Raw genomic sequence first — 49702 nt, 5'->3', positions numbered from 1 at the left:
TTAGTTCTGTATTTTTTTGTTTTTATATCAAAAATATTTTGTTTATTAAAAATTAAAAAAAAATTATTTAATATCATTTTTTGTAGAACAATTATTTTTTAAGGAATATTCTTATATTCTCACTTTAATATTTAAAGAAATTAGGTTGAATTAATTCTATTCTTTGTAAAAGATGTTTACTTAGATGTTAAAAAGGCGCCTTGAGCCCTAAGACTTAGCTGTTTTTTTTGAAGTGTACTTAGTAAGTTTTGACGTGTTCTTGAGATATGGTTTTCAATAAGTGATATCGTTTTTTGTATTTTTCCCTTTTTTAAGGCAATCATTATTTGACGATGTTCATCCCATCCCGTGTGATCATATTTATTTTCAAGCCAGCGGGCTCGTCTTAATCTCATCATTGCATTTTCAGTGCCTTGAATAATAAATTCATTTTCTGACAGTTTTGCAATCCATATGTGAAAATCATGGCCAATTTGATCAAGCTGTTCATGAGTTGAGGTTGGTGAAATTGAATTCAGTAGATTTTCAACTTTTGAAATATTTTTATCTATAACTATTTGTGTTGTTTCTTGAATAGCGGCAACCTCAAGTATTTTACGATAAATGCACACTTGAGAAATTTCTTCTAGATTAATCGGGGATACAATCCAACCGGATTTTTTGTGAATAACCAGTCCCTCACTAGCAAGTTTAAATAATGCGGTTCGAATGGAGGTTCTAGAAATTCCAATGAATCCTACAATATCACGTTCTGTTATACGTTCACCCGGCGCTATTTCCATATTCAGAATAAGATTTCTTAATTTTATTTCAGCATGCTGAGCTTGAGTAAGGGTTTCGTTCATAAATTTGTTTCCTATTATTGATTATATGATAGGATCATTTTGGTATACCAAATTGGTATACCAATTAAAGGCAATTTTATGGTGGATTTATCATGTCCTCAACAATTGAAACAGATCAAGATGAGTCATATTGGGTTCGCAATCTTTTTGTTTGTTTATTTGGATCATTTACAACCTTTTTTGCAATGACATTAATGTTGCCTTTTTTACCGATCTATGTTCAGCAGTTGGGAGTCAAAGATCATGCAAGTATAGCTCAATGGTCAGGAATAGCCTATAGCGCAACATTTTTTATAGCAGGAATGATTGCGCCATTCTGGGGATATCTGGGGGATCGTTATGGTCGTAAACCAATGCTTCTTAGGGCGAGTCTAGGTATGGCCGTGACAATGGCATTGATGGGATGTGCGACAAATATTTGGCAATTGGTTGGATTACGATTGCTTGCTGGTTTTGCTGGCGGATATTCTTCAGGTGCAACAATCATGATTGCTGCCCAAACCCCCAAGGATCGTTCTGCTTGGGCACTTGGACTGCTTTCATCCGGTATCATGGCAGGAAATCTGATTGGCCCCCTGATTGGGGGGATATTGCCATCTTTAATAGGAATCCGTATTACGTTCATAGGGGCAGGATGTTTAATTTTCATTACGTTTCTTGTTACATTGGGTTTTATTCGAGAATCTTCAAGGTTGGTTATTCATGAAAAAAACGTTAAAGGAAATTGGTCCGATATTCCCAATAAAAGATTGATTTTCATAATGCTGGTTACGGGCATGTTACTAATGATTGCCAATATGTCTATCGAACCAATTATAACCTTATATGTTCATCAACTGGCTGTTGAGCAATCCAGAATAACTTTCTTTGCAGGTTTGATTATGTCGGCTGGTGCTTTTGGGAGTATCTTGTCTGCTTCATGGCTTGGTCATTTAGCGGATAAAATAGGTCATGCACGGATTATTATCTGGACCTTAATTATTGCCGGGATATTGCTTGTTCCTCAAGCCTATGTCACGTCAGTCTGGCAACTTATCATATTACGTTTTTTTATGGGATTGGCCCTTGGTGGTTTAATGCCCTGCATTATAACAATCATTCGACATCAAGTTCCAAATCATTTAGTGGGAACTGTATTGGGTTATACTATTTCCGTACAATATGTTGGTCAGGTTATCGGTCCATTGGCTGGCGGGTTTGTCAGTGGTTATATGGGTATGTATTTCGTATTTCTCGCAACAAGTGTTCTATTGCTGATTGGTGCCATAGGCAATTGGTTTGTGCTAAAAATATTGGATTATAAATATTAATATTATATTAAAAAGGCTAATTTAATGGTTTATTTAAAAATGAATAAAGAAAAACAGCTTTTCTATTTATGGATTTTCAAGATTTTATATTAAATAATTTTATATCTTTTTCAGTCGCTGGACAGATTACGGCACTGGATTATAAATTAACTGTTTTAAAAGCTGCTTGTGTCAATAGTGATTCTGCAAACACATAATTTTCTGACAGATAATTTTTTTTCAAAAATTTGGTTCTGTTATATATAATGATGAATTACTAAGTCAGCTTTCATAATACTACTGATACGTCTTCCCGATAAATTAAATTAAAACATTTTTCTTTCATGGGTCTAGATAGTAGGTTCTATTTTTATTCATAAAATCTTCTGTTACTTTTGATTCCTTTGCAAAAAACATTCTTATAAACGAAATTCAGGTTTTGATCCTATATCTGTTTTTTTTGCAAATAAAAGGTTGATTAATTCAAAAATATGTCTCATTAACAGTATCCTTTGCATAAGGCAAAGTAAATCTGTTGATAACAATGATATGTGATATTAATTTGTAAAAAATATTTTCTTAATAAAAAAAATATTTTCTTAATAAAAAAAATAGTTTCTTAATAAAAATGTTTTGTTACTATAAATTTTATAAATAATGTTCTCAAAATTGTTTGTAAAATTTATTTAGATAATAAAGGCAGGCATATGAATGAGTTAGCACCGCACCAAGCTCAGTTATCTCTTTGGCGAGTTATTATCATTGGGATAGCTTACATGACTCCCATGACTGTTTTTGACACATTTGGTATCGTATCAGGTGTAACGAATGGTCGTGTTCCTATGGCTTATTTATTGGCATTGGGTGCCATCATGTTGACTGCTTTTAGTTACAGTCGACTCGCTGTTATTTTTCCTAAATCAGGCTCTGCTTATAGTTATACCAATCAAGTTTGCGGTAAAATTAGTGGTTTTATTGTCGGGTGGGGAACCCTGCTTGATTATCTCTTATTGCCAATGATTAATAGTTTACTTTCAGGAATTTATCTCAAAGCTTTATTCCCTGATATTCCCGCGTGGATGTTAATCATTTTTTATACGGCATTAGTTACGTTTATTAATTGTCGAAATATTAAATTTCTTGCCAATCTTAATGCCTTGTTCGTTGGTATTCCTTTAATTTTGATGGTTTATTTCATCTATTTGGTTATTCATGCTTTGGTCTTTAAATATGATGTATCGCACGTAATGACGTTAAAACCTTTGATGAATGGGGACAATTCTTTTATTCCCTTGGTAAGTGGTGCTGCTATTTTATGTTTTTCTTTTTTGGGATTTGATGCTGTAACCACGCTTGCAAATGAAACTTTTGATGCCAGAAAAAATATACCGCGGGCGATTATTGCTACGGTTTTAACGGGTGGTATTATCTTTTTTGTATCGGCATGGTTTATCCAGCTTTACTATCCGAATAATAGCCCTTTCAAAGATCCTATTGAGGCAATGCCTGAAATTGTTTTGTACGTGGGGGGGAAATTGTTTCAATCGATCTTTTTATTAGCTATCTTGATTAATACTTTCGCTTCGGCTCTGGCATCGCATGCCAGTGCAGCACGCTTAATTTATATTATGGGGATTGATGGGGTTATTCCATGGAAAAAATTGCAATATATTCATCCTCACTATCGCTCTCCTATTGTTTGTGTGCTGTTGGTGGGAATTCTTTCTTTAAATGCTATTTTCTTTCGGTTAGATACAGCCGTCTCATTAATTAGTTTTGGTGCGATGGTAGCTTTTAGTGCGGTTAATATTTCTGTGTTTATATGGTTTGTATGTTATAAAAAAGAGTTTTCAACGCTTAAACAAATTTTAAAAAATATTATCTGTCCTTCTTTGGGAATGTTCTCCGTAATTGTGATGTGGACTAATTTAAAAGAAGACGCACTTTTATTGGGAGGCTTTTGGACCGCTTTAGGAATAACCTATATTTTATACTGTAAAGTTCGTAAACGGCCTTTATTTAAAAGGCATGATTTGTCTTTAACGTCTGGAGCAGATATTCATGTAGCTAAATCAACATTATAAGTGTGGTCGGATGAGAATGATGAATACAGAACAAAAACTTGAAAAACCTATTTTAACAGAAGATGTTACCTTTAGAAAAACGGATGAAGGTCCTAAACAGGAAGAATGGAACTGGGTTGATTCGCGACAAGTACAAGATGAGGATGTATTAGCTAGACCCGCCAATTATTATGAGGCGACTTTATCCCCATGGAAAACATTTCCAGCCTTAGAACATGATTGTGAATGTGATATGGTAGTGGTTGGTGGCGGATTGCTTGGGGCTTCTACGGCTTTACATTTGTCAGAATCTGGGGTTGAAACAATCCTTCTTGAAAAAAATAAGGTGGGGTCAGCTGCTTCGGGAAGAAATGGCGGACAATTGACGCCTGGATTGGCACGATGGGAAGCAGAATCTATTATTGAGAATTTCGATTATGACGAAGCTTGTCGTTTGTGGAAATTTACATCCATTGAATCGTTTGATCTTATTCAAGAAATAACAGAACATTATGCCTTGGATTTAGATATGCGTCGTGGGCATTTAACCGCGGCGATTCATCCTGGTCATATCAATGCTTTGACGGTTGGGGCAGATGCACGTCGATATTTAGGTGATGATAGTGTTCGCATTTTAGGGCCTTATGAAATTCGTGATCATATCAATTCAGAACTTTATTATGGTGGTGCTTTGGATAAGATTGGAGGGCAAATTCATTCTTTAGGTTTAACGCGTGGTTTGATTTATGGTTTTGTTAAAAATGGTGGGCATGTTTATGAAGATAGTGAAGTTCTAAAAATAGAAACTGTATCAGAAGGGGTATCTATTGAAACGGCACAGGGTAAAATTCTTGCTAAAAAAGGAGTGGTATTAGCCGTTCACCATACGACCTTTCAATTATTATCAGATGTTAATTCAACCATTCCTTTTTATACTTATGTTGGTGTTACTAATCCGATTGAGGGGGGGAGTAAAACATTACTTCCGACACAAATGGCTGTTTATGATACGCAGCTACAAATAGATTATTATCGCCCGGTCCGTAAAGAGCGTATCTTATTTGGAGGGCAAGGAACAGGAATGCGATGGAATTCTGAAAAAGTTATTGATTATTTAATGTTACGAATTAAGACTATTTTTCCTCAACGTGATGATATTCATTTAGAATTAGCGTGGAGTGGAACAACTGATTTAACCCTAAATGGGGCGGTAGATTGTCGTAAATTAGGAGAAAAAGCGCCTATTTATGCGGTTCATGGATGGAGTGGTCATGGGATTGCCCAAACGGTCCGTATAGGCAAAGCGATACGAGATGATTTCTTAAAATTAAATGATGATTTTGAAATGCTGGCCTCTATCGAGCACCGTTCAATTTTAATGGGGAGACAACTTGCACCTGTTGCAATTCCTTTAGCCAAGTCGCTGTTGGGACTTGGAAATAAAATTACACCCGGTAAAATGATTTCTTTCTGATAAAATTGCTCGTCATTATTATTTATTTATTGAATTTTGACGAGCTTTTTATAAAAGAAATAGAAATGTTATTTTTTAAAAATAGGTTTGAGTTTTACGATAAAATCCCAGCACATAATTAAAGCGCCTATAGAAAAGAAAATATCCCCGATTATACGTAACCATTGCCAAAATGTTTTGGTGTCATAAAAGCTTAAGCTTCTGGCGTAAGTTAATCCGTGTTCGTAAACAGCGTTGAGTTGGGGCCAGCCGATAGGGAAAAAGGTTAATGTAGTCCATAGGACAAGTGTGATATTATAGAGGAATAAGGCAATATATCCCCATTTTTCTATAAATGGATATTTGTCACTAGCAATATATCTTAAACAGAAATAAATCATTCCCAGTCCTAAAAGACCAAAGGCTCCAAAAAGAGAGGTGTGGGCATGATTCAAGGTTAAAAACGTCCCATGTTCATAATAATTAACAAGTGGTGCATTTAATACACCCCCACCAAAGACACCCGCACCAATAAAATTCCATACTGCAGCAGCAATAATATACATATATCCCAATTTATACTGGAAAGTCTGATGGGCTGTAATGATTTTATATTCGTCAATAGATTCGATAACCAATAGAATTAGGGGTAAAACCTCGATAAATGAGAACATGCTTCCCATGGGGATCCAAATGGATGGTTCACCGGCCCAATACATATGGTGACCTGTGCCAATGACCCCACCAATAAAGATTAGGATAAGTTCAAAATAAACTGTCCGCTCAGCAAAACAACGGGAAATCAATCCTATCCCCATCAAAAGATAGGCGGTAACACATGCCGTGAAGAATTCAAAGGATTCCTCAACCCAAAGATGAACGACCCACCATCTCCAGAAATCGTCCATGGTATAGGACTTGCCTATTTCAAACATGGGTATCATGCCAAATACGTATAAAACGGCAATATTTAGAGTCGATAACCAGAATAAATGTTCAAGACGTATATTTCCAATACGGAATGATTTAAAGGCTCTTTGCCAGTGACGTTTATCGGGCCAGAAGGAGCGGAATACTAAATAACTCCAAAACAAAAGAGCAGCAAAAAAAGCATATTGCCAACCTCTGCCTAATTCCAGATAGGAATTGCCCTGGTTGCCGAACCAAAACCATAAATGAGGTAGGTAACCCATGATGCCCAGATAGTTGCCAATGACAATACCCGCAATAACTATCACTGATGCATAAAATAAAAGATCAACAAGTATATTCTGATATTTTGCTTCTTTTCCACTGATAATTGGCCCTAAAAATAGAGCTGAACCAATCCAGGAAAATGCAATCCATACAATCGGGGTTTGCAAATGAATACTTCGTAGAAAATTAAAAGGTAAATATTTTCCTATTTCAAATCCGTAAAAACTTGTCCGTTCAGAATAATAATGGGCCATTAATCCACCCATTAGAAGCTGGACGAGGAAAATAGTGGCAACAAATAAAAAATATTTACCGATTTTTTTCTGGCTTGGGGTCAGATTCTTAAATCCGTCGATAACCTGGTCCATCGCCTCCCTATCTTCACCAGATAGCCAGATACGATTGATCATGATCACGGCACCAAAGCCTGCAAAGGCAAAACAGAACCCAGCCCATGTCCAGGTAAAGGTTTGGCTGGTAGGTTGGTTTCCTGCAATGGGTTCATAAGGCCAATTTTGTGTCCAGGATATGGTGCTGTTGGGGCGATGGCCTACGGATGTGAGGGCTGTATAGATAATAAATTCAGAAGTACTTTTGGCATCCGCCTGATTTAATGCATGAGCCCGCGAGTAACCGGCCTTGAAATTATCCTGTACTAATTCTTGAGATAAATTTTTTCTGACATCGACGATTGCCTGACTAAACGCAGTAGGAAAACGTAAAGATTTCTGTGTAAGATCAACGTTATGTAACATTATTTGCATTTTTCTTTGAATAAGGAATTGTTGATCTGAAGTTAATAAATGAAAAGACTGATGAAATTTTTCTTGGGCTAGATATTCTTGAATTGCTTTGGCAAGATCCACGAGAGTTTTGGCAGTATAATCGGGTCCAAACATGGATCCCATACCGTATAATCCACCGTAATCAATCAGATCGGCTTTTTGAAAACCCTGTTTTCCAAGAAAAACATCTTTGTCTGTGAATAAAACCTTATCTTGTGATGAAATGAATTGAACTGGAATAGGTGGGCTTTGCTGATAGGTGAATAATGTTGCCCATCCCATAAATAAAAAACATAGAAAGGCTGAAATTAAAAGTAGCCATTTCAATTTTCTGTTAACAGGGTTCCTGTTAAGCTTTGTAAGTATTTCTGATGTTAGAGTACTGATAACACCATCTTGATAATTACTTTTCATAGACTTATCGATTCAGTATTTTTAAATATATTTATTTGAAATAAAAGGATTCTTAATATTTAAGTAAAAGATTTATTTCAAATACATCTTATATAACGTTTAATATGAAAAGGCAATAAAGATGTATTTTAATTACATCTTTTTAATTTTTACGAATTAATAATAAAAATGACGAATAAGTTTGATTGTAATTGAAAAAATGTTAAAAGATATTAATTGATTAGTAATAATGTTAATATATATAGAAAATTGATTTTCAATTATAAAAAAGAATTTATAACGGACTTAAATTAATATTTTAATTGTTTTTTAATTATTTTATTCAAAAAAGATGCAAGATTTTTCTCTTTAAAAAGATATCCTGCAATATTTGCATTTTCTGCAGCCTGTAAATCAGTCGATTTATCACCAATCAAAAAAGAATGCTGACGATCAATGAATAAATCATGAATTGCATGTTCAATCATTCCTGGATGCGGTTTACGATCAGGATGATCCTGTCGATACTTTTTAATCTTGGCTTCTGGATGGTAGGGACAATAATAAAAGGCATCAATAGCGGTATTATATTTTTTTAGTTTTTCTTGAATATAGCGATGAAAGTTCTGGACATCCCGTTCTGTGAAAAAACCGCGTGCAACCCCGGATTGATTGGTTACTACGACGGTAAGGAAACCGAGTTTCTTGGCTTGACAAATAGCTTCTTCAACCCCTTCAACCAAAATTAAATCTTCCAGACGATAAGGATAATTCGTATCGATATTGATAACACCATCCCGGTCAAAAAAGATTGCAGGTTTTATAAATTTTGATAAAAAACGGGACATTCGAGAATATTTTCTATTTCATTGATGATTGTTAAATAAAATAATTAATTCGTTTTGACCGGTTATGAAACGGAAATCAATTTAAAAGTTTTCTTATCACGTTTAAAGATTTATGATGATTTCAAATAAAGAAAGCGGTTGATTGTAAGATATAATAATAATTTATTAAAAAAATCATGTATAAAATTGCTTTTACAGAATAGTGAACTAATTCAATAGGAATTAATTTTAATCATAATTTATTTTAATTTTTTCATGCAAGGGTTAACGGATGCCTCAATATCGTTCATACATTTCTACTCATGGTCGTAATATGGCTGGTGCACGTGCTTTATGGCGTGCAACTGGAATGAAAGATGATGATTTTCATAAACCAATTATTGCTGTGGTTAATTCTTTTACCCAATTTGTTCCTGGCCATGTTCATTTAAAGGATTTGGGCCAGATGGTTGCAAAAGAAATTGAAAATGCCGGTGGCGTGGCAAAGGAATTTAACACAATTGCGATTGATGACGGAATTGCGATGGGGCATGATGGAATGCTATATTCCTTACCAAGTCGAGAGATTATTGCTGATTCAGTCGAATATATGGTGAATGCGCATTGTGCAGATGCAATGGTTTGTATTTCGAATTGTGATAAGATAACTCCTGGGATGCTAATGGCTGCAATGCGTTTGAACATCCCTGCTGTTTTTGTGTCCGGTGGTCCAATGGAAGCGGGTAAAAGTCATCTGGCTAATCATAAACTGGATCTGATTGATGCGATGATTGCCGCCGGTGATGATAATGTTCAAGATAGTCAGGTAACGGAATATGAACGAAACGCCTGTCCAACCTGTGGTTCTTGTTCTGGTATGTTTACGGCCAATTCCATGAATTGTCTAACCGAAGTTTTGGGTTTTTCCTTTCCTGGTAATGGCACTTTGTTGGCTACGCATAAAGATCGCCAGTTTTTATTCAGAAGGGCGGGCAAAAGAATTGTTGAACTTTGTAATTCTTATTATAGGGATGGTAATGATAAAATATTGCCACGTTCCATTGCAACGAAAGAGGCCTTTGAAAATGCGATGGCCCTAGATATTGCTATGGGGGGGTCAACGAATACGATTTTACATCTTTTGGCCATAGCACAAGAAGGGGAAGTTCCTTTTACATTACAGGATATTGACCGTCTATCTCGTAAAATACCACAATTATGTAAAGTGGCCCCGAATACTCAGCTCTACCATATTGAGGATGTGCATCGGGCCGGAGGTGTTTACGGAATTCTGGGTGAACTGGCTAAAGCGAATTTATTGCATCTCAACACGATCACGGTCCATTCAGATAGTTTAAAGGATGCTATTCTTCATTGGGATATTATTTCAACACATGAAAAATCTGTTTTGGATTTTTTTAAAGCCGCTCCCGGTGGTATCCCTTCTCAACAGGCCTTCAGTCAAAATCAGCGTTGGAAAACGTTGGATCAGGATCGTGTTGGCGGCTGTATCCGTGATATTGAACATGCATATTCCAAAGATGGTGGACTGGCTGTTTTGTATGGTAATTTAGCCGAAGATGGGTGTGTTGTAAAAACAGCCGGTGTTGATCAATCAATTTTGGTATTTGAAGGCAAGGCACGTGTTTTTGAAAGCCAGGATAGTGCAGTTGAAAGCATTTTATCAGACCAAATAGAACCCGGGGATATTGTTGTTATTCGTTATGAAGGACCTAAGGGAGGTCCGGGAATGCAGGAAATGCTTTATCCAACCAGTTATTTGAAATCAAAAAATCTTGGGAAACTTTGTGCGTTATTGACAGATGGACGCTTTTCAGGTGGAACATCCGGTTTATCAATTGGGCATGTATCTCCAGAGGCTGCTGACAAAGGAACAATTGGCTTGGTTAAAGACGGGGATACAATTAAGATTGATATTCCTAATCGCTCCATTCATTTGCAGGTATCGGATGATATCCTGAAACAGCGCCGAAATGAGCAGGATCAAAAGGGCTGGAAACCTGTCAGGGCAAGAGCACGTAAAGTTAGTATGGCCTTGAAATCCTATGCGATGATGGCAACCAGTGCGGACAAGGGGGCTGTTAGAAATAGAAAATTATTTGATTAATTAAAACAACTACGCTTTTAGTGGGATAATTGTTTCATTATTTTATTGAAAGCGTATTATTTCGTAAAAAAATGTGTTTTGAAAATGCAATATAGAATTTTATTTAAAAAAGAATATTTTTAACTTTATAATTAAATCCATCTTTTATTCCATTAAATAAATATCTTAAGGATTGGACTCTATTTTTTTGAATCACGCATAAAAGGAAACATGTCATAATTCTGCATAAAGTTGAAGGCAAAGTAAAAAAAGGTTTGTTCCTGTAAATTTTATGGGTAATGATCAGGTTACGTACAAGATAATATAATTTCTTATTTGAAAAAATTTGGGAATGTAAAATAACATCATGTACAAAAATAAAATCTGGAACATACAGAATTTTATTATTTTTTTGTGACAAGTAATATGAAAAAGCCAAATCGTCAAAATAAATAAACAGATCATCTATTATTATATGGGCGTATTTTTTTAAAATGTTTTTATGAATAATGGTTCCTACAAACGAAAAGGTTTGTACCTCACAGATTGCATCAGACTGCGGTAAAAACTGTTTTGGGTTTATTTTATAATGTATTGTGGCCAGTAAAGTTGAAGGTATTTTTTTAAAGGGTATGTTCATGGAACATATTTTATAATCAGGGGTTAATACCCTGCAGCAAAAAATTTGATAATTGTCCTTTTTGAACTGGATAAAATTATCAAGCAAATTCTCAGCTGGATAGGCATCATCATCAAAGAAAAAAATCCAGTCTATGTCTAAAGACGCAATATATTGGGCACCGTACTTAAATCCACCCGCACCCCCAATATTATTTTTCATGCGCAAGATTTGTAGGCGGGATTCTTTTAGAGAGGATAGCCATTGTTCTGTACCATCTGTGGATGCATTGTCAATGACTATTATTGTATCAAATTTAAGGGCAAAAGTTGCGCGTAAACATAATTGTAATTTATTCAGCCGATTGTAAGTTACAATGAGAGCAGCACATTTCATTTATGGGAGAGCCATTTAAAAGAATACATATTTCTTTATATAGCATAAAACAATAGAATAAGTTAAAATAACAAATGGTTATTTAACTTCAGACTAGATATGAATAATATTCGATGCAAATAATTTATGCAATAAATTATTGGCGTCCCGTACGGGAGTCGAACCCGTGTTGCCGCCGTGAAAGGGCGATGTCCTAGGCCTCTAGACGAACGGGACAGAGGCAATGAAGGTTTTAATACATGGGTGTGATCTCTTGGTCAAGTAAAAAATATTAATTTTTTATAAAACTTGCATCTTTTATAAAAAAAGTTGTATTTTCCTTTCCATTCCATTGATTGTTACGTAACCATCCTGCCAAATGAACAGGTCGCCGGTTTTGAGAATCTTCTAAGAATACAGTTATCGGATTCTGATCTGCACGGAAGAGAAGGGCTTTTAAGGATTGTCTTTCTTCTCCCTGAATGATTAACCGTAAGGTATTCCCATCTTTGCCTATCCTGTCCGTACGGATAATGTGTACATAAGACAGGACAATGAGGGGTTCTTCATTTCCATTTCCAAAGGGAGCCAGATTTTCAATCTGTTTGGCCAGTTCAACGGAGGCTCCTGCTGGAGTGATGACGGTTTCAATTTCTAAATCTGCGACAGTCGGATAATGAGTGGCCTGGTTTAAATAATGATTAAGAAAATCGTGTAATTTCTGGCTTTTGTCTTTATGATAGCAATAACCGGCTGCCATTGTATGACCTCCTCCCTGGATCAATAAATCAGCCTGTTTTGCTGCGATAATAGCGGCTCCCAAATCTAGGCCAGGAACAGACCGGCCAGAGCCTTTGACGGTGCCATCCTGTAGTTCTGTCCCGATTAAAATTGGACGGTTGATTTGTTCCTTGATGCGGCCTGCAACAATGCCAACGATACCGGAATGCCATTTTGGATTGCTAAGCATAATGACGGCATTACCTTGTCTATATTGTTCCATTGCTTGTTCGGTGGCCTGATCCAATACATCTTTTTCAATATTCTGCCGTTGTTTATTGATGGTATCCAGACGCTCGGCAATCAGTCTTGCATCAAAGGGGTTAGAGTTCGTTAATAGCTGTAATCCAAGACTTGCTTCGGAAATACGTCCACCAGCATTAATTCTCGGACCTAATGCGAATCCGCAACTAAAGGCGTTGGGTACTTGCGTAATTCCAGCAACATCCAATAAGGCAGCCAACCCTATACGTTCACGTTTTGCTAGGATTTTCAAGCCTTGCGTGACAAAGGCTCTATTTAAGCCTGTCAAAGGCATAACGTCACAAATTGTCGATAAAGCGACGAGATCCATTAATTTAAAAAGATTAGGTTCAGGGTTGGTTTGAAAATAATTTTTTTCCCGCAGATTTCGGGTAATTGCAATGGATGCAATAAAGCTTACTCCACCGGCACAAAGATTGCCTAGTCTGGATGTGCAGTCTAAACGATTAGGATTGACGGTTGCATAAATATTGGGAACGATCTCTGATTTATGGTGGTCAAAAACGATAAGGTCTGTTTTTTCCTGATTAATCTGATCAAAAACGGAATGAGCTGCGGTTCCACAATCGACACAGATGATAAGGGTTGCCCCTTGTTGAATAAGCTGTTCCAGCGCTTGCACATTTGGACCATAACCTTCCTTGAAACGATCTGGAATGTATGAAATGGCTTGATTTCCCAGCATGGAAAAAAAATCGCTAAACAGGGCTGTGGCACAGCCACCATCTACATCATAATCGCCAAATATGGCAATTTTCTCATGGTTAATTATGGCATCGGCAATACGTGCTGCCGCTTTGTCCATATCTTTTAAACAAGAGGGATTGGGGAGTAATGCTTTAAGGGTTGGGGATAAAAAAAAAGGCAAATTTTCCGCGGAAACCCCTCTTAATGCCATCATGCGACCAACAACCTCGAAAAGGGAAGCTTTCTGAGCAATCGCTTGTGCCTGACGATCCAGAAAATGCTGATCCAGAGAAGAATGACGCCATACCCACTGGCGTCCTGAAAGACTTTGACTGACATTAAGGACTAGAGAAGAGGTTTCCGACATAGAGATTTGAGGAATTTAAATGGTTGTTTGAGGTTTGTTACGCGGGTCGTGGCAAGCGTTAATGAAACGGATGGTTTTTGATACTGATCTCGTAACTATTGAATTTGTCCATACATGATTTCCTTTCCAGCGCACACCTTTAAGGATATCACCATTTGTAACCCCTGTTGCCGAAAATAAGACATTTCCATTGGCCATGTCATGAAGGGAAAGTTTGCGTTGCGGATCAAGGGGATTCATCTTTCTGGCACGATCAATCTGCTCTTTATTTTCAAAAAGCAGTCTGCCCTGCATTTGCCCATCAAAACAACGTAATGCCGCAGCAGCAAGAACGCCTTCTGGGGCACCACCTGATCCTATGACAATATCAACATTACTTTTTGGGAGACAGGTTGAGATAATGCTGGCAACATCGCCATCAGAAACTAGTTTGACATGAGCGCCGGCTTCACGGGCTTTGGCAATAATTTCCTCATGACGCTCTCTTTCCAAAATGCTGAGAGTTAAATCAGAAACATCAACTTTTTTCGCTTTTGCAAGGTTCATTAAATTAGTTTTAACATTATTATCTATGTCAATGACACCTTCGGGGTAGCCCGGACCAATGGCAATTTTGTCCATGTAGATATCAGGGGCATGAAGAAAGTTCCCCTTTTCCGCCAATGCAACGACAGTGATCGCATTGGGCAGATTCTTGGCAACGAGATTTGTTCCTTCCAATGGATCGACAGCAATATCCATTTCGGGTCCGCCAGCCCCAACTTTTTCACCAATATAAAGCATGGGAGCCTCATCCATTTCACCTTCACCGATTACGACGGTGCCTGAAATGGCAACAGTATCAAAAGCTTGCCGCATGCCTTGAACGGCTGCTGCATCAGCTTCGTTTTTCTTGCCAAGTCCAATCCAGTGAAAGGACTTAAGTGCTGCAGCTTCCGTCACGCGTACGAGTTCAAGCGCCAAGTTCCGATCAGAGACGGTATAACCAGATTGAAAAGGAGGTTTATTCATGATTTAAAATTTCCTTGTATGTAATGATTATGGCTCTTCAATGCGGATCATGATGGGTTTTTCCAGAATTGCAGGAAGGTCATAAATTGCTTTTAATGACTTTAATAAAGAACTTTCCTTGTTTTTATGAGTCACAAGTACGATAGGAACCGTATTTTCAGAATCAGTAGTCATATGATTTTTATGTTGCAACAGGCTTCGTAGGGAAACATTGTTTTCTTTGAAAATGGTTGCAATATCAGCCACAACACCTGGTTTATCCTCAACAATAAGACGTATATAATAGGCTTTGTTAAAATCCGAGTTGGGGACAAGTGTTGCGGGACGGAGTTCATTCCAGTCCGTTCCCCACATGGGTATTGTATTGCCTCTGGCGATATCGATGATATCAGCGCAAACAGCCGTGGCGGTTGGGCCTTCGCCAGCTCCGGCACCTTCAAGCATCAGATAACCTGAAAATTCGCCTTTTGTTCTGATGGCATTAATTACGCCATTAACACGGGCCAAGGGAGAGGACTGAGGTAAAAGTGCGGGATGAACACGTAATTCCAGTTTGTTTTCTGAATGATATTGTGCCATACCCACCAATTTAATCGTGTAACCCAATTCTTGGGCATAATGGATATCATGTGGAGAGATGTTTCGAATTCCTTCAACAAAAATATCTTTGAAATTGAAAGTATACCCAAAACCAAGGCTTGCCAGAATGGCAAGTTTATGGGCGGCATCAAGTCCATCAATATCGGTGGATGGATCAGCTTCGGCATATCCAAGTTGCTGAGTTTCCTTTAGGATGTCTTCAAAACCTCGTCCAGTTCTTGTCATGGTGGTCAACATGTAGTTACAGGTTCCGTTTAAGATTCCGCCAATTTCAATCAGGCGATCTGCCGCCAAGGCTTCTTTGATGGTTTTAATAATTGGAATTCCACCTGCAACGGCAGCTTCAAAAAGTAATGGAACATTTTGACTGGCAGCCATTTTGGCAAGTTCGTTACCGTGCAGAGCAATCAGGGCCTTATTTGCTGTAACAACAGCTTTTTTATTTTTTATTGCTTCACAGACAAGTTCATAAGCCGCTCCATTTGCACCGCCGATCAATTCAACAACAACATCTATATCAGGATCAGTTGCAAGATCTAACGGATCTTCGTACCATTTAAAAGTTGTTAAATCAATATTTCGATTTTTATGGCGGTTTTTGGCATTCACGGCATGGATGCGGATCGGGCGTCCAGCACGGTTCGTTATAGTTTTTTGATTATTTTGCAATAATCGTAACACGCCAATTCCTACGGTTCCAAGACCAGCGATTCCAAGGTTTAAGGGTTTATTAACCGAAGGATTATCCATAAAATTTCTCCGAGCAAGATATATATTTTTTCTTAAATAAAGATAGTTGGGCTATTTAGAATAAGCCTGCATGAAATGTTTTATTGAACGGCAGGCTTGTCTCAATCTTTGGGTATTTTCCACCAGACCAATTCGAACATGATCGTCACCATATTCACCAAAACCAAGACCAGGGGCGACAGCAACCTGGGCTTCCTTGAGAAGAAGTTTGGAAAATTCAACACTTCCCATTGATTTAAACTGTTCAGGAATGGGGGCCCATGCAAACATGGAGGCTTCAGGGGAAGGAACATTCCATCCAGCTGAATGCAACCCTTTGATTATGGTATCCCTTCTTTCTTTATATAGGGTCCGAATTTTTTCTACATAATCCTGGGGATTGTTCAGGGCTGCTGTTGCGGCAACTTGAACTGGTGTGAAGGCCCCATAATCTAAATACGATTTGATTCGGGTTAGTGCAGCAATAAGTTTTCTGTTACCGGCGGCAAAACCGATACGCCAGCCAGCCATTGAGTAGGTTTTAGACATGGAAGTAAATTCGACAGCGATATCTTTTGCTCCTGGTATTTCCAAAATGGAGGGTGGAATTTTCTCACCAAAATAAATTTCAGCATAAGCCAAATCAGAGAGAATCCAGATTGATTCTTTTTTTGCAAACTGAACGAGCTCACGATAAAAATCCAGATCTGCCAAATAGGCGGTGGGATTTGAAGGAAAATTGACGATAAGGGCGGTGGGTTTCGGAATGGAATGTTTAACAGCACGATGCAGTGCCTCCAGCATATGTTCATCTGGTTTTGCAGGAATTGAGCGAATTGCAGCACCAGCGATAATAAATCCAAATTGATGAATGGGATAGGAAGGATTGGGAACAAGAATAGTATCGCCAGGACTGGTGATTGCAGAAGCCAGGTTTGCCAATCCTTCCTTTGATCCCAAAGTCACGATTGTTTCATGTTCAGGGTCAAGGGTGACATTAAAACGTCTTTGATAATAATTTGCAAGGGCTTTGCGTAGACCGGCAATTCCACGACTGACGGAATAACCGTGGACACGGGGAGCAGAGGTTGTTTCAATTAATTTTTGGATAACATGTTCAGGGGGACGGCTATCTGGATTTCCCATACCCAGATCTATAATATCTTCTCCACGTGCTCGTGCGGCCTTTTTAGCGGCATTTACTTCAGCAAATACATAAGGTGGCAGGCGACGAATACGATGGAATTCTTCTGTCATGACATAGGCTCGTTTGAATAGAATAAATTAAAATTAAAAAAGAAAATACTAATTGTCCATACGAATCCGAACACCGTGTCCAAATGCATAGGCCCGGATTACAATAGCGGATTCTGGTACATTATGGGCGATTAATAATTTTGCAACTGTTTTTGCACGTAGCAAGGCAAGTGAAACCGCCGCAGTTTGTGCATCGGGATCAAGAGAGGTTGTGTCACCATATCCGTGAACAAAAACGGTTCTGCCTTTTCTTTGCCAGGCAATATTATTTATTATATCTTCTTGTTTGGCATAAGGCGTGTCGGAATCAATCGGAAAACGTATAAGCGTTCCTGTTGGTTCCTTAAAGGATAAACCTGAAGGATGGGATGGAGGGGGAAGGTTGATGTCCGGTGGGACATCAAAATCAGGGAAGTGGGATGGAGGGGGAGGATTGACGGGAATAGAGGGAATTACAACATTTTGTTCATCAATTTTTGCCCTAAGTTCTGGCATAACCACGGGTTCGGTTTTATGGGATTCGACAGTCTCGACTGGTTTAACCGATTTTTCTTTTTGATTGATCGTGTTGTGAATATTCGAGTTCTGGTTTGGTTGAGGTGGCTCTCCTGCCGCATCAAAATTCGCAGAGGATGCGAGATTTTCCGCAGGTTGCATGTTGGTGTTCTGACCAGTTCGATTATTGACAGGTTTGGTTTGAACGGACGATTTTGCAGGTGGGTTATTCTGCTGTGCAGGTAATGGAGGAATATCAGGAATAATAATTGGGTTTTTTACATTTTGCCACTGTGTCTCATTTCTATCCTGTGAGAGAGAATCTGTGATTGCATTGCGTAAATCTTGGGAGGGCAGAGGAGGGGAGGCTGTTGGGGTCAACCCTACATAGGGATATTTCTGATCATTTCCCGGAACAGGCAGCCTGGGTTGAGATACAATGCCGCCTTCTATATCATGATATGCGTTTACGGGGGCTTTAATAAACACAGATTGGGAGCATCCCCCCAGACAGAAGAGATTAAAAAATAAGAAATATCGTAAAATTGGCTGCTGGATGGAAGACACTCTATCTATACCCTTCTATACCCTTAATTTATAAAATAAAAACATATTTGATGAATTTTATAGTGTTTATAGGTTTTTTCTTAATACGCTATTTTGTTTCCATAATATAGAGAAATAATCTTTTCCCCCTGATTTATAAGATAAATTGCAGATCATAATACGTTTTGTTGTGTAAAAATGATAATTTTACAGGCATATATAAAAAACTGATCAGTGAATAAAAAAAATTTTCATTTATCAATGTAGGGTGTATAAAAAATAGAGTAAATAAAATAAAAATTGTTTTTTTGAAAAGATAATTTGAAGGAAAATATTGGTGAAGCTTATGCAGCTTTCAGATGGTGGACAAAAACATTTCAGTGACAGTGATCCAGATGATGAAGAGAAAAAGGAGGATAAAAATTTTCCTGAGGCTGGTGCAAATAATGAATTGGAAAATAAACTTTTCAAAGAACGTACAATTCTAATTTTTGGTGAAGTGAATGACAAGCTTGCAAGGGAAATAAGCGGGCGTTTGTTGGCCCTGGCTTATGAGTCGTCTAAGCCGATCAATATTTATGTCAATTCGCCTGGCGGTCATGTGGAAAGTGGTGATACAATTCATGATATGATCCGTTTTGTGGACAGCCATGCACCGATTAACATGATTGGTACAGGATGGGTCGCATCGGCAGGGGCCCTGATTTATGCCGCAGGACGTAAAGAACGACGTTTCTGTTTAGCCAATACACGTTTCTTATTGCATCAGCCAATGGGTGGGGTCAGAGGACCGGCGACGGACATTGATATCGAGGCCAGGGAAATTATAAAAATGCGTGAACGTTTGAATGCAATTTTTGCAAAAGAGACTGGACATTCTTATGATAAAATTGCCAAAGATACCGATAGAAATTATTGGATGTCTGCCCAGGAAGCCATCAAATATGGGCTTGTTAACCGTATCATCCATAAATTATCAGAACTGAAATGATTTAAAAAATTAATGATTTTAAAAGTAAGGAGTCGATTTGGAAATGTCTGACTTGGAAGCAATTTATACGCAATTACCTGAAGATTTACATACCTTGCCTCAGCCAAAATCAGATAAAGAGCTCGAGGAGATGAATTATCGAGTGCGCCATTGGATGAGTAATATTCCAGGCTCGATTAAAATCGGTAGTAAAGAGCATAGGCAAATGGTATGTCAGATGTTCCGTGAGACTTTTAATCCTTACAGACCAACTTTTATGGACTGGCCAAAGCTTACCGATCAGGAAATTGATCGTTTAAAATCGTTGCCTATTTGGGATATCGCTGTGCAGACAGAGGGCAAGGCCCGTTTGAGGATGGCTGCCTATGTCAAAGAAATTGTGGATCCAGAATGGGCTGATGCCATTGCACGGAATGCGTGGGAGGAAAATCGTCATAAGGAAGTTCTTTCTGATTTGGTCAGGTTTTATGGTATCCCCCTTGCATCAGAGTCCCCTTATTCGGTCCCAAAAGATCCGGAATGGGCCTATTTGGTAACAGGATTTAGTGAATGTTGGGATAGTTTTTATGCCTTCGGTTTGTTTGCAATCGCAGAAAAGTCTGGATTTTTCACGAAAGAACTGATTGAAACCTTTGAGCCTGTTATGCAGGAAGAATGTCGCCATATCCTTCTATTTGCAAACTGGTTGGCTTGGCATCGTGCGAATTTGCCCTGGATAAAACGTATCTTGTTTGAACTAAAAGTTATCGCTGTTCATGCATTTTTGGTTTACGAACGGATCGGTTTGATTAAAACGATGGATGCAGAGGGAGAGGAGCATTTCCAAGATAATAATTTCACGATTAACGGAGTTGCTGAGCTGGGTAATGAAAAAACGACCCTTGCTGATTTTCTTCGTTTATGTCTTTCAGAAGATGATCGTCGTTTTTCTGGTTATGACCGTCGTTTATTACGTCCAGAAACAGCACCCTTTTTGACAAAAATGGCTCTTTGGCTTCTTCCTAAAAAGCTGCTTAATAAACAATTGGTTGGCTGAACGTTGGTCTGGGTTAATGCCTCATTATTTTAAGGAGGCATTAAAGTGTTATACAAAACTGCTTGGCGATACGACCCGATTTCAGGCTGTTGGGGACTTGACCCAAAAGTTTGAATTCATCGATATATTGGGCAACCTGCTCCCACAAGTTATCATTTATTATGGCCATATTTCTGTTTTCATTCAAAAACATTTTTAATATTTCTTCAGGCCTCATTTTCTGCCATTCATCAGTTAGGATTTGACTGGCTTCCTGAATATGCTGTGATTGCCATACGGAGGCATTTCGAATTGCTGTGGCAAGATATTTGAGTGCAAGTGGATTGGATTGTTGAAAATGATTTGAGATTCCCAAAACATAATTGATTCTTTGACTCCAGCTACCTGTCTGGCTCCCGGCAAGTTGGAACAATTTTTTATTGTTATGATGAAGAATTCGCCAGATAAAAGGGTCAGAGCCAATTAATGCCTGTATTTGACCTGATAAAAGAGCGGGAAGTAATTCATCTTTTTCCAGTTCAACCCATTTAACATTCAAATCCGGATTTATGCCTTTACGTCTTAGAAGAATAGAAAAGAATAGTTTTTCTTTTTCGGAATGAGGTTGAATTCCAATGGATAGATTTGCCAAATCCATCAATCTTTGGATTTTTTGTTTATGTGTAACCAATAACCGAAAATCCCCACCATTTAAACCAATCATTAATTTTCCACCTTCAGAGCGGGATTTAAGAAGTTGTGGCAGCCAGTCCAGAATGGATAAAATAGCCGCATCACACTGATTGGTCTTGAGTAGATCGAAAATCTGGGTTTTATTTTTAATATTGGCAATGGGATCAAGGCTTATTTTGTAATGTTTCAGAAAACCTTTTGTCTGGGCAATGGTGAGAAGCTGGTTTTCTTCATTCTTTAGGTATGCAATACGAATCATTTGTGGTGAGATATCCTGAGGCATTATCTCGGGATTATGTTTGTTGATGGAATGATATAATCCCATTCCTGTTAAAGAGCCTATTGCCCCTAGTCCAACCAGTAAATTACGGCGATTAAAAGATTTTTTTGTTTTATTTGAAAAAGGGGTCATAGAGCAAATTCTAGAAAATGAAAAAAATTGGATTTTATACAAAAAAACACTTTACCATTAATTTTAAATTAGGTATACAAAGTCTACCAAATGATCCCGAATAGCTCAGTTGGTAGAGCAAGCGACTGTTAATCGCTCGGTCGTAGGTTCGAGTCCTACTTCGGGAGCCATCTAATTTAAAAGATGTGCAAAAAACAAGTTGATAAATTATATCACCTAATAAATATCATTCCTGTAAAATTGGCTATTGTTCTTGATGTTGATAATTTGGAGTAGAGTCAATTGTCAAACCTGTTTAAAAGTTAGCCGATAATTAATAATGATATTATTATTAAATAGTATCATGGGTTTGGGTTATTGAATGCAGTGGGCATTAATTTGCATTTGATTCATTAGTGTTCCAACCTCAAGGCACATCACTTGATTCCATAATGATGCAGGAAATTGATCTAAGGTTTTGGCTTGTTCTTTCCAAGGTGTCCATAACACGGCAGAATGTGAGAAAGGAGCTCGGATGATAATGTTTCTTTTCCATATAGGATCAAAAATAGTTATTTCAGAGGGAACATCACTGTAAATTCGATCAACGGGACCAGTTAAATGGTGAAAGAATTTTTGTATGCCTGATTTCTGCTGACCCAATGCATTTTGTTCTGTATAGGTTAGATTTTCCAATCCATGAATATGGATATTACGGATATCACTGACATGGAAATAGTTATGTAAAGCCTGAGTTATGGCAATATCCTGGTTACTTTTGTTTTCAATATGAAGTTGTATGCTTAAAATCTCATTAAAACATATAATGAATTTCAATTCCGTTTCATGTGGCCATTCCGGGGTTAATGTTGGTGAGGTTTGTAGACTATTAATGATAATGATCCCTGATTTTGATGCATCAAGCTGATGATTTTTCCATTCAATGCAACGTGCAAAGCCATGCGATAATGCGGGATGAGTTAGGCTATGCATATTTTGGACTATTGAAGGATTGGCTTTAAGATGACCGAACCAGGGCCAGCATAACGGGATGCCACTTCTTATGGCTTTGCCATCCTGATAGGTAGCCTTTGAATTTCCCCATAAAATATCCGGCTTTTTAAGAGATCCATAACGTATGATCTGAGCTCTTTTAGGAATATAATCGAGAAATCTGTCTAAAAAATGTAAACGTAAGGCTTCATAGGGACCATATTGAATTTTTTCAATTTTCATTTTCTTCCATTGAAATAATATTGATGATTAAAATGACCTACTTGCTATAAAAAAACAAATAAGACAATTTAGGTTTATAGTCCTAATAAATCTATAAGCCAAAACATATAATGGTTGTTTTTTAATGATGCAGAATTTGGGTGGAATAAATGAACAAAAGAAGTGATTTGATTCCATGTTGTAAAAATCGTGTCGTTTCGTCCAGTTTTGATTATTCCTTGAATTTTGGAAAAATAGATTTTCGCAAACATCCTGAATATTATCGCATTGGCAAGGGAGAACAAGGAGTATTGCTGGTCGAGCCATACAAGTCAGAAATATTGCCTTATTGGCAATTTGCGACTGTTGAAAAGGCAAGGGAAAGCAGTGAAAGGATATATCAATTATTTTTGCAGTATTTGAAACAAGAAGATTTTGTTGGGGCTGATATGGCGCGTAAATTTCTGCAGATGGGTTATACGCGTGCCCGACGTTACGCTAATCATAAAGGTGGCAAAAAATATAATGGATTTGTTCCCAAAGATAAAAAGGGTTTGAGTGGATCTCATGGCCGTCAGGAGTTACCCAAAGGTTTTGAGGATCCGATTAAGGTAAAAGCGGCATCAGTTTTTAAACAGAAATGGAAACAGGCAAGAGAACATTCAAAATATAAAAGTTTGAAAGAGAATTTTGTAAAAAAAGTTTCAAAAACAGCGGTCAATAATTAAGGTATTATAAAAGTTTTTGCTCTTTTCCAAGAATATAACCATTTTGTTTTAAGTAGGTATGCCAATATTTTTCAATTTGGCATAATCATGGTAACTATTTGGTAAATTTTTTTACTGTGGTTAAATTCAGCTGCATGGCACAGCTCATGGAGGATAACATAATAAATGGCGGCGGGATTTGCCTTGATTAGATGTTGAGTTAAGGTAATGATCACATTATTTTTTTTGATTATAACTACCCCATTGATTTTTCAATTCGTAACAAAAGTGGTTTATTTTGCCAATCAATTCAACAAATTCTTGATTTTAAAAGAGAAAGACGTTCAGAAAAAAACCTTTAAAGCCTCAAATTTATACCAGTTTTGAAGCATGCTATAGATTCTTGACGGAAAATTCTCTCGAACTGTTATTGCAATATGATGATCAATTAACTGGATAGTTTGTGCCTGATTGGTTATTTTAAAAATTTTTAAAGGATAAAGGCGTCCTAAATAAAGATGTTTTTCATGATTGATATACTGGTAATGGGATTCTTGAAATATAGGATTGGTGTAAATCCAGTTCTTATGATAATCCAGAATTTCAAGAACACGCTGATGGGAAACAGATGGATGAGCCTTTATTTTGATAATTTTATCTGTAGTGATTTCAAGGGTAATTCTGTTCCTATTATGAGTTAAATGAAGCTGACAGTTAATTTTTGATTTTTATAAGAAAAATCAAAATGTTTGACAGGATAATCCAAAATAAAATAGATTTTGAAGGGGTCAATTATATCATAATACAAGATGGCTGGGGTGGGAGGATTCGAACCTCCGCATGGCGGAATCAAAATCCGCTGCCTTACCGCTTGGCTACACCCCAAGGTTTGTTAAAGCATCTTTTAAAGGAGTTATTAGGTTTCGTAAAGAGGAAAAATAAAAAAATTTTTAAAATTTATTGTTGGTTTCCATCTTTATCTGAATAATAGGAAGTATCCACTTGATTCTTCTTTTTTCCATTTTGATCTGTTACAGTTCTTTGAACACAATAACGAGCAAATTTTCCAGCTTTTTTAAAGCTTTTATCTAATGAAGCCATGGTTTGGGATAAATCTGAGCTTTCATCTTTTAACCAGATACGCATATTTAGCGCCCAAATGGCTGTCAGTCCCTTTATACAAGCAATTCCACGTAGGCCGCTTGTGTTGATTTCCGCTGCTTCAGCTAGCCATTTCATACTGTTTTGAATGGCTATCTGTAGAAGAAATGCTAATGGAGGGTTAAGGGGTAAGGAATGAATTGCAGAAATCAATCCTTGTCGATATTGTTGGAACGTATCAAACCGTTCCATAAAAAGATCGAATAAATATTCAGGAACGGGTTGATGCTGGTAGGATTGTTTCAATGCAGCCTGATCGGCGAGACGGTTCAGATAAAGTAAAAGGGAGGATTTGCAAGGGAATAATTTTCGTGCCATATCAAGCGAAACATTACAGCGTCGTGCCGCGTCACTTAATGACATGGCGTTCCATCCTTGTTCTGCCGCCAGATCCATGGAATTTTTTAAAATACGGTGGCGTATTTCTTCATCAGACATCATCAATCTCCTATATTGCTTTTGTTATTTTATGAAGATAAAGCCCTGGAACGATCTGCAGCTGCCTGCAGGGCCTTAGAAAGAATATGGGGCCATGCATCGGGTTGAATTAGAACATTAACAGCTTGTTCTGTTATCCCGTTAGGGGTCGCAACATTTTTTCTTAGTGTTTCCGCTTCTTCCTGGGAATGATTCAATAATGCGGCAGAGCCAATTACGGTTTGTCTGGCTAAAAGACGTGCTAGGTCTTCTGACAATCCTTTCTCTTGTCCTATCTTTTGCAACAATTCCGCTAATAGGAATATATAGGCGGGCCCACATCCAGCAATTGCTGTGGCGATGTCAATTTCCTGTTCTGTATCAAGCCATGCGGTTTTACCAATGGCATTAAACAATCGTTCTGCAATTTGTTTTTGATCCGATTGCGTTTGGGAGTTGGCAATCATGCTGGTCATACCTAATCCTAATTCCGAAGGGGTATTAGGCATAACTCTGATAATAGACTGATGATCTCCGAATTGTTGTTGTAACCAGGCAAGCGTTTTTCCGCCAAGAACGGAAATAACAGGTATATTTTTACACCATGGTTTTAAATGGGGGATAAGTTCGGCAGCTTGATCCGGTTTGACGGCAAGTACAACAGCTTCTGGTTGAAACGTTTTTGGAACATCCTGAATAGTATGTGCCAATTGATGTGGAGTAACTAGATCGAAATCATGTCGATTAACAATGAAAGAATGATTCAAGCCTTTTTTTATCCAGCCTTTTAACATGGCTTTTCCCATATGCCCACAGCCAATCATTAAAAGGGAGGGAAGTGATGACATAATGAATTCCTCGATCAATAGTGAATAAAATAGGATTGTTTTTTTGTATATGATTGTAAGAATTCTAACATAAAAATGTCCAAATAAAAATATTTGTACATTGTCAGAAAAACCATATGTATTTAACAAAAATTAGTATTAAATAATTAGTATAAATTTTAATATTTTATTTCATGAAAGAAAATTGTTCCATCATTTTTTTTAAGTTAAGTGCGTCCCAAGGCATGTGTTCTGCAAAAGTTATTCCGGCTATATCCGTTACGAGGGAAACATCCTGGATGATTTTGCTTAATTGGGGAATGGTCATTTCTCCTTTTACGTTATTAAAGGTTTGTGGTGAGATGGGATTATTTGAAAATTGCGAATAAAAAGATCGGGGATTAAGGACATCAACGTCCACATGTATTGCAAGATGCTCAAAATTGTTTTTTCTAATCCATGCCAAAATGGCTTGATTATCTAGGGTAAGATCAGGACTGGCAATGGTTTGCAATCCTAAATCATGTACAATTTTTTTTCATAGGCATTGTTATAATTATGAATGCCAATGATTAAAACCTGGTTGGCTTTAAAAGCTAATCTGACTTCATTTGCAAGATATGGATCACCTTTTCCCAATAAATTTCCCAAAATCATTGCATGTTCTCGATCAAAATGTTTGGGGGTGGAAATATCGGGATGGGAATCAATCCATAACAACCCTATTTTTCCGTTATAATGTTTATTGAGATAGGCAAAAGGCGCCTGGCTAACAATACAAGTACCGCCGAATGTAATAATCCGATCAGGTTCGTGTTCATCTATAATTTTTTGCGTTGCTTTTAATTGATGAATAATGACATCTTGCCAAACAACACCATTTTCCCTGGTTCTTTGTTGTTGATGATAAGGTTCAATGGGAACTTCAACAATCGGGGATGTATTATTTTGGGGAGCTAAGAAAGCTAACAGACGAGCTCCAGGGGGTAGATCTCGCCGGAGGGTTGACTGTCATAATCTCCACTTTGCCATTCTGGAATTAGAAGTCTTAGGGTTTTGCAACGGTCAGTTTTATAAATCATAATTATTTTTCTTGTCTGAAAATTCAATGGAATTAAATTATTGAGCAAAAAGGAATTATGGATCAACAAGATGAGGTAGAATTCAAGATATTTTTGTACCGTTAGGCACGGGGCGTTCCACGGTTGTAATAACGATTCCATCTTCTGTTTCAAAACCTGTTAGTAGGAATTGCGAACGAAAAGGACCAATTTGTTTTTCAGGAAAATTAATAATTCCTATAATTTGTTTATGAATCAAATCCTCGGGCTGGTAGAGTTTAACCAGTTGAGCGCTTGTTTTAAGCTTGCCATAGTGTCCAAAATCAACCCATATTTTATAGGCGGGTTTACGGGCTTCAGGAAATTTTTCTATTTTTATAATAGTTCCAGTTACCATTAAAATTTTTTCAAAATCTTTCCATTCTATTAAATCCATCAATAAAATTTCCCTGGATTGATCAATATAAAAGGGGTTTGAAATATCCCCCTGTTAAAATATTTACGATTAAATATTTGCTTTTTTTTCTAATTCTGCGATTTTTTCCTCAAGTTTTTTGACATGTTCTTCTAACTTTTCTTGAGCGGCACGGGTACGGCTGGCAATTTCTGTAACAATTTCAAATTCATCACGTCTGACCAGTTGAAGGGTTGACAAAACCTCATCAACCCGTCCCTTGACAATGGCAGCAATCTCTTCCTTAATACCACTGAAAACAGAAAATACACTGCCAGAAGCATGAGAGGCATCGTCAAATATTTTTTTTGGATTAGGCATGATTTTTCCTTATTATTATTTCAAAATTAGTAAATTAGTATAAGTTAATCTAATACGTTATCAAAGTTATAATATAGCATGTTTTTTTTAATTTATAATTTATGTGTATGAAAACAATATGATTATTATCACTGGTGCAACAGGGTTTATCGGTTCTTGTTTACAGGCCAGACTCTATGATTTGAAAGAGAAGACGGTTGTAATTGACTGGTTGGGGGATGAGGGAAAATGGCGCAATATTGCAAATCATGTGCCAACAGATTTAATTTTTCCTGAATATATTGATGATTTTCTGGTGCAGTATTGCAAAGTAATAAGGGCTGTCATTCATTTAGGTGCAATTAGTGAAACAACGGCCCGTGATGGGGATCTGGTTTGGAAAACCAATGTCAACTTGTCAAAAAAATTATGGCATTGGTGCGCTTTGAATCAGGTAAGATTTATTTATGCTTCATCTGCCGCAACCTATGGGGGAGCCAATCAGCTGGAGGAATTTACAGATGAACCCAACCATATTGCAGATTTAAAACCCTTGAATTTGTATGGGTGGTCCAAACAGGTTTTTGATCGATTTGTATTGGAACAGGTTAGGAATCATCAACCTGTCCCCCCGCAATGGGCCGGATTAAAATTTTTTAATGTATATGGACCAAATGAATATCACAAGGGCAAGATGATTTCAGTTGTAAAGGTCAAATTTGATGATATTCAGAAGGGAGGTGTTCCCCGTTTATTCAAGTCTGATCGCGATGGTTTGACAGACGGTGCCCAGGCCCGTGATTTTATCTGGGTTGGGGATGTTATTGAAATTATTTTATGGCTTTTAAACAATCCCGATGTAAATGGAATATATAATTGTGGTACCGGACAAGCTAGAACCTATCTTGATTTGGCATATGCCGTCTGTGATGCGGTTGGCTGTAAAAGAGAGGTTGAATTTATAGATATGCCCCAGAGTTTGCAGGGACAATATCAATATTTTACCCAAGCTGACATGACACGTTTGAAAGTTGCCGGATATCAACGGGCATTTACCTCATTGGAAGAAGGTATTTCAAAATATATTCAGGGTTATCTTTTACGGCCAGACCCTTATTTATAAGGTCATATTTTTTAATGAAAGACAGGTTTTATGTCATCTCCCTTGTATTATCCTAATTTTGATCCTGTTATGTTGCATATCGGCCCCTTATCGATACGTTGGTACGCTATGGCCTATATAGCAGCATTGCTTGCCGGTTGGTTTTTGGTAAGACGATTGGTTCAAAGGGAACCCGTGGTTGCAACTGTTACACAAGTTGATGATTTTTTAACTTGGGCGACGTTGGGCGTTATTTTTGGGGGACGTTTGGGATATGTTTGCTTTTATCAGCCAGCTTATTATTTAACGCATCCATTACAGATCATCCAGGTATGGCATGGAGGAATGTCCTTTCATGGTGGTGCTTTGGGGGTTATATTCGCCTTAATAATATTCACCCGTTATAACCGTTTAAGTTTTCTTGGTTTTTCTGATCGTGTCACAACCGTAGTGCCTATGGGACTAGGATTTGGAAGATTGGCAAATTTTATTAATGGGGAGCTAGTGGGTCGTGAAGCTCCGGACTGGCTACCCTGGCGTATGATTTATCCCGGTGTTGAAGGTGCAAGACATCCATCAGAATTATATGAATGTTTTTCAGAAGGTGTGTTGCTATTTTTTATCATGCTTTGCTTGATTCAATGTAAAGCCATTCGAGAGCGACCAGGATTTCTTTCCGGTGTGTTTCTTTTGGGGTATGCCATGGCACGAAGTGTTTGTGAGTTGTTTCGTGAGCCAGATGCTTTTTTGGGTTACTTTGCTTTTGGTTTGACGATGGGGCAAATTTTATGTATCCCAATGGCGATTGCCGGGATATATTTCATTTGGCAGTCTTATCAATTGCCGAAATTGCAAAATTTGACAGTTTCTGAAAAGTAAAGGCAGAAATGAAGAATTGTTCAGAAATGCGATTGGATCAATTTATGGAAAAGGCAAATGCCGCCTATTATGAAAAAAGGGATCCATTTTCTGATTTTATTACTGCACCTGAAATTTCACAGATTTTTGGTGAATTGATCGCGGTTTGGATCATTACGGTCATTCGGTCTATGCCCAAACCAGACAAATTGGCAATCGTGGAGGCCGGGCCGGGCCGGGGGACGCTCATGATGGATATTTTAAGAGTTTTATTCCGTTCGGCTCCTGATATCTGCCAATATTGTAAGGTTTTTCTGATTGAAACCTCGTCGCGTTTACGTCAAATTCAAGAAAATACATTGAAAAATTATGAAATTGAAATTCAATGGCTTGATTCTGTTTATGATATCCCGACTTTACCCCTGATTATGGTGGCGAATGAATTTCTTGACGCTTTACCTATTCGTCAGTTTATTTACAGGGGCGGAAAAAAATGGGATGAGAATTATGTTTCCCAAGGAAATATGTTTCATAAACCCATATCCCAATTGCCTTTTTCACCTGTATTCCAGCGTCCTATAAAGGTTGGTGACACTGTAGAGGTAAATGAAGCTGGACAGGATATTGTACAATATGTTTCAGCACATATCTGTCATTATGGGGGGGCGGCTTTATTTATTGATTATGGGTATTCTTCCCAGGTTTGGGGAGACAGTTTACAGGCAATTGCAAACCGAGAAAAAGTCTCTCCTTTTGTTCCGCCCGGAGAGGCTGATTTAACTGCTCATATAGATTTTCCTTCCTTGAAAGAAATTGCAGAAAAACAGAATGTGACTGTTTACGGGATACAAACACAAGGTGCTTTTTTAAAGCAGCTTGGCATACTGATACGGGAAAAAATCTTATTGGATCATGCACCGATAGAACAACGAAATGAAATTCGGTCTTCTGTACAACGTTTGATTGACCCTACAGAAATGGGTGATTTGTTTAAAGTTATGGCAATTTGTAACGCTGAGTTATGTGCTCCACCGGGTTTTTAGGAAAACAAACTATACTTCTTTATATTTCAAAAACAAGGCTAATTTAAAAGGGTTATAAATTTCATGAACTGTAAACCATTGGCCATTCAGCATTCCTTATTGTCGAATATTGTTCGGCATGGTTTTTTTACAAGAATAGGTGGGGTTTCTCAAGGAGAATATACTTCGTTAAATTGTGGTTTGAAATCAGGTGATAACCCTCATTTAATTATGGAGAACCGTAAAATTGTTGCTGAGTATATGAAGGTATCCCCGAATTATTTGTGGGGAGGGTTACAGATTCACAGCAATAAAGTTTTATGGATTACAAAATCGAATTGTATACCTGTTGAGGGGGATGGAGCCGTGACGACCGATCCTGATATTGCTATTAGTGTTGTTACAGCTGACTGTGCCCCTGTATTATTTAGTACAAAAACTGGTGATATTGTTGGGGCAGCCCATGCAGGCTGGCGGGGCGCAGCATGTGGAATTTTAGAAAATGTCGTGGATCAAATGGAGGCTTTGGGTGCGGATAGACAGGATATCATTGCTGTTGTAGGACCCTGTATTGCCGTGACACATTATGAAGTGCGGGAAGACATGCGTAATGAGGTTTTGAGACAGGATCCAGATGGAAGAGTTTTTTTTACCCCCGTTCGTGAAGGATATTATTTGTTTGATTTGGGTCGTTATTGTGTTGACCGGTTAAGACGTAAACATGTGGGTATTGCGGCTATAACAGGAAGGGATACATTTATGGATACCACTCATTTTTTTAGTAATCGTAGACGTGTCATGGAACGGAAAGCGGTGTTTGGACATCAAATTTCAACAATTGCCTGTCGTTAATATTCGTAAGGGAAATCATAAAGATGCAATTTAAAAGTTTAAAGTCTTTTAAGATTGGATTCAGTTTTTTAGGTGTTTTATCTTTAATAGGTTGCATCCAGGTTCCACATCCATTTGAAAAAAACAAAACCACATCATTGACGACACCTCCTCCGTCAAGGTTAATTGTTCCACCACCTTCTAATTCAATGTTAAATGATAAAAACGCCCAGGGATTTGCCGAGGAAATGGCAAAGGCAATGTTGGAACAGACGGTTCCCGCAGTTGCACGACCCGCTCAAAAGGGGGACTGGATTTTATTGACCAAGGTGAGATCAGAAGAAGATATGATTATTCCTTCTTTTACAATTATTGCCCCTAATGGAAAAGTCGAAGCGGTGAGAAAAGGAATGCCCGTTTCAAAAAAGGATTGGATAAGTGGACAGCGAAGCATTTTTCATGATGTTTCAGAACAATCTGCGCCAATAATCAATCAGGTATTAACAGGATTACAAGCTCGGCAGATGGCGGCTGATCCACATAGTTTAAAACATCGGGCAGCCAAAATTTATTTCAAGGGTGTTTTTGGGGCTCCTGGAGACGGAAATAAAATTATTGCTCAGCAATTTGCTATTTCGTTTGCAGACAAGGCAAATGCTATTCAATATAAACCTGACCAGGCAGATTATACTGTGGATTGTCATGTCAGTGTAACAGATGGTGCGCAGGGGACACGTGGTAATCCGGTACAACATGTTGAAATTATTTGGCGGGTGACCGATAATAAGGGAAAAGAGGCGGGTAAAGTTTCACAAATCAATGATGTTCCTGCGCATCGTCTTGATCACTATTGGGGTGATATTGGCTCTGCGGTTGGAGAAGAGGCTGCTGGTGGGGTTAAGCAGGTCATCACTAATTATTCTGGTCGTGATAATCAGCCTTTGCCTGCAAATAATGCAAAAGAGTCCGCTTCTTCTAATGCACCAGAATTGAAAAATATTCAGATGCAACATAAATAATATGTTTTTTATGGTATAGATCGTTTTAACTGGTTCTGTGTGTTGGAGTTCGTTGATGAAAATTATTGCAGGGAATAGTAACCGTCCATTGGCAGAGGCGATTGCGGCAGAGTTGAAAATGCCTTTATGTGATGCGTCCGTACAACGTTTTTCGGACAAGGAAGTTTTTGTGGAAATCTACGAAAATGTAAGGGGTGAAGATATCTTTGCTGTACAAAGCACGAGTTATCCAACTAATGATAATCTTATGGAATTATTGATTATGTTGGATGCCCTGCGTAGAGGGTCTGCACGACGAATTACAGCTGTTATGCCCTATTTTGGCTATGCCCGGCAAGATCGCAAATCGGGTCCAAGAACGCCCATAAGCGCGAAGCTTGTTGCCAATCTTTTGGTTGAAGCAGGAGCGAATCGTATTTTAACACTCGATTTGCATGCAGGACAGATTCAGGGTTTTTTTGATATTCCTGTAGATAATTTATATGCGGCACCTCTATTCACACGTGATATTAAACACAAACATGCTGGTAAATCGAATTTAATGGTTGTTTCTCCTGACGTTGGCGGAGTTGTAAGAGCGCGTCAATTGGCAAAAAGACTTGATGTTGATTTGGCAATTATTGATAAGAGACGTGAGCGTGCCGGTGTTTCCGAGGTTATGAATGTTATTGGTCGCGTTAAGGGACGTCACTGTCTATTGGTCGATGACATTATCGATAGTGGCGGTTCACTTTGTAATGCGGCACAAGCTTTGATGGATGCGGGGGCAACTGGAATTGACGCATATGTGACCCATGGGGTTTTATCCGGCAGTGCCGCACAACGTGTTGAAGATTCCGTTATTGGAGAGTTAGTCATCACCGACAGTATCAAAATGACAGATGCAGTGCGTTCCGTTCGTAAAATTCGTCAGATTAGTTTGAATAATTTGATTGGTCGGGCCATTCGTGCCGTAGCGGATGAAAGCTCCGTTTCTTCTTTATTTGATTAATTATTTGAAAGGTATATCATTATGTCTCCTTTACTGCATCGACCCTACTGGTATCTTCGTCATGGGCAAACAGATTGGAATGTATCAAATCTGTCTCAGGGTAGAACAGATATACCTTTGAATAATACCGGCATTAAACAGGCCATAACCGCAGGGAATGCGTTGGCTAGAAACTGGAACAATTTAGAGTTATCCATTACTCAGATTATAAGTTCACCTCTTGGAAGGGCAAGACGTACAGCAGATATTGTGAAATCAATCATTTATGACAAAGTTGGTGTCCAATTACCATTGGAATTGGATGATGGGCTCAAGGAGGTGTGTTTTGGTGAAGAGGAGCAAAAACCTATGGGACCATGGTATGACAAATGGATTTCAGGTGAATTTACGCCAAAAGGTGCCGAGCCTTTTCATGTTTTATGTAAAAGGATTAGCGACGCTGTAAACCGTTCTATACTGAAAGCTGGTGATGGTCATGTTTTGATTATTGCGCATGGAGGTGTTTTCCGTTCCTTGCGTTATATGATGGGATTAAAACCTAATGTAAGATTGGCCAATGCACAACCTTTATGTGCTTGTCCTCCCTTTCAGGGAGGTAAGTCCTGGTCTTTGGATCCTGTTTCTCTGGAAGCCTGATAGAGTTGGACTGGAAAGGGTGATACAATTTTTTCTTTCCTGGATAGGGTATTTATTGTGCAAATGATCGAAAGATGATTGCAACGGCTCGCCCGATTGACGCGGGAATTACACTTTGATGATCTTCATTTTCAAATTTTGTGCATGTTGTTGAAAGATCATCTATTTTTTTAAATGTTTCACAAGCTGCCAGAATACGAGAAACTTGCTGTTTTCTAAGAAGCTGTTGTTTTATTTTTGCGACTTGAGGAATTGATTGCCAATAATTAGGAAATTTCTGTTCATACTCTCCAACGGATAGGGATAGGGTTGGATGTAGTTTATGAACGTCAAGACTGGATTTAAAAGATTGGGTATGCTTGTCAATAATGCTTGGATCAAGCCATAAAGAAGGACTTGCGGCTATATAAATCTGATAGGAATCTGGATGATAGATAAGATTATATATTGTAAATAATCCACCAAAAGAGTGACCGAAGATGGCTTGTTTATGGTGATTAATTTTAAGATGTTTATCCAGTAGGGGTTTCAGATCATCTTGGATGAAATGATAAAAATAATCAGCCCCTCCAGTTTTGTATAAAATGGGGTTCAAGGTATTTTGCGGTGGTGTTAAATCATAAGTTCGCAATTTAAGAATATTTTGATCTGGAGGATAGCCAATTCCAACAAGAACAGCATGATTTTTATGGATGTTATCCGGACGCTTTTCATAGGATCTTATTGTTTCCCGAACCGTGTCAAAAATACTGTTGGCATCTGTGATATAAATGATTGGATAACCATCTTCTGGGGGTGGTTCTTTTGGAATAGAGGCAAAAATCTTATAAATTTGTGATGTCTTTTTATTTTGCAGGTTAAAAGTAATAGTATCGTTGATTGTTAAGGGTTCGGTGGAAAGGCCAGCAAGGGTAGAATTACTGTTAATTGCCTTTACCGGACTGAATAACAGGAAATTCAGACAGACTAGTGTCAGATAGAACCAGAGGCGTATCATAAGATTATATCCATTATATTATTTGATAATGAAAAGAGCATATTACCATTGTGCTCTTACCTGTCCCATTATAACGCGACGTGTTCCATAAAAACAGTTAACTTTTGATGCGCAAGCAACAACATATTTTTTATCAGCAATATTGGTTATATTCAGCTGTAATAAGGTGCTGTTAATTGTGGGAAAGCTGTTTTTAAGGTCATAATGTACCTGCATATCACCAATGACAAAGCTTGGGACCTTAAAACTGTTGGCATTATCCCCGAATGTATAACCATTGTAACGAATGCCACCGCCAATTCCAACACCCTTGAACATCCCCTGTTGCAGATCATATGTTATCCATCCAGAAACCAGATTGGCAGGAGCTCCCAAGGGGCGGTTACCGATATTGTTTTTATTTGTGTCAGCACGGATCTGGATATCATTGTAGGCATAGCTGGCGATAAGATTCAGTCCCGGCAATAATATTGCACGAGCTTCCAATTCAAAGCCGCGGGATCGTGTTCTGCCTGTCTGAATATTGTAGGTTGTATGTTCCGGATCGGTTGTGGTTACATTCTCTTGTGAAATGGTATAGGCAGAACCTGTCACCATGATATTGTTATTAGGCTGGTATTTGATCCCGACTTCATATTGATCTCCCTTAGTAGGTTTAAAAGCCTTACCTGCAAAGGTTGTCCCGGGTGTAGGCATGAAAGAGGTGGAATAGGAGAAATAGGGTGAAATTCCATTTTGAAAATTGTAAACGATACCGCCGCGATAGGTTACAGCTCGATCAAAATTAGAGGCTGATTTTCCGCCATATTTGAAATTGGTCGAGGTGCCGACCCAGTCATATCGCCCACCCATAATAAACGACCAGTTTTTGTAATTTGCTTGATCTTGAATGTAAACACCCAACTGGTTCTGGGATTGTGTTCCGTATGAAGTGATTAGGGGTGTAAAACGTGCGCCATAAACAGGATTGAACAAATCAAGGCTTGAAATGGCCGTATTGCCCAAGGCACGTTTGGAATCTGCAAGCAGATAATCAATTCCTGTAATCAGTATATGTTTTACATTCCCTGTATCAACATGAAACTGAAGGTTACTGTCGATATTATAACTGTTCAAATGTTCATTTGATATTGTCGCCATTCTTGATACAGTTGCCTGATCACTGGCAAGTCCCTTGATAGAAATGGATCGGAAATCTGAATCAAGATGCAGGTATCTGAATTTCTGATTGAATTGAATAAAATCCGTAAAATCATGGGTTAGATTGTATTCAAACATATATTGAGAACGATGATACTGATCAAAATCAGGTTCACTGGTGTTAAGATGTGTTGAAATCTTTCCATGTCGATTTGGCAGAACTGTACCTGACGCGGGAAGTGCGATACCATAAAGGCTATTTGGATCATACTGATATAAGAAACGCATGGATACAGAAGTATCATCAGTGGCTTGCCAACTGATCTGGGGCATAATGGCGATATGGCGTTCCTTGGCAAAATCAACCTGTGTATCTCCATACCGTCCCACAGCTGTTACCCTATAGGAAAGTGTCTTGTCTTTGTTTAAAGAACCGCCAGCATCACCCATAATGTCTCCATAATTAAAGGAGGCACCACTTGCCCTCATTTCATAAGAGTCTACGGGACGTGCTTGTTTCATGGTCATATTTACAAAACCGCCTGGGCTGGCCTGTCCATAAAGTACGGAGGCGGGTCCGCGCAGAACTTCAACGCTTTGCATTAAATATTCATCAAAGGAAGGAACGGCATATGACATGCCACGTAAAAGACGAAGACCATCAAGGAACTGGACATAATTGGCATTTCCCCCAAATCCTCCAAACCCTCTTAAATAGATACTATCAAACCGTCCGCCTGGCCGACTTCCTGCAGAAATACCCGCACTATATGCAAGTGCATCTGAAACGGTCCTGGCATTTTGGTCATCCATCTGTTTGCGGGTGATGACGGTAATGGATTGGGGAACTTTTCTTAATGGACTGTTTGTCTTGGTAGCAACATCAGAATTGGTTTCAACGAATGGATTGTAATTGCGTTTGCCAACGACGGTTATTTTTTCATTATCCTTGTTTTCTTGATCTTCCTTGGAATAGGCTATTGGGTCTGCAAAAATTGTTGTAGAAACGATTAATAAAGAGAATGTTACGGTAAAATGATTAAATCGCATAGATCAGATTTTCTTGCATAATTTGAGAATGATTGTAATTATTATTTTCAACAAGAAAGAAAATCAATTTGTATTTTACTTAAAATCTTCAATTAATTTAGAAAGATATTTGCACTTTTCAAGTTTATTAGGTAAAGAGGATAGTGCATCAACACCCCTGGAGGTTGATGTTTCAGTTTTGCCTTATTTACTAGGAGTTATAACGTGGCAAGAAATTTTGTTGAATTAAAAGTATCGATGCGTGCGAAGGCTGGTAAGGGGGCAGCGCGCGCAACCCGTCGTGAGGGACTGGTTCCTGCTGTTGTATATGGTGGCAAATCAGAACCAGCCATGATTGCCCTTGATCCGCGTCTTGTTATGCGTGAATTGGGAAAATCAGGATGGCGCTCTCAACTGTATCAATTGATGGTTGATGATAAGAGAACAGTTGCCTTGATGCGTGCCGTGCAATTACATCCCGTAACCGATCGACCATTACATGTGGATTTCCAACGTATGGTTGCTGGTCAGCATATTCGCGTTGAAATACCGGTCACTTTTGAAGGTGAAGAAATCGCCCCTGGTGTAAAACGTGGTGGTGTTGTAAATATCGTTCAACATTCTGTTGAAGTAAACTGTGACGTTGAACATATTCCAGAAGCCTTTATTGCTGATCTTTCCAAATTGGATATTCACGATAATATTCGTTGGTCTGATTTAAAAGGTGCGGATAAAGTTACGCATACAAATCAGCATGAAGAAGATTTTGTAATTGCAACTATTGCGCCGCCAACCGTTGCAGTTGAAACAAGTGAAGAAACTTCGGAAGAAACATCTGAAGAAAAAACGGCCGAAGTTTCTACTGAAGAATAATTTAATGAAAGAATAGATCATGTTACTGTGGGCTGGGCTTGGAAATCCCGAGCCTGGGATGCAGGCAAATCGTCATAATATCGGTTTTATGGCGATAGATCGAATTGCTGAACGTCATGGATTTTCTCCATGGCGTAAGCGGTTTAAGGGCGAAATTGCCGAAGGTGTTATAAAGGGTGAAAAAATCCTTTTACTAAAACCTATGACCTATATGAATCTTTCTGGTGAAAGTATTCAGCCTTGTATCGCTTTTTATAAAATTCCACTTGATAACCTTTTTGTATTTCATGATGAAATGGATTTGGTCCCTGCCAAGATACGGATTAAAAAAGGGGGAGGGGCGGCTGGTCATAATGGTTTGCGTTCTACGGATAAAATGCTTGGCAGTCAGGACTATTGGCGTGTGCGTTTGGGGATAGGGCATCCAGAAGACAGATCTCAAGTTGTACGTTATGTCTTGGGAGATTTTTCAAAACAGGATAGGGAATGGCTTGATCCATTTATTGATGCAGTTGCGGAAAAGGCATCATTGTTAACTGAACGAAAAATGGACGCTTATCTATCCAAAGTGGCTTTATTGTTAAAAGGATAAAAAAAGATATGGGGTTTAATTGCGGTATTGTTGGATTGCCTAATGTTGGAAAATCAACATTATTTAATGCGTTAACGGCAACGGTTGCCGCTCAATCGGCGAATTATCCATTTTGCACCATTGAACCTAATGTTGGACGGGTTGCTGTCCCCGACCCGCGTTTGACTATTTTATCAGAAATTACGCATTCTCAAAAAATTATTCCCACAAGCTTGGAATTTGTTGATATTGCAGGTCTGGTTAAGGGAGCTTCACGTGGAGAAGGGCTCGGAAACCAGTTTTTGGCGAATATCCGAGAGGTTGATGCAATTATCCATGTTCTGCGTTGTTTTGAAAACGATGATATCACGCATGTTGAAGGGTCTGTGAATCCTATTCGGGATGCTGAAATTATCGAGACAGAGTTGATGATTGCAGATTTGGAAAGTTTAGAAAAAAGAACGGTTGCTTTACAGAAAAAAGCCAGAGGAAATGATAAAGAGGCTCAGGCCACTCTTGAATTAATTGAACCTTTGATCAAGGCCCTGCAGGATGGTAAGCCGGTTAGGAATGTCATTCCTGTTGGCGAGGAGAAGGCCATTGCCCGATTACAGCTTCTAACGAGCAAACCTGTTTTATATGTGTGTAATGTTAACGAAGAAGCCGCCGCAACTGGAAACGGGTATTCTCGGCAGGTTATTGAAATGGCAAGAAAACAGGGGGCTGAAGTCGTTATTGTTTCTGCTGATATCGAGGCAGAGGTCAGTCAGTTGGGTAAAGAGGATCAGACAGAATTTTTATTGGGTCTGGGCTTGGAAAATAGTGGTCTCGATCGTGTTATTGCTGCAGGATACAGATTGTTAAATCTGATTACCTATTTTACATGTGGTCCAAAAGAAACCCGTGCTTGGACAATTTCAGAAGGAACCAAGGCCCCGCAAGCGGCGGCAGTTATTCACAATGACTTTGAACGGGGATTTATTGCCTGTGAAACGATCGCTTATGATGATTATGTTAAATATAAGGGGGAAGCTGGAGCAAAAGAGGCCGGTAAAGTTCGAATTGAAGGAAAAGACTATATCGTTCATGATGGAGATATTTTATTGTTCAGATTTAATGTATAATCTGCAATAATTTATTTGTTTAAAATTATTAAGGAGTAGGTGGAGTGAATCGTAATTCTACCTTATCTCAATCGAACTCGATCCAACAATTGGCTAGAAAGGTTAAAAAAGCTTCTTATTCATTGGCTCACAGCTCACTTCAACAGCGTAACAAAGCTTTGCTTTGTGCAGCAGAAGCGCTGCGTGCTTCAATGAATGCCATCCTGTCTGTTAATTCCGAGGAAGTGGAGAAAACAGAAGTTGGTGAAGCCTTTAAGGATCGTATGACATTGAATGAAAACCGGTTGGAGGCAATGGCGCATGGCTTGGAGGCGATTGCGATGTTACCTGATCCTTTAGGAAAAGAACAGGCTTGCTGGACAAGACCAAATGGACTGGAAATTAGACGAGTTACTGTCCCTCTGGGTGTTATTGGCATGATTTATGAAAGCCGTCCGAATGTTGGTGCTGATGCGGCAGGTATTTGTATCAAATCTGGTAATGGTGTTATATTACGAGGTGGTTCCGAATGCTATCAAACGGCAATTCTAATCCATCAGGCCATGCAAAAGGGTGTTCAGGAAGCCGGCCTTGATCCTGATATAATAGCCATGGCACCGGATAATAATCGTCAACATGTGAAAGACATGTTGCAGGCCGTTGGATTAATTGATGTTTTAATCCCTCGTGGGGGACGATCCCTTGTTGAATTCATTCAGAAAGAAGCCCGTATACCTGTTTTGGCTCATGCAGCTGGATTATGTCACACCTATATACATGGATTAGCGGATTTCGAGAAATCACGTGCTGTTTTAATAAATGCAAAAATGCGTCGAACAGGGATTTGTGGTGCCACTGAAACTTTATTGATTGATCAAGCGGTAGCCAGACAATATTTACCCAAATTAGCCGATGATTTAATTGAGTTGGGATGCCGTCTGGTCGGAGACACTATGGCAGTGAAAATTGATTCCCGTATCGGTGTGGCAAAGGAAAATGATTTTGCCACAGAATGGCTGGATTCGGTGTTATCAGTTAAGGTAGTTAAAAATATTTATCAGGCAATTCAGCATATATTAAAATATGGTAGTGGACATACCGAGGCTATTTTAACCGAGGATAAAGAGGTTGCCCGTTATTTTATGGATCATGTTGAGAGTGCTGTTGTTATGTGGAATGCCTCCACACAATTTTGTGATGGAGGTGAATTTGGGTTTGGAGCCGAAATTGGCATTGCTACAGGTCGTTTACATGCACGAGGACCTGTTGGAGTTGAACAATTAACAAGTTATCGTTATGACGTTATTGGAAATGGACAGGTGAGACCTGTATGATATCAATACCGACATGGGGTGATCAGAGAAATATAAAGGTTGGATTATTAGGCGGATCCTTTAATCCTGTTCATAGTGGTCATTTACAACTGGCTCGTCGGGCTTTTACCATTTTACAATTGGATCAGGTATGGTTGATGGTATCTCCGGGAAATCCTTTGAAAACCGGAAAAGAAATGGCTTCTTTTTCGGAACGTTTTCAAGGGGTACAAAAATGCGTTGATGGTCGGCATATCATTGCGACAGATATAGAAAGTCGGTTACATACACGGTATAGTTACGATACGTTGAAAAAATTATATCAGCGCTTCCCAAATTGTAAATTTGTTTGGCTGATGGGCGCTGATGGATTGTCACAAATGGCATTCTGGTCAAGATGGCAAAAGATTTTACGGCTCGTGCCTATAGCAATTTTTCCACGCCCTCCTTATATTTATAAGGCTTTAAACGGAAAGGCTGCACAATGGGCCCGTTCATATCGATTGTCCTCACAGAAAGCTTCGGTTTTGGCAAGTTATAAGCCGCCAGCTTGGGTATTTGTTCCATCTCCAGAAAACAAAATTTCAGCCACAGTTTTAAGGGCTCAAGGAAGATCAGGTTTATAACGGTTACATGTAAATATTAAACAATAGAAATAGGGTTATTAATGAATCAAAATAATTTATCGGAAACATTACAACAAAACAGACAACAACATGATATCAATGACAAAACGATTATAGATATTGAAAAATTGCAGAAATGCGTCAATTTGATTATTGAATCTTTGGAAGGAGATAAGGCGGAGAATATTGTTGTCATTGATTTGGTGGGAAAAGCTTCATTTGCAGATCGTATGGTTATTGCAACAGGTATGGTGGATCGCCAGATCATGGCAATGGCTGAACATCTTGACAAGATTTTGTATGAACAGGGAATCAGAAAGATCGCAATAGAAAAAAGCAGTGATTGGGTTTTATTAGATACAGGAGATATTATAGTTCATTTGTTTCGAGCAGAGGCAAGAGAATATTATAATATTGAACGTATTTGGGGGGTTGAAATTCCTAAATTTTCTGAACCTGATCAAGTCTAATTTTTCTATGTTTTCAATTATTGCCATTGGCAAAATGCGGGATAGGGCAGAACTGGATTTATTCAATCGTTATGCCAAACGTATTCGTCCCAGTTTGGATCTAATCGAAATTAATGAAAGCAAAGGTCAGCCTATTGAGACCAAGATAAAGGACGCTCAAAATCTTTTGAAGGCAGTTCCAGAAAAATCTTTGATCATTAGTTTGGATGAGGGTGGAAAAAGTTATAACAGTTTTGATTTTGCAATGCATATGCAAAAGTGTTTGGAATTATCTAAATCAATTTCATTTTTAATTGGCGGGGCAGAGGGATTGCACGCTTCTGCAATCAAGACCTCTCACTCTGTTATTTCCTTGGGAAAGTTAACCTGGCCTCATATGATCGCCAGAATCTTGTTAACTGAACAAATCTACAGGGCTCAAATGATCTTGTCGGGACACCCCTATCACCGACAGGGTCGTCCGTAGACTATTTTAAAGAGCGGTTAGGGGCGTCAGATCCAAAGAGATCACTGTCAGAAATGTTTGGCGCCAATGCAACTTCAGTTGTCGTTTTTGCTGTAGCGGCGTCAGCTGTCCACGTCCGTATATTTCCTTTTGTATTTTCACGAATAATAGGGTGGGTTGTTTCCTGAGTGGATGGATATATAAATCCATGAGTAGGATAGATACTTCCAAAGGCATTTTTATTGCCATTTAAAGCCACACGAACGGCTGACCAGTCATTGTTTGCGGATACGTCTATGACAGGTGTATTATGACTGATGCCTCTTTGCGCCCAATGAGATTGGTCGATTATGATTGTTCGCGAATCAACCACTTGTTTTACGACGGCAACATGTCCCAGGGGCATTCTTCTGGTTGGACGAAAACTCAAAACACTATTTGCTTCCGGAGTGTTTCCACGTTTATAGACGCCTTCCGCATTATTCCACCAGTCCCTTGCATTTCCCTTCAGCTGAATGTCAGAAGCGGACCGGGCAAAAGCGACACACTGGATGACATGACCATAAGATTTGTGTTTGAATTTATAGGTTCGGGTTCTGAAATGTGAATTTCTTGTATGATGAGTGGCAGAAACCTTGTGAACATTCGCTTTTTTATGGATTCTTTTATGTGTATGATGAACAGGGGAACGTGCCTCGACATTTGTTGACACAGTGTAAAAAGATACAAGGGAAAAAAGTAGAATTTTAATTCTTCTGGGAATAACTGGTTGAATCTTTTCCATTGGAATCCTGGTAGGTTAGGGCTTGGATTTTACGACGAACAAAATTTACTTATACTGATCTGTATATCAAGGGCAATATTAATTTGGGAGTTTTTTATTTTTTTAGAAAAATTTCTCCAAATGTGTTCTGTTATGGTGCAAAATAGCAACGATCGTATGGTTAAGGTTATTATTTGAATATTTATTTATATTTGTATAAAGAATGAATATTGTTGAAGTAACAAGCTATAAATATTGAGGGTGAACACGCTTTGTTTTTAGAAATGTCTAGTTTGAAAATAGAAATTATTCCGGTTACACCCATCTATCAAAATTGTACACTAGTTTGGAACAAGGATAATAATATTGGAGTTGCAATAGATCCGGGTGCATATGTTGATACGATTCTTTCTGCAATTCAAACCAATCATATAGATATACAGGCTATTTTGTTAACGCATGGTCATTTTGATCATGTTGGTGGGGCTATGTTGTTACAGGAAAAACTTGGGCAAATATATAATAGGGCGGTTCCTCTTCTTGGTCCATCAAAAGAGGATTTGTTCTTGTTAAGTAAAGTTGTTGAAAACTGTAACCATTTCGGTTTTCCCACTTCAGAGATTCGAGATGTTAAACCATCGCGTTTTTTAAAGGATAAAGAGCGTTTGACATTTGATGGAATAAATTTTGAAGTTATTCATATTCCTGGTCATACGCCAGGTCATATAGTTTATTTTGAACCCTCTGCACGTTTGTTAATTACCGGAGATACTCTTTTCAAGGGCACGATAGGACGTTCTGATTGGGAATATGGTAATGGAGCTCTGCTGATCAAAAGCATCAAAGAGCGTTTATTAACATTGGGAGATGATATTTACTTTATACCCGGGCATGGAATGGGTAGCACCATTGGTGTTGAAAAAAAGACTAATCCATTATTAACTTAAAAATTCAGGATGTCTAAAATGAAAAAAATTTTTTTCCGCTATAGTTCAGTATTAGTAGGAATTGTAGGATTATTTACAGGAATGAGCCGGGAGGTTGTTGCAGAAAATCCCGATCATGTAATAAATAAAGCGCAGGCTGAATTGGCAAAAGAACCTCTGACAATTTCCTCTAAAGATGGAAGAAAGCATAGTTTTATAATAGAAGTTGCGAAAACCCCTAAAGAGCAAGAGGTAGGGGAGATGTTTAGAACTTCAATTCCTGAAAATGGCGGAATGTTGTTTATGTGGCCAGCCCCGCAACGTAGCATGATGTGGATGAAAAATACACTTGTTTCCCTGGATATGGTTTTTATTGGTGCGGATCATCATATTCAAGCAATTGCTGAAAATACTGTGCCATATAGTTTGGCTCCTGTCAGTAGCCAGGGTCCGGTCATCGCCACCTTGGAGTTGAAAGGTGGGATAACAGAAAAATTGGGGATCAAGGTAGGGGATGTGGTTGATAGTGCAATTTTTGATAATTCCATATCAAATGAAAAAAAATCTGTACAAAATCAATAATAACAGTTTAGAAAATAAAAAAATCTGCTGGAAAAAAATACCAGCAGATTATAAAACAAATTATGTAAAACAAAATTTCAGACAAAAGCTACTTGGCGTGTAACTTGGATGAATAGGGTTTATGTGCCTCCAGGAACCATAGTTGTTGATCCATTGCACGGGACACCTCGGTAAACAAGTCAGAAGTATCCGCATCACCAGCCTCATCAGCTTCATCAATAGCTTTGCGAAGGGCATTGGCATAGATTGCAAATCGTTCAGAAAGTGCGGTCAGATGGTCATCGACACTGATGATATCTGTTGGATATTCAGCAATGCTTGAATTCTTGGCGATTTCCTGAGTTGTTCCCAAGGCTGTTCCACCGATGGCGGCAATTCTTTCAGCCATTTTATCATTCAGCTCGTTTTGTTCATTGCGGAAATCATCCATCATTTTGTGAACACCTATAAAATTGTGCCCTTTCATATTCCAGTGGGCCTGTTTGGTAATAAGCGCGATATCAAGACCATCCGCAAGACGGGCATTTAATAGTTGGATAACAACGGTTTTAGTATTGGAATGCAAATTATTACGAGTAGGATGTAGCGGGTATTTTGTTTTGGTCATTAGACTATCTCCTAAAATAATTATTTGTAAGAATTATAAAATATTTTAAGTAATGATACAATAATAGTTTATTTTTAATTATGAGTTATCGATTATATTTAATAATTAATTAATATTTATTTATGGTAAAGTTAAGTGTTTAGAAAATAATTAAGCAGGGCTTCAGACTTGAAGATCTGGGAAAATTCTGATTATAATCCGTTTTTTATAATTTTAAGTGACAAGAGCTCAAAAGTGATTTTTTTGATTACGGGTGCGGCAGGATTTATCGGTTTTCATATTTCAAAAAAATTGTTAGAACGTGGTGAAACGGTTATTGGTTTGGATAATCTTAATGATTACTATTCCATCGGTTTAAAAAATGCTCGATGTGACAGATTAAAAGAATATAAAAATTTTATTTTCCATCAAGTTGATATTTCTGATCAAGAGGCGATAACCTCATTATTCGACAAATATAGAGATATTAATTATATAGTTCATTTAGCTGCACAAGCGGGGGTAAGATATTCCCTGAAAAATCCTTTTGCCTATATCCAGACCAATGTTACAGGACAGTTGGTTATATTAGAGGAAGCACGTAGATTGGAAAAACTGGAGCGCATTTTTTACGCTTCATCTTCTTCCGTCTATGGGTTGAATAAAAAGATTCCTTTCAGTGAAAAAGATCGCGTCGATAAACCGGGTTCGGTTTACGCGGCTTCCAAAAGGTCTGCCGAATTATTGTCCTATAGTTACAGCCATGTTTATGGCCTGAAACAAACGGGATTACGGTTTTTTACAGTATATGGTCCATGGGGTAGACCTGATATGGCATACTATATATTTGCAAGGGCAATTGAACATCAACAGCCAATCACATTATATACAGGGGATAATCTTTCACGTGATTTTACCTATATTGATGATGTAGTGGGTGCATTAACAAGTTTATTTGATTGTTCCACCCTGGAGGATTATGACGTATATAATATCGGGAATAATTGTCAGGAACGGGTTGAAAAACTTATTGTATATTTGGAAAATTATCTCGGTAAGAAAGCATTGATCAATTATGTAACTCGTCCTAATACGGATATTGAGGCGACACTTTCAGATATTAGCAAAATCAAACAAAAAACGGGCTGGTTACCCAAAACAAACCTAAAAAACGGTGTCGAATATTTTGTCAGATGGTTCAAGGAGTGTATTTAATATCGATTAAGATTTGGACTGATTACTGTCCAAATCTTAAACTCTAAATAAATCAGGCTATATGTAATTGTTGTTGATACTCTGATTTTTCATTAATATAATAATCATGGGATAGTACTTGGATTATCAATATGCCGGGTTTGTCAGCTTTGCCATTGTCAATATTTATTACAGCATTACCATTAGTCCAGCGAGCATTGGCATTTTCCCGTGTATGCCAGCCATCCAAGGTATGAGAGGAGAGGTGCTCTGTTAGGGAGAATGCTTGGTTTTTACGCAAAAGCGTCACATTTCCAATTAAAACACCGAGTATGCGACGGTCATCAATGTAGGGACCGATAACTCGGTTTGGGCAGCTCGCACGAGAAACTAAACGTACATATACGGTGTCTGGTGGAATCTTAAAAGCAACATATCCTTCTTTTTGATATAGTTTGGTCAAAGTTATTCCAGTATTGGTTACCAGGCGCAATGCACTGTCATTGGTGATGCTTTTTTCAGGCAGTTCAATTTTATAACCTAAATCTTTAGCCCTATCCATTAAGTGACTGAAAATAGGCTCAACCAATTCTTTTGTTGTTCCCAAGGGAGCTGCTGAATCAATATTCCAGCTTTTTCCCCGATTGATAATGCTGACCACTTTTTGGTCGTGATTGAATACGGAGCGATGTCCTGTATCCAGATAGCTTTCAGTCAGAGCGCCATCAGCTTTGATGATTGCGTGTTCTTCAGTTTCAATGTGATAATAGGTATATTCTTTAATGGAATGATCATAAAAGATGGTGGATCCATTAACCAGCATGCGAACCGGAATGAAATGATTCCTAAAGAACATGCAATGTTCGGCTGTAATCAACATATCCTTAAAAGGAACACCATCAGCGATTGCATTTTTGATAATACGTACAGGATATCCGGCATTCTCGTCATTAAGGGTTGTTTTGACTTTGATTGTACGATGACCTACCCAAATAACAGGAGACGGTTTTTCTTTACCGTCAAGATAGGTGATTATCTGGTCCCCCTCTTTAATATGTTCAACGGCTATTAAACCCTTGGGGCTGGCTATCATCGTGCCTTCCAGGAAACAAGGATCGGAATTGTCCTGGTTGTTGATTATACCACCGTTTACCAATACCTGGTATGTTCCGGCATTCTTGTCAACACCAACATAAGATCCATCAAAAACACCCCCTTGTGTTAAATCGACAACTCGGTTCTGACCGTTCGAATCTGATGCGCAAAAAGGAGCGGTGGCAGATTGATAGAAAAAATCATGCTTAGTAACAGAGCCTTTTGCGCCATTGTAATTTATGGAATAAAAGGTGTTATTTTCTGTTACTGCGCCAACGTGATTATTAATGGTGCTGTTTGATAATATGGAATCCTTAAGAGTCCCATAATTATTAATAGTGGAATCAGCTGATCTTGTATTTATTGTTACCCTGAGATGTTCAACAACAGCTCCTTTATTGATGGTCAAGGAATTAATGTCCACAAGATTGATAGGGCCTTCAACGATAATTTTCGTGATATTATTTGTATAAACTGTTCTACCAGTTTCCGGATCTAGGCTTGCAACCCAGTCTCCACCGATAAAAACAGGATTTTCATTCGATCTTACCAATGTTTGGTTTATATTATTTATATAATTATTTTTTACATCTATGTTACCAAATTCTGTACCGCCATTTAATGTGAAATTACCAACTGTTGGTTCACCTTTGATAATAGGATTTATTATTTTGGCATTATTCAGTAAATTGAAGCCACTGACAATGCCATTGTCAGGTGTAAAATGATAGGCGCCATTAGCAGAGATAAGATGTGAATCATAAATCTGCCCGTTATTATATCCACCAAAAGTATCATTTTTTGAAATGCCTTGGATACCCTTGCATATGTCTGCCATATTTATTGATGTATACGTGTTGTTTTGAGATAAACCACCATCTTCAATATTTAACCAGGCGTTATAAACATTTGAATTTTGAAGTATTCCACCATTTTGAATGTCAACGGTTGGCCATTGTCCATCACTGGTAATTACTATCAAATCAGTGGCAACCGCACCATTCTCTACAATTAATTTACCTCCAGATATATTGATGGGTCCTTCATAAATACCATCAGGTGCGCCAAAACAAGTATCAGCACCGGTGACTTTGTACATTGTTTTGCCGGTTGCCTGGTCATAATAAGCATGAATTGTCGCATTGACGAAGGTGGTATTCTGGTTATGAATGGTTACCATTCTACGAGTAATATGATAATTTCTATCTTGTATAATTTCTTCCTCTATTTTTGAGGATTTATTATTGTCTGCCATTATATATTAATTCTTTCTAAAATGTTTCGAAACAATTTCCGCAATATCGTTGCATTTATTTAATATTTATAATTCTTTATAAGTAATATTTACGTATTTATAACATTTTGTAAACAGAATAATAATTATTAAAGGCATATATATTTAAAAAAACATGGTTACTTTATAAAAGGCTTGGCATTTATTTGATTCTGTAAGTGTAGTTTCTTATAACATTATGAATATTAATAAAATTTTTAAAAAAATAATTTAACAAAATTAAAAATGATGGAATCGGAGATTTGGATATATTGGGCTGGGTTATGGTTATTTAAGGTGTAAGGTCTTGATAACCTATTATTTTTGTTATTGGCG

General features: G+C 38.1%; 46 protein-coding genes, 3 tRNA genes and 1 pseudogene. 25 read left to right on the top strand and 25 right to left on the bottom strand.

The window, feature by feature from the left end; all coding sequences use genetic code 11:
• Positions 1-176: 176 nt before the first annotated feature.
• Positions 177-845 carry a GntR family transcriptional regulator gene (locus tag H3T44_RS08610; RefSeq protein ID WP_198196886.1) on the bottom strand — a complete coding sequence of 223 codons (669 nt, stop codon included), beginning with the start codon at positions 843-845 and terminating at the stop codon, positions 177-179.
• A 92-nt stretch (positions 846-937) separates the two neighbouring features.
• Here H3T44_RS08610 and H3T44_RS08605 point away from each other — a divergent pair, with 92 nt between their 5' ends.
• From H3T44_RS08605 to H3T44_RS08595, 3 genes are all read left to right on the top strand, one after another.
• Positions 938-2155 carry an MFS transporter gene (locus H3T44_RS08605; protein WP_198196887.1) on the top strand — a complete coding sequence of 406 codons (1218 nt, stop codon included), beginning with the start codon at positions 938-940 and terminating at the stop codon, positions 2153-2155.
• Between the two features lie 686 nt (positions 2156-2841).
• Positions 2842-4218 (top strand): APC family permease, encoded by a 1377-nt coding sequence (locus H3T44_RS08600; RefSeq protein WP_122122916.1) that lies wholly within the window; start codon positions 2842-2844, stop codon positions 4216-4218.
• A 16-nt stretch (positions 4219-4234) separates the two neighbouring features.
• Positions 4235-5671: an FAD-binding oxidoreductase gene (locus tag H3T44_RS08595; RefSeq protein ID WP_232347580.1), complete on the top strand. Its 1437-nt coding sequence runs from the start codon at positions 4235-4237 to the stop codon at positions 5669-5671.
• Positions 5672-5739: 68 nt separating this feature from the next.
• Here H3T44_RS08595 and H3T44_RS08590 read toward each other — a convergent pair whose 3' ends face one another.
• Together H3T44_RS08590 and H3T44_RS08585 are read right to left on the bottom strand one after the other, a co-directional pair.
• On the bottom strand, positions 5740-8046 hold the full coding sequence (locus tag H3T44_RS08590; RefSeq protein WP_232347581.1) for a nitric-oxide reductase large subunit: 2307 nt from the start codon (positions 8044-8046) through the stop codon (positions 5740-5742).
• A 290-nt stretch (positions 8047-8336) separates the two neighbouring features.
• On the bottom strand, positions 8337-8873 hold the full coding sequence (locus H3T44_RS08585; protein WP_198185532.1) for a D-glycero-beta-D-manno-heptose 1,7-bisphosphate 7-phosphatase: 537 nt from the start codon (positions 8871-8873) through the stop codon (positions 8337-8339).
• Between the two features lie 271 nt (positions 8874-9144).
• Here H3T44_RS08585 and ilvD point away from each other — a divergent pair, with 271 nt between their 5' ends.
• Entirely contained in the window at positions 9145-10980 is a 1836-nt protein-coding gene (gene ilvD / locus H3T44_RS08580; RefSeq protein WP_110439549.1) for a dihydroxy-acid dehydratase, read from the top strand.
• A 103-nt stretch (positions 10981-11083) separates the two neighbouring features.
• Here ilvD and H3T44_RS08575 read toward each other — a convergent pair whose 3' ends face one another.
• The 7 genes from H3T44_RS08575 to H3T44_RS08545 all read right to left on the bottom strand — a co-directional run bounded on the left by H3T44_RS08575 (position 11084) and on the right by H3T44_RS08545 (position 18710).
• Positions 11084-11974: a glycosyltransferase gene (locus tag H3T44_RS08575; protein ID WP_110439550.1), complete on the bottom strand. Its 891-nt coding sequence runs from the start codon at positions 11972-11974 to the stop codon at positions 11084-11086.
• Positions 11975-12114: 140 nt separating this feature from the next.
• Positions 12115-12190: transfer RNA gene (locus H3T44_RS08570), tRNA-Glu, on the bottom strand.
• A gap of 55 nt (positions 12191-12245) precedes the next feature.
• Positions 12246-14051 (bottom strand): single-stranded-DNA-specific exonuclease RecJ, encoded by a 1806-nt coding sequence (gene recJ / locus H3T44_RS08565; RefSeq protein ID WP_110439551.1) that lies wholly within the window; start codon positions 14049-14051, stop codon positions 12246-12248.
• Between the two features lie 15 nt (positions 14052-14066).
• Positions 14067-15062 carry a class II fructose-bisphosphatase gene (glpX, locus tag H3T44_RS08560; protein WP_198196888.1) on the bottom strand — a complete coding sequence of 332 codons (996 nt, stop codon included), beginning with the start codon at positions 15060-15062 and terminating at the stop codon, positions 14067-14069.
• A 27-nt stretch (positions 15063-15089) separates the two neighbouring features.
• The gene (locus H3T44_RS08555; RefSeq protein ID WP_198196889.1) at positions 15090-16412 is read right to left on the bottom strand and encodes a homoserine dehydrogenase; all 1323 of its coding nucleotides are present in this window, start codon (positions 16410-16412) and stop codon (positions 15090-15092) included.
• Between the two features lie 51 nt (positions 16413-16463).
• The gene (locus H3T44_RS08550) at positions 16464-17648 is read right to left on the bottom strand and encodes an LL-diaminopimelate aminotransferase (protein WP_155566280.1); all 1185 of its coding nucleotides are present in this window, start codon (positions 17646-17648) and stop codon (positions 16464-16466) included.
• Between the two features lie 48 nt (positions 17649-17696).
• A complete protein-coding gene (locus H3T44_RS08545; protein WP_198196890.1) occupies positions 17697-18710 on the bottom strand; it encodes a hypothetical protein in 1014 nt (337 codons plus the stop codon).
• A 325-nt stretch (positions 18711-19035) separates the two neighbouring features.
• Between H3T44_RS08545 and H3T44_RS08540 the strand changes: the two genes are divergently transcribed.
• Positions 19036-19680 (top strand): ATP-dependent Clp protease proteolytic subunit, encoded by a 645-nt coding sequence (locus tag H3T44_RS08540; protein ID WP_110439590.1) that lies wholly within the window; start codon positions 19036-19038, stop codon positions 19678-19680.
• Positions 19681-19723: 43 nt separating this feature from the next.
• Positions 19724-20716, top strand: coding sequence for a ferritin-like domain-containing protein (locus H3T44_RS08535; RefSeq protein WP_110439556.1), 993 nt, complete (start codon positions 19724-19726; stop codon positions 20714-20716).
• 40 nt (positions 20717-20756) lie between these two features.
• Here the strand turns inward: H3T44_RS08535 and H3T44_RS08530 are convergent, their stop codons facing one another.
• On the bottom strand, positions 20757-21800 hold the full coding sequence (locus H3T44_RS08530) for an ABC transporter substrate-binding protein (protein ID WP_198196891.1): 1044 nt from the start codon (positions 21798-21800) through the stop codon (positions 20757-20759).
• Between the two features lie 94 nt (positions 21801-21894).
• Between H3T44_RS08530 and H3T44_RS08525 the strand changes: the two genes are divergently transcribed.
• Positions 21895-21970, top strand: a tRNA-Asn gene (locus H3T44_RS08525).
• Between the two features lie 184 nt (positions 21971-22154).
• Here H3T44_RS08525 and H3T44_RS08520 read toward each other — a convergent pair.
• Entirely contained in the window at positions 22155-23015 is an 861-nt protein-coding gene (locus H3T44_RS08520; RefSeq protein WP_198196892.1) for a D-hexose-6-phosphate mutarotase, read from the bottom strand.
• Positions 23016-23164: 149 nt separating this feature from the next.
• On the opposite strand from H3T44_RS08520, the gene H3T44_RS08515 reads away from it, so the two are divergent.
• The gene (locus tag H3T44_RS08515) at positions 23165-23722 is read left to right on the top strand and encodes a DUF4385 domain-containing protein (RefSeq protein WP_198196893.1); all 558 of its coding nucleotides are present in this window, start codon (positions 23165-23167) and stop codon (positions 23720-23722) included.
• Between the two features lie 71 nt (positions 23723-23793).
• On the opposite strand, the pseudogene H3T44_RS09225 reads toward H3T44_RS08515, so the two are convergent.
• The 8 genes and pseudogenes from H3T44_RS09225 to H3T44_RS08470 form a co-directional block, all read right to left on the bottom strand.
• A pseudogene (locus tag H3T44_RS09225) lies at positions 23794-24381 on the bottom strand (YgjP-like metallopeptidase domain-containing protein).
• A 130-nt stretch (positions 24382-24511) separates the two neighbouring features.
• Positions 24512-24586 (bottom strand) — tRNA-Gln (locus H3T44_RS08500).
• Between the two features lie 72 nt (positions 24587-24658).
• Positions 24659-25303, bottom strand: coding sequence for a TetR/AcrR family transcriptional regulator (locus H3T44_RS08495; RefSeq protein WP_155567611.1), 645 nt, complete (start codon positions 25301-25303; stop codon positions 24659-24661).
• A 26-nt stretch (positions 25304-25329) separates the two neighbouring features.
• Entirely contained in the window at positions 25330-26127 is a 798-nt protein-coding gene (gene proC, locus H3T44_RS08490) for a pyrroline-5-carboxylate reductase (protein WP_155579989.1), read from the bottom strand.
• Positions 26128-26293: 166 nt separating this feature from the next.
• Positions 26294-26620 carry a hypothetical protein gene (locus H3T44_RS08485; protein ID WP_198196895.1) on the bottom strand — a complete coding sequence of 109 codons (327 nt, stop codon included), beginning with the start codon at positions 26618-26620 and terminating at the stop codon, positions 26294-26296.
• 2 nt (positions 26621-26622) lie between these two features.
• Positions 26623-26961 carry an arginase family protein gene (locus H3T44_RS08480; RefSeq protein WP_370552746.1) on the bottom strand — a complete coding sequence of 113 codons (339 nt, stop codon included), beginning with the start codon at positions 26959-26961 and terminating at the stop codon, positions 26623-26625.
• Positions 26962-27270: 309 nt separating this feature from the next.
• A complete protein-coding gene (locus tag H3T44_RS08475; protein WP_155568801.1) occupies positions 27271-27603 on the bottom strand; it encodes a tRNA-binding protein in 333 nt (110 codons plus the stop codon).
• A gap of 69 nt (positions 27604-27672) precedes the next feature.
• A complete protein-coding gene (locus H3T44_RS08470) occupies positions 27673-27942 on the bottom strand; it encodes an accessory factor UbiK family protein (RefSeq protein WP_122122936.1) in 270 nt (89 codons plus the stop codon).
• 118 nt (positions 27943-28060) lie between these two features.
• Between H3T44_RS08470 and rfaD the strand changes: the two genes are divergently transcribed.
• From rfaD to H3T44_RS08435, 7 genes are all read left to right on the top strand, one after another.
• The gene (gene rfaD, locus H3T44_RS08465; RefSeq protein ID WP_198196896.1) at positions 28061-29044 is read left to right on the top strand and encodes an ADP-glyceromanno-heptose 6-epimerase; all 984 of its coding nucleotides are present in this window, start codon (positions 28061-28063) and stop codon (positions 29042-29044) included.
• Positions 29045-29074: 30 nt separating this feature from the next.
• On the top strand, positions 29075-29902 hold the full coding sequence (gene lgt, locus H3T44_RS08460; protein WP_198196897.1) for a prolipoprotein diacylglyceryl transferase: 828 nt from the start codon (positions 29075-29077) through the stop codon (positions 29900-29902).
• Between the two features lie 8 nt (positions 29903-29910).
• The gene (locus tag H3T44_RS08455; protein WP_198196898.1) at positions 29911-30924 is read left to right on the top strand and encodes a class I SAM-dependent methyltransferase; all 1014 of its coding nucleotides are present in this window, start codon (positions 29911-29913) and stop codon (positions 30922-30924) included.
• 63 nt (positions 30925-30987) lie between these two features.
• Positions 30988-31755 carry a peptidoglycan editing factor PgeF gene (gene pgeF / locus H3T44_RS08450; RefSeq protein WP_198196899.1) on the top strand — a complete coding sequence of 256 codons (768 nt, stop codon included), beginning with the start codon at positions 30988-30990 and terminating at the stop codon, positions 31753-31755.
• A gap of 23 nt (positions 31756-31778) precedes the next feature.
• Positions 31779-32753, top strand: coding sequence for a hypothetical protein (locus H3T44_RS08445; protein WP_198196900.1), 975 nt, complete (start codon positions 31779-31781; stop codon positions 32751-32753).
• Between the two features lie 55 nt (positions 32754-32808).
• Entirely contained in the window at positions 32809-33744 is a 936-nt protein-coding gene (locus tag H3T44_RS08440; RefSeq protein ID WP_110439573.1) for a ribose-phosphate pyrophosphokinase, read from the top strand.
• Between the two features lie 21 nt (positions 33745-33765).
• Positions 33766-34380, top strand: coding sequence for a histidine phosphatase family protein (locus tag H3T44_RS08435; protein WP_198196901.1), 615 nt, complete (start codon positions 33766-33768; stop codon positions 34378-34380).
• Positions 34381-34432: 52 nt separating this feature from the next.
• Here H3T44_RS08435 and H3T44_RS08430 read toward each other — a convergent pair whose 3' ends face one another.
• Positions 34433-35377, bottom strand: a complete 945-nt coding sequence (locus H3T44_RS08430) for an alpha/beta hydrolase (protein ID WP_198196902.1) — start codon at positions 35375-35377, stop codon at positions 34433-34435.
• A 42-nt stretch (positions 35378-35419) separates the two neighbouring features.
• A complete protein-coding gene (locus tag H3T44_RS08425) occupies positions 35420-37567 on the bottom strand; it encodes a TonB-dependent siderophore receptor (protein WP_198196903.1) in 2148 nt (715 codons plus the stop codon).
• 204 nt (positions 37568-37771) lie between these two features.
• Here H3T44_RS08425 and H3T44_RS08420 point away from each other — a divergent pair, with 204 nt between their 5' ends.
• From H3T44_RS08420 to H3T44_RS08390, 7 genes are read left to right on the top strand one after another with little or no spacing between them, the layout of a single operon-like run.
• Entirely contained in the window at positions 37772-38419 is a 648-nt protein-coding gene (locus H3T44_RS08420; RefSeq protein ID WP_255412384.1) for a 50S ribosomal protein L25/general stress protein Ctc, read from the top strand.
• Between the two features lie 19 nt (positions 38420-38438).
• The gene (gene pth, locus H3T44_RS08415; protein ID WP_110439578.1) at positions 38439-39011 is read left to right on the top strand and encodes an aminoacyl-tRNA hydrolase; all 573 of its coding nucleotides are present in this window, start codon (positions 38439-38441) and stop codon (positions 39009-39011) included.
• Positions 39012-39019: 8 nt separating this feature from the next.
• Complete coding sequence (ychF, locus tag H3T44_RS08410; RefSeq protein ID WP_198196904.1) at positions 39020-40114, top strand: redox-regulated ATPase YchF; 1095 nt, start codon at positions 39020-39022, stop codon at positions 40112-40114.
• 44 nt (positions 40115-40158) lie between these two features.
• Positions 40159-41427, top strand: coding sequence for a glutamate-5-semialdehyde dehydrogenase (locus tag H3T44_RS08405; protein ID WP_198196905.1), 1269 nt, complete (start codon positions 40159-40161; stop codon positions 41425-41427).
• Positions 41424-42032, top strand: a complete 609-nt coding sequence (locus H3T44_RS08400; protein ID WP_155567624.1) for a nicotinate-nucleotide adenylyltransferase — start codon at positions 41424-41426, stop codon at positions 42030-42032. The genes H3T44_RS08405 and H3T44_RS08400 overlap by 4 nt, the downstream gene beginning before the upstream one ends.
• Before the next feature lie 41 nt (positions 42033-42073).
• The gene (gene rsfS, locus H3T44_RS08395; protein WP_198196906.1) at positions 42074-42502 is read left to right on the top strand and encodes a ribosome silencing factor; all 429 of its coding nucleotides are present in this window, start codon (positions 42074-42076) and stop codon (positions 42500-42502) included.
• A 7-nt stretch (positions 42503-42509) separates the two neighbouring features.
• Positions 42510-42968 carry a 23S rRNA (pseudouridine(1915)-N(3))-methyltransferase RlmH gene (locus H3T44_RS08390; protein ID WP_198185571.1) on the top strand — a complete coding sequence of 153 codons (459 nt, stop codon included), beginning with the start codon at positions 42510-42512 and terminating at the stop codon, positions 42966-42968.
• 1 nt (position 42969) lies between these two features.
• Here H3T44_RS08390 and H3T44_RS08385 read toward each other — a convergent pair whose 3' ends face one another.
• The gene (locus H3T44_RS08385; RefSeq protein ID WP_155564927.1) at positions 42970-43731 is read right to left on the bottom strand and encodes a CHAP domain-containing protein; all 762 of its coding nucleotides are present in this window, start codon (positions 43729-43731) and stop codon (positions 42970-42972) included.
• A gap of 263 nt (positions 43732-43994) precedes the next feature.
• On the opposite strand from H3T44_RS08385, the gene H3T44_RS08380 reads away from it, so the two are divergent.
• Both H3T44_RS08380 and H3T44_RS08375 read left to right on the top strand, forming a co-directional pair.
• Positions 43995-44657, top strand: a complete 663-nt coding sequence (locus H3T44_RS08380) for an MBL fold metallo-hydrolase (protein WP_155564928.1) — start codon at positions 43995-43997, stop codon at positions 44655-44657.
• An 81-nt stretch (positions 44658-44738) separates the two neighbouring features.
• Positions 44739-45218, top strand: a complete 480-nt coding sequence (locus H3T44_RS08375; RefSeq protein WP_155571598.1) for a DUF192 domain-containing protein — start codon at positions 44739-44741, stop codon at positions 45216-45218.
• A gap of 88 nt (positions 45219-45306) precedes the next feature.
• Here H3T44_RS08375 and dps read toward each other — a convergent pair whose 3' ends face one another.
• A complete protein-coding gene (dps, locus tag H3T44_RS08370) occupies positions 45307-45825 on the bottom strand; it encodes a DNA starvation/stationary phase protection protein Dps (protein ID WP_198196908.1) in 519 nt (172 codons plus the stop codon).
• 234 nt (positions 45826-46059) lie between these two features.
• Here dps and H3T44_RS08365 point away from each other — a divergent pair, with 234 nt between their 5' ends.
• Positions 46060-47019, top strand: coding sequence for an SDR family NAD(P)-dependent oxidoreductase (locus H3T44_RS08365; RefSeq protein ID WP_198196909.1), 960 nt, complete (start codon positions 46060-46062; stop codon positions 47017-47019).
• 52 nt (positions 47020-47071) lie between these two features.
• On the opposite strand, the gene H3T44_RS08360 is transcribed toward H3T44_RS08365, so the two are convergent.
• Entirely contained in the window at positions 47072-49348 is a 2277-nt protein-coding gene (locus H3T44_RS08360) for a Hint domain-containing protein (protein WP_198196910.1), read from the bottom strand.
• Positions 49349-49702: the final 354 nt, after the last annotated feature.

It is taken from the genome of Commensalibacter sp. M0355 (assembly GCF_016101365.1).
Taxonomy (GTDB): domain Bacteria; phylum Pseudomonadota; class Alphaproteobacteria; order Acetobacterales; family Acetobacteraceae; genus Commensalibacter; species Commensalibacter melissae.
The sequence above is the reverse complement of the archived record's forward strand: the minus strand, read 5'-3'. Positions and strand labels throughout refer to the sequence as shown.

What these genes read in the sequence shown, in the direction of transcription:
- rsfS (WP_198196906.1), top strand. Translation starts at nt 42,074, where the DNA reads ATGAATCAAAATAATTTATCGGAAACATTACAACAAAACAGACAACAA.
- H3T44_RS08360 (WP_198196910.1), bottom strand. Translation starts at nt 49,348, where the DNA reads ATGGCAGACAATAATAAATCCTCAAAAATAGAGGAAGAAATTATACAA.
- H3T44_RS08610 (WP_198196886.1), bottom strand. Translation starts at nt 845, where the DNA reads ATGAACGAAACCCTTACTCAAGCTCAGCATGCTGAAATAAAATTAAGA.
- H3T44_RS08530 (WP_198196891.1), bottom strand. Translation starts at nt 21,800, where the DNA reads ATGACCCCTTTTTCAAATAAAACAAAAAAATCTTTTAATCGCCGTAAT.
- pth (WP_110439578.1), top strand. Translation starts at nt 38,439, where the DNA reads ATGTTACTGTGGGCTGGGCTTGGAAATCCCGAGCCTGGGATGCAGGCA.
- H3T44_RS08445 (WP_198196900.1), top strand. Translation starts at nt 31,779, where the DNA reads ATGCAATTTAAAAGTTTAAAGTCTTTTAAGATTGGATTCAGTTTTTTA.
- rfaD (WP_198196896.1), top strand. Translation starts at nt 28,061, where the DNA reads ATGATTATTATCACTGGTGCAACAGGGTTTATCGGTTCTTGTTTACAG.
- H3T44_RS08440 (WP_110439573.1), top strand. Translation starts at nt 32,809, where the DNA reads ATGAAAATTATTGCAGGGAATAGTAACCGTCCATTGGCAGAGGCGATT.
- H3T44_RS08380 (WP_155564928.1), top strand. Translation starts at nt 43,995, where the DNA reads ATGTCTAGTTTGAAAATAGAAATTATTCCGGTTACACCCATCTATCAA.
- dps (WP_198196908.1), bottom strand. Translation starts at nt 45,825, where the DNA reads ATGACCAAAACAAAATACCCGCTACATCCTACTCGTAATAATTTGCAT.
- H3T44_RS08550 (WP_155566280.1), bottom strand. Translation starts at nt 17,648, where the DNA reads ATGACAGAAGAATTCCATCGTATTCGTCGCCTGCCACCTTATGTATTT.
- H3T44_RS08390 (WP_198185571.1), top strand. Translation starts at nt 42,510, where the DNA reads ATGTTTTCAATTATTGCCATTGGCAAAATGCGGGATAGGGCAGAACTG.
- H3T44_RS08575 (WP_110439550.1), bottom strand. Translation starts at nt 11,974, where the DNA reads ATGAAATGTGCTGCTCTCATTGTAACTTACAATCGGCTGAATAAATTA.
- H3T44_RS08520 (WP_198196892.1), bottom strand. Translation starts at nt 23,015, where the DNA reads ATGAAAATTGAAAAAATTCAATATGGTCCCTATGAAGCCTTACGTTTA.
- H3T44_RS08515 (WP_198196893.1), top strand. Translation starts at nt 23,165, where the DNA reads ATGAACAAAAGAAGTGATTTGATTCCATGTTGTAAAAATCGTGTCGTT.
- H3T44_RS08425 (WP_198196903.1), bottom strand. Translation starts at nt 37,567, where the DNA reads ATGCGATTTAATCATTTTACCGTAACATTCTCTTTATTAATCGTTTCT.
- lgt (WP_198196897.1), top strand. Translation starts at nt 29,075, where the DNA reads ATGTCATCTCCCTTGTATTATCCTAATTTTGATCCTGTTATGTTGCAT.
- H3T44_RS08400 (WP_155567624.1), top strand. Translation starts at nt 41,424, where the DNA reads ATGATATCAATACCGACATGGGGTGATCAGAGAAATATAAAGGTTGGA.
- H3T44_RS08455 (WP_198196898.1), top strand. Translation starts at nt 29,911, where the DNA reads ATGAAGAATTGTTCAGAAATGCGATTGGATCAATTTATGGAAAAGGCA.
- H3T44_RS08540 (WP_110439590.1), top strand. Translation starts at nt 19,036, where the DNA reads ATGCAGCTTTCAGATGGTGGACAAAAACATTTCAGTGACAGTGATCCA.
- H3T44_RS08375 (WP_155571598.1), top strand. Translation starts at nt 44,739, where the DNA reads ATGAGCCGGGAGGTTGTTGCAGAAAATCCCGATCATGTAATAAATAAA.
- ilvD (WP_110439549.1), top strand. Translation starts at nt 9,145, where the DNA reads ATGCCTCAATATCGTTCATACATTTCTACTCATGGTCGTAATATGGCT.
- H3T44_RS08495 (WP_155567611.1), bottom strand. Translation starts at nt 25,303, where the DNA reads ATGATGTCTGATGAAGAAATACGCCACCGTATTTTAAAAAATTCCATG.
- H3T44_RS08430 (WP_198196902.1), bottom strand. Translation starts at nt 35,377, where the DNA reads ATGATACGCCTCTGGTTCTATCTGACACTAGTCTGTCTGAATTTCCTG.
- ychF (WP_198196904.1), top strand. Translation starts at nt 39,020, where the DNA reads ATGGGGTTTAATTGCGGTATTGTTGGATTGCCTAATGTTGGAAAATCA.
- H3T44_RS08555 (WP_198196889.1), bottom strand. Translation starts at nt 16,412, where the DNA reads ATGGATAATCCTTCGGTTAATAAACCCTTAAACCTTGGAATCGCTGGT.
- pgeF (WP_198196899.1), top strand. Translation starts at nt 30,988, where the DNA reads ATGAACTGTAAACCATTGGCCATTCAGCATTCCTTATTGTCGAATATT.
- H3T44_RS08470 (WP_122122936.1), bottom strand. Translation starts at nt 27,942, where the DNA reads ATGCCTAATCCAAAAAAAATATTTGACGATGCCTCTCATGCTTCTGGC.
- H3T44_RS08595 (WP_232347580.1), top strand. Translation starts at nt 4,235, where the DNA reads ATGATGAATACAGAACAAAAACTTGAAAAACCTATTTTAACAGAAGAT.
- H3T44_RS08385 (WP_155564927.1), bottom strand. Translation starts at nt 43,731, where the DNA reads ATGGAAAAGATTCAACCAGTTATTCCCAGAAGAATTAAAATTCTACTT.
- H3T44_RS08600 (WP_122122916.1), top strand. Translation starts at nt 2,842, where the DNA reads ATGAATGAGTTAGCACCGCACCAAGCTCAGTTATCTCTTTGGCGAGTT.
- H3T44_RS08475 (WP_155568801.1), bottom strand. Translation starts at nt 27,603, where the DNA reads ATGGATTTAATAGAATGGAAAGATTTTGAAAAAATTTTAATGGTAACT.
- H3T44_RS08605 (WP_198196887.1), top strand. Translation starts at nt 938, where the DNA reads ATGTCCTCAACAATTGAAACAGATCAAGATGAGTCATATTGGGTTCGC.
- recJ (WP_110439551.1), bottom strand. Translation starts at nt 14,051, where the DNA reads ATGTCGGAAACCTCTTCTCTAGTCCTTAATGTCAGTCAAAGTCTTTCA.
- H3T44_RS08435 (WP_198196901.1), top strand. Translation starts at nt 33,766, where the DNA reads ATGTCTCCTTTACTGCATCGACCCTACTGGTATCTTCGTCATGGGCAA.
- H3T44_RS08535 (WP_110439556.1), top strand. Translation starts at nt 19,724, where the DNA reads ATGTCTGACTTGGAAGCAATTTATACGCAATTACCTGAAGATTTACAT.
- H3T44_RS08590 (WP_232347581.1), bottom strand. Translation starts at nt 8,046, where the DNA reads ATGAAAAGTAATTATCAAGATGGTGTTATCAGTACTCTAACATCAGAA.
- glpX (WP_198196888.1), bottom strand. Translation starts at nt 15,062, where the DNA reads ATGAATAAACCTCCTTTTCAATCTGGTTATACCGTCTCTGATCGGAAC.
- proC (WP_155579989.1), bottom strand. Translation starts at nt 26,127, where the DNA reads ATGTCATCACTTCCCTCCCTTTTAATGATTGGCTGTGGGCATATGGGA.
- H3T44_RS08585 (WP_198185532.1), bottom strand. Translation starts at nt 8,873, where the DNA reads ATGTCCCGTTTTTTATCAAAATTTATAAAACCTGCAATCTTTTTTGAC.